Raw genomic sequence first — 55,610 nt, forward strand, 5'->3', positions numbered from 1 at the left:
TTCCCGCGTGGGCGCAGCAAAGCAGCGTCGCGCCGGACGCCGGTGGCTACTACGCGACCCCTCCTCCGGTGGACAAGTCCAAGAAGCCGACCGACGAGGGCAAGCCGGACAAGACCTACGAGAAGAAGACCGAGTGCGTTCAGCGCAGCAAGCTCGGCGGCGACCAGGTCGACATCAAGAACCGGCCGTGGGGCCAGGAGTACCTGCAGATCGAGAAGGTGCACCAGCTGATGCGCGGCGCCACCGGTTCGGTCGGTGCGAACGTCAAGGTCGCGGTGATCGACACCGGCGTCTCAGCGCACCCGTACTTCAAGAACCCCGTCGAATCGGGTGGTGACTACGTCGCGACCCCCGGCGGTGGCAAGGCACCGGGGCTCGAAGACTGCGACGGCCACGGCACCGAGGTGGCGGGGATCATCGCCGCGAACCCGCCCGACGCGAGCATCGGGTTCCGCGGGGTCGCACCGGACGCCACGATCATGTCGATCCGGCAGTCCAGCCAGAACTACGAAGAAGCGGAGAAGAAGTCCGAGGCACCGCCGGCGTCCCCTGGCAATTCGGCTCCGCCCTCTTCTTCGAACAATCCGGGTTCGCAGCTTCCGCCGTCCTCCGGGAACGGCACCGGAGGCGGCGCGGCGGACGGAACGGCGCCGGGACAGGACAAGGGCGGACGGCAGCAGGAACAGGGCAAGACCGCGGGCACGCTGAAGACGCTCGCGCAGGCCGTGGTCCGGGCCGTCGACAAGGGTGCGAATGTGATCAACATGTCGGTCGACAACTGTCGCCCGGCCACCGGAAGCATCACCGAGGGCGAGCAGCAACTGCAGGCTGCGGTGAACTACGCCGTCGATCACGACGTGGTCGTCGTCGCGGCGGCGGGCAACGTCGGCGACAAATGCCCGCAGAACGATCAGCCGGACCCCAAGTCCCCCAAGATGATCGTCACGCCGCCGTGGTTCGCCGACGACGTCCTGTCGGTCGCGGCGATCGACGACACCGGCGGCGTGGCGGAGTTCAGCGTCCACGGGCCGTGGGTGAGCGTCGCCGCTCCGGGCACCAAGATCATCTCGCTGGACCCGGCTGAAGGGTCCAGCAGCCTGGCCAACCTGACCATCGAGGGCGGCAAGGATCCTGGCCCGATTCAAGGGACCAGCTTCGCCGCCCCGTACGTCGCCGGCGTGGCCGCTCTTGTGCGCGCGAAGTTCCCGGGGCTGAAGGCTCGTGACGTGATGACCCGGATCAAGGAGACGGCGCAGCACCCCGCGGCGCCGGGCGGGCGGGACAACTTCGTCGGCTTCGGCGTCATCGACCCGATCGCGGCGCTGACGGCGATCGTGCCGGCGGAGGCGGACAAGGCGAAGCCGGTTCAGCTGCCCGCGAATCTGCCGCCCGCTGACGACCGTGACCCCGCCCCGATGATCGTCGCGCTCGCCGGAACCGGCGGGGGCCTGGTGGCGCTGCTCGTCACCCTGTTCGTTGTGCACTCGGTCCGCCGCAACCGGCCGGCCGCCTCACCAGGCCGCAAAACCCCGTAGCACGTGCGTTTCGCGGGCTAACCGCGATCCGGGCTCGCCTCAGACCAGCCCAGATCGCGGTTAGCCCGCGAAAGTCGCTCTGGCCCGGGCGCTCCTACTTGGCGGGCTTGGGCTTCGGGGCGGGCTTCGGTGGGGTCTCGTCCTCGCCGATCACGGGCGGGACGACCTGGCCGGGCTCACCGACCACATCGGACGGTTTCGAAGCGGGCCGCGTCTTGGACTGATGGGCCGTCTGGCCTCCACCGCCCATGCCGCCCATCCCCATCATGGGCGCCATCCCCATCGGCATCATCGACGAACCGGCACCGGCCACGCCCGATCCCTGCGCCAGCGCGGCCTGAACGGGCGCGACCTCCGGGATCAACGCCTGCCCTTGCTCGATCAACGGTTCCTGCGATCCGGTCTGCCTGCCTTCGGCCGCGGACGGCGACGTCGACTGGTCGTCGGACGCGGCACCGGAATCGGTCTCGGCATTGGCGGAGGCGGAGGCCTTCTCCTGGACCGGCGCACCCGGCGCCTCGGAATCGTCGTGGAGCTTGAACTCGTCCTGCGGGTACCGGTGAGTGATCTCGATACTCCGCGAGCCGGCGTCAGGATCGTCGACGCCGTCACAGAACCGCACAAAGCCCTCGAGGACGTTACGAGCGGCCTCGAAGAGTGCCTTGGCCGACTCCTGCGCCTCCTCCAGCTGCGTTCGCGCCCGCCGAACGCCACCGACCGGCAACATCGCGGTCTCGGAGGTCAGTTCCGCCGTGTCGACGAGGATCTCGACGAGGTCGGTCAGGATGCGACGGATCGACAGCACCAGTTCGTCGAGCGAACTCGCCAGCGTCGTGAGGGCGTCTTCGACGTCAGAGCCCGCGGCGTGGATGTCCACGATGTACGCGACGAACGCGTCGGCGTCCTTGCCGGACCACCCCGCGTCGAGACGCCCGAGGTCCTCGGAGAGCTCCTTCGAAACGTTGCCCGCGGTCTTCGCCGCTTTCCGGAGGAGGTCCGCCTCGTTCTTCAAGTCCTCCCAGCGCCCCACCAACGGGGTCAGGTAGGTCTCGACCGGATCGATCAGCCCCAGATGGCCGGACAGCTCCGAAACGAAGGCGAGATGCGGTGCCGCGGCCTCGACCAGCTCCTCCCCGCCCGAACCCGTCGCGTTTAGCGGGCTAAACGCGCTCGGGGCCGGCTCGGGGGCAGCCGGGCGTGCGGCCGCCATCGGGTGCGGGATGGAATCCGTCGGGTTCTCCGATTCGGCGATCATGCGGTTCAGAGCTCCACGGCGCGCTTGATCATCTGCGCTGCCTCGTCGTCGTGCCCGGCATGCCGCGCGGTCACGGTGTGCAGGGCCTCGGACGCCGACCTCAGCGCGGCCGCGCCCTCCACCAGCTGACGCCGGATGGCCTCGGCCGCACGTCCGTAGGACGCGCCGAGACCCAATTCCTCCCCCAGCGTGCCGTGGGATTCGACGGTGACGCCCTCACCGGTCACCTCCGCGGCCGCCAGGTCGAGCTCTCCGGCGGCCGCGTCCACCCGCTTCGCATAGTCACCGACGACGTTGCCGTCGATCTTCAGGCCGGCCACTGCACCCTCCACTCACCCGATACCGCTCGGGCGTTGAGACGCTCGGGCCGTCCGGCGGGTTCCCGTGATCAGTTACCCGCCGGAGCCTGCTGCGACTGCGTGGCGACCGAACCGGCCCTGTCGTCGATCGGCACCGTGTCGAACGTCCGGAGCACGTCCTGCGTGTTCAGCGAAGCGCCGGTGGGCAGGATCCTGACGATGGCCTCGGGCGCCGGAACCCGCTTGTTGAGCCCGATCGAATCCGCCGTCACGGCGTCAGGGACGCCATAACGGATCCCTCGATCGGAGATCAGCTGGATCGGCCCCTTGTCGAAGGTCTCCTTGCCGGTCGCCGACTGGACGACGGCCGCGAGGCCGGGCTCCATGTAGAAGCTGTTGATCGGCGCGCCGACCGGGCCGGGGGTACCGATCTTGACGCCGGGCGCGGATCCGTCGGCGTTCCTGCCCTTCGGCAGCTTGTCGTCGACGAACACCGCCGTGTGCCCGTCCCGGGTGGCTCCGTCGCCCGCGATGGACCAGCTCAGGCAGGAGACCCGGGAACCCTGGGTCGCGTTGAGCACAGTCGGCACGGTCTGCGGGTAGGCGTCGAGCTCGACGACCTGGGAGACCCGCGTGAGGTTGCGGATCTTGCCCAGTGGCACGGACATGACCGACGTGCTGCCGTCGTTCTTCCCGGTCTGCACGATGTCGGCGACCGCCGGGGAGATGGCCTGGATTCCTTCCTTCGTGATGAGGTAGAAGTCCTTCCGCCCTTCGGCCTGCTCCGTCGAGAAGACGTCGCCGACCTTCATGCCTTCGATCTCGTAGTTGGGGCTTTCACCCTTGCCCGGAACGTCCGGGAGCTTCAGCTCCGGCACTTCGGGGATCGCGTCCAGCAGGCCCTGCGAGATACCGCGGGGCTGGTCGGACAGCTTCAGCGCGGAACGGACGGCGTTCGCGTCGGGCTTGATCTCGGCCTTGACGGCGTTCGCGTTCCGGGCGTTGGGATCCGGCGTCTGCCGGTAGATCAGGTACTCACGGCCGTTGGCGCCCTTGGCCAGCAACGCCTCGTTCTGACCGAGTTCGCGGTTCCCGAGCTGCTTCACCCCCGCGTAGACGGTCGTCTCCGTCTTCGAGAGATCCGGCTGGGGTACCGACGGGTCGTACATGACCTCGTCGCAGACGCCCCATTCCGGGGAGACGCGCTGGGTGTCCGTCGGCATCAGCTGCGGGCCGTTGGGAATGCCCATGAGCTGGCCGCGGGGAATGCTCTTCAGCTGTTCGTCCGAAACGACTGTGGGGTTCTTCACTTCGGAGGCCTGCGCGGGCCCGGAAGGCTTGCTCCCCGACTGCTGCGCCCCTTGTTTCGACTGCGCGATGATCAGCAGCCGCGCGGAGGCGAGGTTGAAGGTCGGAATCAGTTTCTTCGGGTTCCCGGCGACGACGTACACCGTTCCGGACTGTTCGCCGATGACGATGTTGCCCGCGTCCGGCACGGAGGGCTTCGGGCTCAGCAGGCCCCAGATGACGAAGACCAGGACGCCCAGCGCGGCCAGCACAACACCCACGATGGTGGCCCGCGTGTGCGTGCGCATCGGGTCGTGGAGCATGACGGCGTCGCGACGGACCAGCGCCGATTGCATCCGTCGCAGAACGAACTGATAAGCCTGAACTTGAGACTTAGTAGTCGGTGTTGATGGCATTCTCGACCTACAGTCCTCCCCGTCGCGGTACGGTTCCGCAGGATAGCCGTACGGGGACCGTCTGGTGTGGGGTTTCTACCAACTCCAGCTAGTGTCAAGTTCCTCGGGACCGGCTTTCCGGGTACGCAGCAAGCACGAGGGGAAGAGAAAGCGCGGATGTCCGTCACCACTCCTCCACGTCCGCCCGGCCCTCCGGGGTCTCAACCTCCTGGTCGTCCGCCGGGGCCGCCGCCAAGGCCCGGCAGACCGGGTGGTCCGGGTGGTCCGGGCGGCCCGGCCGGAGGCCCGGGAGGTCCCGGTGTTCCTCGCGGTCCCGGGGGTCCTGGAGGTCCTGGAGGTCCTGGCGGCCCGCAGGGTCCCGGCGGCCCCGGTGGTCCGGGAGGCCCCAAGGGACCCGGTGGCCCCGGCGGACCTGGTGGTCCGGGAGGCCCCGGTGGGCCAGGCGGTCCTCCGTCCAGCGGCCCCGGCCCGCAGTCCGGTCCCCCGCCCGCTCCGGCGGTGCGGATCGCCGCGCCCGCGCGGCGCCGGACCGGTGGGATCAACCTCGGCCCGCTGCCCGTGGCGAACCTGGTCGTGCTCGAACTCGGGCTCGCGATCGGTCTCGTCCTCCTCGCGATCGACATGAAGCTGAAGTACGTCGCGATCGGCGTGCTCGGATTCGCGATCATCGTCGCGTTCCTGCGCTGGGGCGGCCGTTGGTTCACCCAATGGGCTGGACTCACGATGCGGTACATGTTCCGTTCGCACGATCGGGTGGCGAATCCGCTTCCGCCGAGCAGCATCGAATCGCTCGCCGCCGAAGAGGACGCCGTCACCGGCCCGGACGACGCCCGCGTGAACCTGCTCCGCCTCGCCGTTCCCGATCTCGTCGTCGCGCACGGCGTGGACCACGAACGCCAGCAGGTCGGCATCGCGTGGAACGACGGCACGTGGACCGCGGTCCTGCTCGTCGAACCCGCGCCCGCGCTGATCACCCAGGCGGGTGGCGCGCCGAGCCTGCCGCTGTCCGCGCTCGCGCCGTGCCTCGAAGACCGCGGTGTGGTCCTCGACTCGATCCAGATGATCTGGCACTGCTACCCGGGCAGCGCCGCGCTTCCGTCGGACTCGCCCGCCCTCAGCTCCTACATGGAGGTGCTCGGCCCGCTCCCCGCGGCCGCGCGGCGGACGACGTGGGTCGCCATCCGGCTCGACCCGCGCCGTTGCCCGGCCGCCATCCGCGAACGCGGCGGCGGCGTCGTCGGTGCGCACCGCGCGCTGATCGGCGCGCTGTCGCGGGTGCGCAACGCCTTGGAATCGCAGGGCGTGCCGACCCGGCCGCTCGACCCGGACGAGTTGCTGCGGTCCAGCATTTCGGCCGCGGAACTGACCGCGGTCGCCGGTTCGCAGGGGAAGGTCGGTCTGCAGGAACGCTGGACCGGCGTCACCGCGGCCGGCATCGGGCACGCGAGCTACGCGATCACCAGCTGGCCGAAGGGCAAGATCAGCGGCAGCCTGAACGCGTTGACCAGTGTCCGCGCGCTGTCGGCGACGGTGGCGATGTCGATCTCGCCGTCGGCGGACGAGGGCAAGATCGGCCTGCGCGGAATCGTTCGCCTGAGCGCGCGGAACCCGCGTGAACTGGACGCGGCCGACCAGCGGCTGCAGGGCATCTCGGACCGGCTGGGTGTGACGCTGACGCCGCTGCGCGGCCTGCAGATCTCCGGGTTCTCCGCGACTTTGCCGATCGGAGGCACGGCATGAGCACCCGCATGCGCGACGCAGGCCAGAGCGCCGGTGTCGCCCCGGAATTCACCGTCGACCCGGCGATGCTCGACGCGATCAGCCCATCCGGTGACCGGGGCGGGATCGTCCTCGGTTCCGGGCTCAAGGGTGAGCCGCTGACGATCTCCGCGCTGCGCTCGACACCGACCCGGATCGTGCTGGTCGGTGGTCTCTACCTGGCTCGCCAGGTGGCGTTGCGCGCGATGGCGGTCGGGGCGTGGGTCGTCGTGGCGACCGGACGCCCGGCCGCGTGGCAGGTGCTCCCCCAGGCCGCGGGGAACCAGCCCAACGGCAGGCCTTCGCCGCTGGTGCAGATCCGGCGGCTGTCGCCGGTGGATCTCCCGCGTCCGTCCGAGGACGCGCCGCTGCTGGTGGTGACCGACGGCGGTCCGACGCCGCAGGATCTGTTCCCGCCGCGGTCGCCGTGGCAGACGACGGTGTATGTCCTGCCGTACCTGCACCCGCAGGCCGGGGCGACCGCGAACGCGGCCGACCTGGTGCTGATGCAGCGGCTCCCGCCGGGCCAGGCCGAACTGGCGGCCCGCATCTGGCGGCTTCCGCCCCAGATGATGAAGCAGCTCACGACGTTGAAGGACGACCAGGTCGTCGCGCTGGGCCGCAACCTGTGGCGTCCTCTTCGCCTGGTCACCACCGCGAAAGAGCAGCAGATCCTGGGCCCGGTCCGCCGAGGCGACTAACCCGCGCCCCGCGTCGACTTTTGCGGGCTAATCGCGCTCCACGGGGGCACTGTCCATTTCGGATGGTGCCCCCTTTGCGTGCCGCCGCGTCGCGTTTTGCCCCCTAAACGCGATCCGGGGCGCGGGGTTTGCCAGTCAAGGGGCAATCACGCCGGCTGTGGATAAGCCGGGGGTTGTGGATAAGTCGCCCTGAAATGGCATCGACGGCCACGGGTTGTCGGTCTTGTCGGTCACCGTGTCGACATGACCAGACCCTTCGATTCATCTCATCTCCCCGATGTCTTCCGCGGCTCTGAAGCGCGCAAGGCAGGTCTCATCACGGCCAGCCAGTTACGCGGCTCGAGCGTCCGACGGCTGTTTCAAGACGTCTACACGCGCGCCGGCGTCGAGGTCACCCACGAGCTGCGATGCCGAGGCGCCGCACTGCTGGCCCCTCCGGAAGCAGTCCTGACCGGGCGATCTGCCGCAACCGTTCACGGCGTCGAGCTGGCCAACCCCAGCGACCCCGTCGAGATGATCGTGCCGGAGAAGAATCGCTTCGGCCCGATCGTCGGAATCAAGGTTCGGCGAACCGAGGTCAAACCCGAAGAATCGAGACCCTGGAACGGCATTCGCATCGCACGGAAACGCCGAATAGCTCTGGATCTCCTGCTTCGGCTTTCTCCGCGCAAATCCAGCTGGACGCGCCGGCTCCGTATCGGTGTCCCGGATCTGGACCAGTTCATGAGAGCAAACAACCTGACCGATCTGCACCTCAACGGCGAGTTCTACGGTCGCCGCAATAGAGGAATTCGCTTGGCCAGACATGCTTTACGCCTGTCCGATCCTCGTGCGGAATCGCATCCGGAATCGGAGCTTCGCATCGTGCTCGCGGCCGGTGGCATCACGGCGACGCCTCAGGTCGAGGTCAAGTCACGAACCGGCCGTTTCCTCGCTCGTCTCGACCTCGCGGACGAGACGTTCCGGGTCGCCATCGAGTACGACGGCCGATGGCACAACACCCCGAAGGAACAAGCCTATGACCGCAAACGCCGAAGACGCGTGGAGGCCGAGGGATGGCGATTCGTCATCGCCACCGCGGAAGACCTGGCGAACGACTTCAAAGGCATCGTGGACGCCGTCTGGCAGGCCCGCCGCGGCGCGTTTAGCCCGCGAAAGGCGCCGCGTCCGGATCAGGAGGGGGTGCGCATGGCGCGCGTTTGATCGGCACGCGCCGCGAGTTCGGCGTCTGGCGGGTAGTCGACGGCCATCAACGTCAGGCCATGTGCGGGAGCGACTGCGCTGTCGCGCGTCCGGCTCTCCAAAACGTCACCCGGCCAATCGAGCGGACGTCGGCCGTCACCGACCAAGAGCAGCGCCCCCACCAGACTGCGCACCATCGAATGGCAGAACGCATCGGCGGAGACCTCGACCTCGACCGCGTGCGGCCCGGTCCGCCGCCACACGAGCCGCTGCAGCTCGCGAATGGTCGTCCCGCCTTCACGCTGCTTACAGAAGGCCGCGAAGTCCTGGAGCCCCAGGAGAGCCGCCGACGCCTCATTCATCGCGTCGACAGAAAGCGGTCGCCCCCAGGCCAAAGTGTCGTGACGCCTCAACGGATCCACGCCCCACGGCGCGTCCGAAACGCGGTACAGATAGTGGCGCCGCACGGCCGAGAACCGCGCGTCGAATCCGGGCGCCGCGACCCGGGCATCCAGCACCCGCACGTCACCCGGCAGGTACCGATTCCAGCGGTGCCGCATCCGCCCCAGGTCAGGGATGCCCTGCTCGTCCAGTTCCAGACGACCGGATCGCGTTTTGCCCGCTAAAGGCGACGCGTCGACGTGGACCACCTGGCCCGCAGCGTGCACCCCGGCATCGGTGCGGCCGGCGACGACGACGGACTTCGGGACCGAGGCCCCTGGGGGCTGTTTCGCGAGCGCCTCTTCGAGGACTCCCTGCACCGTGCGCCGTCCGGGCTGCCGCGCCCAGCCGGAGAAATCGGTGCCGTCGTAGGAGACGTCCAGACGCAGACGAACGAGCCCGCCCTCCGCAGTGGGAGTGGCGGGCTCGTCCGGGGTGTTCGGTGCCGTCAGGACGTCAGTCCTTCTTGCTGTCCGCGTCCGCGGCGGGGGCCTCAGCGGCCTCGTCGGCGGCGGGAGCCTCGGTGGCCTCCGGAGCCTCGGTGGCGGCCGTGTCGGCAGCCTCAGTGGCCTCGGTGGTCTCCTCGGCGGCCGGAGCGGCAGCCTTCGGCTCGTCCTTGGCGAACTTCGTCTTGCGCGCGGCCTCGGCCTCGGCGGTGACGGTCTTCTCGGCCACCAGCTCGATGACGGCCATGGGGGCGTTGTCGCCCTTGCGCGCCATCGTCTTGGTGATCCGGGTGTAGCCACCCGGACGCTCCGCGAAGAACGGACCGATCTCGGCGATCAGCTTGTGCACGACGTCCTTGTCGCGCACGATGCGCTGGATCTGACGACGGTTGTGCAGGTCGCCCCGCTTCGCCTTCGTGATCAGCTTCTCGGCCAGCGGGCGCACCCGCCGGGCCTTCGCCTCGGTCGTCGTGATCTTGCCGTGCTCGAACAGCTGGGTGGCCAGGTTGGCCAGGATCAGCCGTTCGTGCGCGGGCGACCCGCCGAGACGGGGTCCCTTTGTGGGGGTGGGCATCGGTTCTCCTCGTTCAGCTCACAGCTGAAGGCCGGCGCTCCCCCACCGACCGGTGAGGGAGCCGTAGCTGGCCTTACAGCTGCTCCGTCTCTGCGTAGTCCTGGCCATCGTCGTGGCCGTTGTCCGAAATTCCGTCCGTGATGCTGTCGACGCCCTCGGACCAGCCTTCACCGTCGTAGCTGGCCGCGGCCGCGGTCGGGTCGAACCCGGGCGGGCTGTCCTTCAGCGCGAGGCCGAGACCGACGAGCTTGAGCTTGACCTCGTCGATCGACTTCGCACCGAAGTTGCGGATGTCCAGCAGGTCGGCCTCGCTGCGCGAGACCAGTTCGCCGACGGTGTGGATGCCCTCGCGCTTGAGGCAGTTGTACGACCGGACGGTGAGGTCCAGGTCCTCGATCGGCATCGCGTAGGCGGCGATGGTGTCCGCCTCCTGCGGCGACGGGCCGATCTCGATGCCTTCGGCGTCGACGTTCAGCTCGCGCGCGAGACCGAACAGCTCCACCAGCGTCTTACCGGCCGAAGCGACAGCGTCCCGCGGCGTGATCGACGGCTTCGTCTCCACGTCCAGGATCAGCTTGTCGAAGTCGGTGCGCTGCTCGACACGGGTCGCCTCGACCTTGTAGGTCACCTTCAGCACCGGGGAGTAGATGGAGTCGACCGGGATCCGGCCGATCTCCGCGCCCGCCTGCTTGTTCTGCAGGGCCGGAACGTAACCGCGGCCGCGCTCGACGACGAGCTCGATCTCGAGCTTGCCCTTGCCGTTCAGCGACGCGATGTGCAGATCCGGGTTGTGCACGGTGACACCGGCCGGGGGCACGATGTCGGCGGCGGTGACCTCACCGGGGCCCTGCTTGCGCAGGTACATGGTGACCGGCTCGTCCTCTTCCGAGGAGACCACGAGCTCCTTGAGGTTCAGGATGATGTCGGTGACGTCTTCCTTCACACCGGGAACGGTGGTGAACTCGTGCAGCACGCCGTCGATGCGGATGCTCGTCACGGCCGCGCCCGGAATGGACGACAGCAGCGTGCGCCGCAGCGAGTTGCCGAGCGTGTAGCCGAAGCCGGGCTCCAGCGGTTCGATGGTGAACCGGGAGCGGGTCTCGTTGACCGTCTCTTCGCCGAGAGCCGGTCGCTGGGAAATCAGCATCTTTCCTAGTTCCTTTCCAAACGGCGCCCGCCATATGACACCGAAAGGGATGGCGAAGCGGCGGCGCACTCCGGGCGCCGCCGCCCGTGCCCACATCGGGCCGGGGAAACCCCGGCCCGACGATGGATCACTTCGAGTAGAGCTCGACGATCAGCTGTTCCTGGACCGGAACATCGATCTGAGCGCGCTCCGGGAGCTGGTGGACCAGCACACGGAGGTTGGACGGAACGACCTGGAGCCACGCGGGAACGGGACGCTCGCCGAACGACTCCTTGGCCGCGACGAAGGGCAGCATCGCGAACGACTTCGGCCGCACGTCGATGATGTCCCACTTCGTGACCTGGTAGGACGGGACGTTGACCTTGACGCCGTTGACCAGGAAGTGGCCGTGGCTCACCAGCTGACGCGCCTGACGGCGGGTGCGGGCGATGCCGGCGCGGTAGATCACGTTGTCCAGACGGGACTCGAGGATCTGCAGCAGGTTCTCACCGGTCTTACCGGGACGCCGGACGGCTTCCTTGTAGTACCGGACGAACTGACGCTCGAGAACGCCGTAGGTGTAGCGAGCCTTCTGCTTCTCCTGCGACTGCAGGAGGTACTCGGACTCCTTGATGCGCCCGCGGCCGTGCTGGCCCGGCGGGTAGGGGCGACGCTCGAAAGCCTGGTCGCCGCCGATGAGGTCAACCTTGAGGCGACGCGAAATACGCGTCGCGGGGCCGGTGTAACGAGCCATTTCTTCTTACTCCTCCCCGTTCCTCAGACCCGGCGCCGCTTGGGCGGGCGGCAGCCGTTGTGAGGCTGCGGGGTCACGTCCTGGATGGTGCCGACCTCGAGGCCGGCCGCCTGCAGCGAGCGGATCGCCGTCTCGCGACCCGAACCCGGGCCCTTCACGAAGACGTCGACCTTCTTCATGCCGTGCTCGGCAGCCTTGCGGGCGGCGTTCTCGGCGGCCATCTGCGCGGCGAACGGGGTGGACTTACGCGAGCCCTTGAAGCCCACGTGACCACTCGACGCCCACGCGATCACGGCACCGGTCGGGTCCGTGATCGAGACGATGGTGTTGTTGAAGGTGCTCTTGATGTGCGCGTGACCGTGCGCGACATTCTTCTTTTCCTTACGGCGGACCTTCTTGGCCCCCGCCGCAGTACGAGACTTCGGTGGCATGTTCTGAGGGTTCTCCTGTTAGCGCGCGTTCTCTTGGTGAGCGGCGACCGCTTCGGCCTGTCCGCGCCGGATGATCGAACCGGCGTCGGTGTACAGGTTGCGGAGCGCCATCGGGCGGGCGTAAAGCGCCTTGGGCGAGACACAAGCCGAGCCGCGGCGGTGGACGCCGCCCATACGCACGACCTTCTTGCCCTGGACGCTCACTTCTTGCCAGCCTTCTTCTTGCCGGCGACCGTCTTCTTCGGACCCTTACGGGTGCGGGCGTTCGTCTTGGTGCGCTGACCACGGACGGGAAGTCCGCGACGCCAGCGAAGGCCCTCGTAGCACCCGATCTCGATCTTCCGACGGATGTCGGCGTTCACCTCACGGCGAAGGTCACCCTCGACCTTGAAGTTCTCCTCGATGTAGACCCGCAGCTTGGCGAGGTCGTCATCGCTCAGATCCTTGACGCGAGTGTCCGCGTTGAGCTCGGCAGCCGCGATGAGCTGCTTCGAGCGGGTACGGCCGATGCCGTAGATGTAGGTCAGCGCGATCTCCAACCGCTTTTCGCGGGGGAGGTCTACGCCAGCGAGTCGTGCCATTGGCGTTGATGCTCCTTCATAGAATTCATCTCCAGGTCTGCTCCCCGTCCGGTCCCGGGACCGACTCGCCTGTCGTGCCCTTGGCTTGCGCTTCGGGTGTCCCGGCCCCGGCCTGAAGTCCGGGGGTGAACCGGGCCGTTCGCACGGCCCGGCAGGTGCGGGGAGATTGTGTAGCCGTCAATCCACTCTGTACGAGTGCGAGTGATCAGCCCTGCCGCTGCTTGTGCCGCAGGTTCTCGCAGATCACCATGATCCGGCCGTGACGGCGGATCACCTTGCACTTGTCGCAGATCTTCTTGACGCTCGGCTGGACCTTCACGTCTCCTGCTCTCCTGCTTGTGCTAACTCGTCGTGATCACTTGTAGCGGTAGACGATGCGACCACGAGACAAGTCGTAGGGCGAGAGCTCCACGACAACCCTGTCCTCGGGCAGGATGCGGATGTAGTGCTGCCGCATCTTGCCGCTGATGTGTGCAAGGACCTTGTGGCCGTTCTCCAACTCGACGCGGAACATCGCGTTGGGGAGCGGCTCGACTACGCGGCCTTCGACCTCGATGGCCCCGTCTTTCTTGCCCATGTCCTCCGCATTTCCTGTCGCTACGCTGTGTTATCAGTCAGAGCTTGAGTGCTTGGCTGGGTGGTGCATCGGCACACTCCTACCCGGCTCCAATGTCCGTTCGCGAGAATTCACGAGCGCGCAGGATCCGGGCGCGATGAGTACACCGACTTGACAGTGTACGCAACCCGTGTCGTGAGCCCCAAACGGGGGGTGACTGTGTTACGTGACCCCTGCGCTCGCCGGATGCGACCTCTCCATCGTACGCCCGCGCCGACCTGCGTTTAGCGGGCTAATCGCGCTCCGATGGAGGCTGGACCTGGCGCGCTCGGCTGCCGAGGTGCACCCGATGGGGGTAGCGGGCATGGGCCCCGACGGCGGGCGCTGGCGTTGCGCCGACCGGCGGGCCGACCTGCGTTTCGCGGGCTAAACGCGCTCCGGCGGGAGCAGGGGCAGGTCAGGCGTCTTCGGGGGCTGTCAGCACCCACGGGCCGTCATCGGTGATGGCGACCGTGTGCTCCCAGTGCGAGGCCCGCGAGCCGTCCGCGGTCACGACGGTCCACCCGTCCTCGAGCTCGACGGTCTCCCCGCCGCCGCCCGTCAGCATGGGCTCGATCGCGAGCGCCATACCGGTCTTGAGCCGCGGTCCCTTGCCCGGTTTGCCCAGGTTCGGCAGGAACGGGTCCATGTGCATCTGGCGCCCGATACCGTGACCGCCGTACTCGACGATCATCCCGTACTCGATGCCGTCTTCCCGGCCGGCCTTCTCGGCCGCGGTCTGCACCGCGTGTGAGATGTCCGTGAGCCTGCCGCCGGACGACACCGCGGCGATCCCGGCCCACATCGCCGCCTCGGTGGCGGCCGAGAGCGCGAGATCCGCCTTCGACACCTCACCGATCGCGAGAGTGACCGCGGAGTCGCCGTGCCAGCCGTCGAGGATTGCGCCACAGTCCACCGAGATGATGTCGCCGTCGTTCAGGACCTGCGTCTTCGACGGGATGCCGTGGACGATCTGCTCGTTCACCGAAGCGCAGATCGACGCCGGGAAGCCGTGGTAGCCCTTGAACGAGGGCACCGCGCCGGCGTCGCGGATCGTCTGCTCGGCGAGCTCGTCGAGGTCGGCCGTGGTCACCCCCGGCTTGGCGATCTCGCGCACCGCGGTGAGGGTGCGCCAGACCACCAGACCGGCGGCCCGCATCGCCTGGAGCTCGCCAGGGGTCTTGATTTCGATCATGCGCCCACGACGAAGCCGTTGCAGTACACGCAGTCCTCCGAAATTCACGTGCGGTCGCGCAGCGCTTCCAGCACGCGGGCGGAGATCTCGTCGACCGAGCCGACGCCGTCGACCGTGACCAGGATGTCCGCGTAGTACTCGAGCAGCGGAGCCGTCTCGGACACGTAGATCTGCTGGCGGCGACGGATGACCTCTTCGGTGTCGTCCGAACGGCCGCGGGACAGCAGCCGATCGACGACGACGTCTTCCGAGACCTGGAGCTGGATGACCGCGTTGAGCTTGGCGTCGACCTCGCCGAGGATCTCGCCGAGGACGTCGGCCTGCTTCGTGTTCCGGGGGAACCCGTCGAGCAGGAAACCGACCTTGGCGTCGGGTTCGGCGAGACGCTCACGCACCATCTCGTTCGTGACCGAGTCGGGCACGAGTTCACCGGAGTCCAGGTAGCGCTTGGCTTCCTGGCCCAGCGGCGTCTGCTCGCCCACGTGGGCGCGGAACAGGTCGCCGGTCGAGATGTGCGGGATCCGGAGCTTCTCCGACAGTGCTACCGCCTGAGTACCTTTGCCCGCGCCAGGAGGGCCAACGAGAACCAGGCGCGTCACTTCAAGAACCCTTCGTAGTTACGTTGCATCAGCTGGCTTTCGATCTGTTTCACGGTGTCGAGACCGACACCGACCATGATCAGCACAGCCGTGCCACCGAACGGGAAGTTCTGGTTGTTCCCGCTGCCGGTGACGGACAGGAAGAAGTTCGGAAGGATCGCGATGATGCCCAGGTACAGCGAGCCCGGCAGGGTGATCCGGCCGAGGACGTAGCTGAGGTACTCCGCGGTGGGACGGCCCGGGCGGATGCCCGGGATGAAGCCACCGAACTTCTTCATTTCTTCCGCACGCTCGTCCACGTTGAACGTGATCGTGATGTAGAAGTACGTGAAGAAGATGATCAACGCGAAGTACAGCAGGACGTGCGCCCAGCTGGACTGGTTGACGATGTAGTTCTGGATGAAGACCTGCCAGCCCGCGTTGCTGTTGGCGTCGCCGACGAGGCGGCTGATCAGGTCCGGCAGGTAGAGCAGCGACGAGGCGAAGATGACCGGGATGACACCGGCCTGGTTCACCTTGATCGGCAGGTACGTCGAGGTCCCGCCGTACATACGGCGGCCGATCATGCGCTTGGCGTACTGCACCGGGATCCGGCGCTGGCCCTGCTCGACGAAGATGACGCTGGCGATGATCACCAGGCCGAACACGCAGATCAGGGCGAAGACGACGCCACCCGCGCTGCTGAGGATGTTGCCACCCTCGATCGGGATCCGGGCCGCGATGTTCAGGAAGATGAGGACGGACATGCCGTTGCCGACGCCGCGCTCGGTGATCAGCTCACCCAGCCACATCATGACGGCGGTACCGGCGGTCATCGTGATGACGATGATGGCCAGCGTGTAGACGCTGTTGTCCGGGATGATCGCGGTGTCGCACTGCGGGAAGAGCTGCTTGCGGTCGGCGAGCGCCACCACACCGGTCGCCTGCAGGACCGCGAGGGCGATCGTCAGGTACCGGGTGTACTGGGTCAGCTTGCCCTGGCCGGCTTGGCCTTCCTTCTTCAGTTCCTCGAACCGCGGGATGACCACGGTGAGGAGCTGGACGATGATGCTCGCCGTGATGTACGGCATGATGCCGGTCGAGAACAGCGACAGCTGCAGCAGTGCACCGCCACTGAACAGGTTCAGCAGCTGATAGACGCCCTCCTGCGACCCGGTCTCCGTACATTGCTGCACGGCGGAATACGAGATACCCGGGGCCGGAATGGTGGCACCGATTCGGTAGACCGCGACGATGGCTAGCGTGAACAGGATCTTCTTACGTAGATCCGGCGTCGCTAGAGCCGAGCGGAAGGCGCTGAGCACGCGGGGAACCTCCTCGGCGTCGTCGGCTGTCTTACCGACGATCGGCTTGGCCGGCCTGGGGCCGGCGGGAACACACAGCTTTCTGGCACAAGCCAGGAACGCTTCGGGGCACACTCGTCCCGAAGCGTGCCGCCGACTCTAACAGCTTCACAGGGCGTGTCCGCAGTGCGTGTGGGTTTTCCGAACGAAGGTTGGTCCGCGGGGTTGATCGACTTGTGCTTCTCGCTCCGGAACCTTGACAGATCGCCTTACCGTTCCCCACTTTCCCGGCCCCACCGAATCGCGATTAGCCCGCTAAACGCACTGTGATCAGGGAGGGCGTTCAGGAGCTCGAAGTTGCCAGGGCTCCCGCCATACCGAGGAGCACGACCCCGGTGCCGCGGTCGACGTTGCGGGTCGCCCGGAGGGACAGCCGAAGCGTCTTCACGAGCGCGCCCGCGCCGATGTAGGTCGCGCCCGCGAGGAACTCGGCGAGCAGGTAGACGGCGCCGAGAATCGCGATCTGGGCGGAAAAGGACCCGTGAGCAGCGTCGATGAACTGGGGCACGAACGCGGTGAAGATGAGGATCGCCTTCGGGTTCGTGATCGCGACGACGAATTCCTTCCTCGCGATCTTCAGCGCCGGCACGGATTCAGTGCGTCGTGGCGTCTGGATGAGCGTGGTGCGCCCGGCACGGAAGGTCGACCACAGCAGCCGCGCGCCGATCCAGGCCAGGTAGGCGACGCCGGCCCATTTGATCACCGTGAGTGCAAGTTCGGATGCCGCGAGGAGCTGCCCGAGACCTGCGGCGACGGCCGCGATGAGCACCGTGAATGCGGCCAATCGGCCTAACAGGCCGGCGAGCCCTTTCCAAGCCCCCTGCGTCATTCCGTGATGCAGGCCGAGCAGATTGTTCGCCCCTGGCGTAAAGCCACGAGCACCGCCGCTCCGAAAAAGACCACCGCCCAAGTCATCGGCCACCTCCTCCCCCACCGTATCGGCGACCGCGAGCGCGTTTAGCGGGCTAATCGCGCTCTTTCGCGCCGGGATCCGGTGCCGGCGCGAAGGCCGAATAGTCCGGGACCTCCGGCTGTGGCTCCGGTGGGAGCACCGTGATGGAGATGCCGTCCTTCGGTGTGGGCATTTCCGCGAGAGCGGAGTCGCCGCTCATCGGGACCTCTTCGTCTTGGACACGGTGACTCATGACCGCCGCCCCCGCCGCGGCGACGACTGCGGCGAAGAGCGCCCACAGACCTGCTCCAAAGGTCTGTGTCGCCTTGATGTCGTCTCCCATCTCACGTCCGTATCCCATCGTGGCGACACTGATGACGACTCCGGCGAGGAACACCGCCGCGATGGTGGCGAGCCATTTGTCCAAAGCGCCCAGACGTCGGAGCCTGGCTGCGCGCGCACTGGCGACAGTGGCCGCAAGGAGGATCGTCGCGGCGATCAGGAGAGGGATGCCGAGGGGCGCCGACGAAGTGGTGGTGGCGGGTCGGTCGACCTGATCCACCGTCATGTCCCACGCGCCTTGGACGAACACGAGCACGACCGGCTCGGCGGAATCGAAGGTGAGCCGATGCTCGGTGCTGAACAACGGGAAGAAGCAGCCCACGAGGGTCAGCACCAGGGCCAGTGCGGCCAATCCCGCCGCGACCAACCTGCGGGGCTCGAGCCGGCCAGACCGCGGCACCTCGCCTACGGGATCCATCGGGCCTGAAACCGATACGACCATCGGCGGGGCGTCCGGCTGCTGCTGAGAGGGCTGCGGATCCTGCCCTGGAGGTATGGCCACCTCACGATCCTTCCAGCTCAGACACCCCTTCGCCACGCTCGCGGCCGCCGGGGCCGACTTGCGTTTCGCGGGCTAAACGCGATCCGGGCGGCGGGCACCTGCGCGACCGTCGGAGCGCGATTAGCCCGCGAAACGCAGGTCGGAGGCGAGACGGCGGCCCACGGCCCGGATCGCGATTAGGGGGCGAAACGCAGGTCCGCGGGCGCGCCGGGCGAAACGGGCCAGATCGCGGTTAGCCCGCGAAACGCAGGTCGGGGCAGCCGGAGGGAGCGCAAGCGAAAGGCCCGCCTGGCGGAGCCTGGCGGGCCTTTCGGTGAAGCGAGCGAAGAAAGCTCAGAGCGTGGTGGCGGAGCCACCGGCGGCGGAGAGCTTCTCCTTGGCGGAGCCGGAGAAAGCGTCGGCGGTGACGTCCAGCTTGACGCCGTTCACGTCGCCGTTGCCCAGCACCTTCACGAGCTTGCCCTTGCGGACCAGACCGTTCGCGACGAGCTCCTCGGCGCCGACCTTGCCACCGTCCGGGAAGACGCGGGCGATGTCGCCCACGTTCACCGGCTGGTACTCGGTGCGGAACCGGTTCTTGAAGCCGCGCAGCTTCGGCAGCCGCATGTGGATGGGCATCTGCCCACCCTCGAAACCGGCGGGCACGTTCTTCCGGGCCTTGGTGCCCTTGGTACCGCGACCGGCGGTCTTGCCCTTCGAGCCCTCACCACGGCCGACGCGGATCTTGTCGCGCTTCGCGCCCGGAGCCGGACGAAGGTGGTGGATCTTGATGGCAGTCATGCCTTGACCTCCTCGACCTCCACCAGGTGGCGGACCGTGTGGATGAGGCCGCGAACCTGGGGGGTGTCTTCACGCACGACGCTCTGGCGGATCTTGCGCAGCCCGAGGGTGCGCAGCGATTCGCGGTGAGCGTGCTTCGTGCCGATCTTGCTCTTGACCTGGGTCACCTTGAGCTGAGTCATGGTCAGACCCCCTGCCCCGCGCGCTGACGCAGCATGCGAGCCGGAGCGACGTCCTCGAGCGGGAGACCGCGGCGGGCCGCGACCTCTTCGGGACGCTGCAGACCCTTCAGGGCCGCCACGGTCGCGTGCACGATGTTGATCGCGTTGTCGGAGCCGAGCGACTTCGACAGCACGTCGTGGACGCCCGCGCACTCCAGCACCGCGCGCACCGGGCCACCGGCGATGACACCGGTACCGGCCGAGGCCGGACGGAGCAGCACGACACCGGCGGCTTCCTCACCCTGGATGGGGTGGGGAATGGTGCCACCGACGCGGGGAACGCGGAAGAAGTTCTTCTTCGCTTCCTCGACGCCCTTGGCGATGGCCGCGGGAACTTCCTTGGCCTTGCCGTAGCCGACGCCGACCTGACCGTCGCCGTCACCGACGACCACCAGGGCGGTGAAGCTGAAGCGACGACCACCCTTGACGACCTTGGCGACGCGGTTGATCGTCACGACCTTCTCGAGGTGCGGGGTCTTCTCCTGGCCGGCCCCGCCACGGCCGCTGTCGCGCCGGTCACGGCGGTCGCGACGGTCATTGCGGTCGTTGCCGCCCTGCCCGCCGGGTCCGCCCTGGCCGCCGCCGAATTGCCGTGTACGTCCCGGCATCAGGCTTTCCTTCCATTCACGAGCATCTGCATCAGAACTCCAACCCCGCCTCACGGGCAGCGTCGGCGAGCGCCGCGATGCGGCCGTGGTAGGCGTTGCCACCACGGTCGAACACCACGGTCGAGACGCCGGCGTTCTTGGCGCGGGCGGCGACGAGTTCCCCGACCTTGGCGGCCTTGGCCTTCTTGTCGCCTTCCAGCGCGCGGACGTCCGCCTCGAGGGTGGACGCCGACGCCAGGGTCTTGCCGGCGAGGTCGTCGATCAGCTGCACGGCGATGTGCCGCGACGAACGCTTGACGACCAGGCGCGGACGCTGGTCCGTGCCGTTGATCTTCTTGCGAAGGCGGAAGTGCCGACGGGCCTTCGCGACGCGGCGGCGGGTCGAGATGTCCTTGCCGACCGGCTTGCGCTTCGTAGTCGTGTCGCTCATGATCACTTACCCGTCTTTCCGACCTTGCGGCGGATCTTCTCACCCTCGTAGCGCAGGCCCTTGCCCTTGTACGGGTCCGGGCGGCGCAGCTTGCGGATGACCGCGGCGATCTGGCCGACCTTCTGCTTGTCGATGCCCGAGACCGAGAACCGGGTGGGGGTCTCGACCTTGAAGGTGATGCCTTCCGGAGCCTCGATCTTCACCGGGTGGCTGTAGCCGAGGGCGAACTCGAGGTCCGAGCCCTTGGCCTGCACGCGGTAACCGACACCGTGGATCTCGAGCTTCTTCTCGTAGCCCTCGGTCACACCGACGACGAGGTTGTTGACCAGCGTCCGGGTGAGACCGTGCAGGGCACGGCTGGTGCGCTCCTCGTCGGGCCGTTTGACCTCGAGCGTGCCGTTTTCGGCCTGCTCGACGGTGATGGGCTCGGCGATGGTGTGCTCGAGGGTGCCCTTGGGCCCCTCGACCTTGATCTGCTGACCGTCGATGGTCACCTTGACCCCGGAGGGGACGGCGACCGGCAGCTTTCCAATGCGTGACATGTCTGTGCCCCCTTCCTTACCAGACGTAGGCGAGGACTTCGCCGCCCACGCTGTTGCGCTTGGCCTGACGGTCGGTCTGGAGGCCGGACGACGTCGAGATGATCGCGACGCCGAGGCCACCGAGAACCGACGGCAGTTCGGTCGATTTTGCGTAGACCCGCAGGCCGGGCTTGGACACGCGGCGGAGGCCGGCGATGCTGCGCTCACGGTTGGGGCCGTACTTCAGCTCCACGATGAGGTTCTTGTGCTTCTCGCCCGGCTCGTCGCGGTAGCCCGAGATGTAACCCTCGCGCTTGAGGATCTCGGCGATGTTCGCCTTGATCTTCGAGTGGGGAAGCACGACCTCGTCGTGGTAAGCCGAGTTCGCGTTACGCAGACGGGTCAAGAAGTCTGCGATGGGGTCGGTCATCGTCATGGTGACCTGTCAACCTTTCTCGCCCTGGTTCCCTGCAATTTCTGCAAGGCCTGTGGCGAAGTGGGAGTTAAAAAAGACTCTTACCAGCTGGACTTGCGGACGCCGGGCAGCTCGCCCGCGTGTGCCATCTCGCGAAGGCAGATCCGGCAGAGCCCGAACTTGCGGAACACCGAGTGCGGGCGACCGCACCGCTGGCAGCGCGTGTAACCGCGAACCTTGAACTTCGGCGTCTTCGCGGCCTTGTGGACCAGTGCTTTCTTGGCCATCGACTCAGTTCTCCTTGAACGGGAAGCCGAGCTTGCGAAGCAGCGCGCGGCCCTCGTCGTCGGTGTTGGCGGTGGTGACGACAGTGACGTCCATACCGCGCGGGCGGTCGATGGCGTCCGGGTCGATCTCGTGGAACATGGACTGCTCGTTGAGACCGAACGTGTAGTTGCCGTTGCCGTCGAACTGCTTCGGCGAAAGCCCGCGGAAGTCACGGATACGCGGCAGCGCGATGGTCAGCAGCCGGTCGAGGAACTCCCACATGCGGTCGTTGCGCAGCGTGACGCGCGCACCGATCGGCTGGCCCTCACGCAGCTTGAACTGCGCGATGGACTTGCGAGCCTTGCGAACCTCGGGCTTCTGCCCGGTGATCGCGGCCAGGTCGCGGATGGCGCCTTCGATCAGCTTGCTGTCACGGGCGGCGTCTCCGACACCCATGTTCACGACGACCTTGACGACGCCCGGGATCTGGTGGACGTTCTCGAAGGAGAACTCCTCCTGGAGCTGTCCCTTGATCTCCTCGCGGTACCGCACCTTGAGGCGCGGGGCGATCTTCTCTGCGGTGGTCATGATCAGATGTCCTTACCGTTCCGGCGCGAGACCCGGACCTTCTTGCCGTCCTCGCCGATGCGGTAGCCCACCCGGGTCGGCTTGCCGTCGGAGTCGACGACCATCACGTTCGAGACGTGGATGGGCGCCTCCTGCGTGACGATGCCGCCGGACTGCGCGCCGCGCTGGGTCTGGGAGATCCGCGTGTGCTTCTTGATCCGGTTGACGCCCTCGACCAGCACGCGCTCGCGCTCGGGGTAGGCCTGGATGACCTTGCCCTTGGCACCCTTGTCCTTGCCGGCGATGACGACGACCGTGTCGCCCTTCTTCACCTTCATGCTCTACAACACCTCCGGCGCGAGCGAAATGATCTTCATGAACTTTCGGTCGCGCAGCTCGCGGCCGACCGGCCCGAAGATGCGGGTGCCGCGGGGCTCATTGTCGTTCTTGATGAGCACAGCAGCGTTCTCGTCGAAGCGGATGTAAGAACCGTCCGGACGACGGCGCTCCTTGCGCGTGCGAACGATGACCGCCTTGACGACGTCACCCTTCTTCACGCCGGCAGCCGGCATGGCGTCCTTCACGGTGGCGACGATGATGTCGCCGATGCCCGCGTAGCGCCGCCCCGAGCCACCGAGAACGCGGATGCAAAGGATCTCCTTCGCGCCCGTGTTGTCGGCAACCCGAAGCCGCGACTCCTGCTGGATCACGTCTACTCCTGTATGTCGCGCTGGTTCTCGCGATGAACCGCGAGCCTTGCGGAACTAAGGGACTCAAAAAGAGCCCTACTTACTTGGCCTTCTCCACGATCTGCACCAGACGCCAGCGCTTGGTCGCCGACAGCGGGCGGGTCTCCATCAGGGTGACCCGGTCGCCCACGCCCGCCTCGTTGTTCTCGTCGTGCACCTTGACCTTGCTGGTGCTGCGGAGAACCTTGGCGTAACGACGGTGCTTCTTGCGGTCTTCGAGCTCGACCACGATCGTCTTGTTCATCTTGTCCGAGACGACATAGCCCTCACGGACCTTACGGTCGTTGCGGCCGGCCGCCTCGGTGGGCTGCTCGCTCATGCGGCACCTTCACTCTCGGCGTCAGGGGAAACGGACAGGCCGAGTTCACGCTCGCGCATGACCGTGTAGATCCGCGCGATGTCCGTGCGGACGGTGCGCAGACGGCGGTTGTTGTCGAGCTGTCCGGTCGCCATCTGGAAGCGGAGGTTGAAGAGCTCCTCCTTGTATTCCTTCAGACGCAGAACGAGCTCTTCCGCGGTGAGCTCACGCAGCTCCGATGCCTGGGCGGCACCTGCCTTCGCCATCAGAACTCACCACCTTCACGGGTCACGATGCGGCACTTCATGGGCAGCTTGTGGATCGCGCGACGGAGCGCCTCACGGGCGGTCTCCTCGTTCGGGAAAGAGATCTCGAACATCACGCGGCCCGGCTTCACGTTGGCGATCCACCACTCGGGCGAACCCTTACCGGAACCCATGCGGGTTTCCGCCGGCTTCTTGGTCAGCGGGCGGTCCGGGTAGATGGTCGTCCACACCTTGCCGCCACGCTTGATGTGACGCGTCATGGCGATACGAGCGGACTCGATCTGCCGGTTGGTCACGTAGCTGTGCTCAAGCGCCTGGATGCCGTACTCGCCGAAGTTCACCTTCGTACCGCCCTTGGCGGCACCGTGGCGCTTCGGGGAGTGCTGCTTCCGGTGCTTGACCCTGCGCGGGATGAGCACGTGTCAGCCCTCCGTCTTTTCTGCAGTCTCAGCAGCCGGGGCCTCGGTGGCCGTGTCGCCCTTGGGAGCGGCGTCGCCGCTCTTCGCGGCGGCGGCGGCCCGGCCGGCTTCGGTCGAGGTCGGCGTCGTGCCCGACGAGCCGGAACGGCGCGGTCGGGAGGGACGGTCACCACGGTCACGGCGCGGGGCGCGCTCGGCGGCCGCGGCGGCGTCACGCGCCTCCTTGGCCTTGAGGCCACCCACGAGCTCGCCCTTGTAGATCCACACCTTCACGCCGATGCGACCGAACGTCGTCTTGGCCTCGAAGAAGCCGTAGTCGATGTCGGCGCGCAGCGTGTGCAGCGGGACGCGGCCATCGCGGTAGTGCTCGGAGCGGGACATCTCGGCACCGCCGAGACGACCGCCGCACTGCACGCGGATGCCCTTGACCTGCGGCGAACGCATGGAGGTCTGGATCGCCTTGCGCATCGCGCGGCGGAACGCCACACGGTTGCTCAGCTGCTCCGCGACACCCTGGGCGACGAGCTGGGCGTCGGCCTCGGGGTTCTTGACCTCGAGGATGTTCAGCTGGACCTGCTTGGCGGTCAGCTTCTCCAGCGCGCCGCGGATGCGGTCGGCCTCCGCGCCGCGACGGCCGATGACGATGCCCGGCCGGGCGGTGTGGATGTCGACGCGGACCCGGTCACGGGTGCGCTCGATCTCGACCTTGGAGATCCCGGCGCGCTCCATGCCCGTGGACAGCAGCTTCCGGATCTTGACGTCCTCGGCCACGTACTCCGCGTACTGCTTGTCGGCGTACCAACGCGACTTCCAGTCCGTGGTGATACCCAGGCGGAAGCCGTGCGGGTTGATCTTCTGGCCCACTACCGGCCACCTGCCTTCTTCTTGCCCTGTGCCTTCTTGGCCTCGGCCTTGGGACGCGACTCCACCTCGACGGTGATGTGGCTGGTCCGCTTGCGGATCCGGTACGCGCGGCCCTGGGCCCGCGGACGGATGCGCTTGAGGGTCGGGCCCTCGTCGGCGTAGGCGTTCTTGACCCAGAGGGTGTCCGGGTCGAGATCGAGGTTGTTCTCGGCGTTGGCCATGGCGCTGGCGAGCACCTTCGCGACCGGCTCGCTTGCCGCCTGCGGGGCGAACTGGAGCACGGCCAAGGCGTCGGCGGCGCTACGTCCCTTGATCAGCTCGATCACCCGGCGCACCTTGGTAGGCGAGTCCCGGACGAAGCGAGCCCGCGCGTAAGCCGTCGGCAAAGCCTCGGCCACGTCGTTCTGGGCGTTCATCGCTAGCTTCCTTGTTCTCTCGTGCCCGCTCAGCGGCGGCGCGACTTGCGGTCGTCCTTGATGTGGCCCTTGAAGGTCCGAGTCGGCGCGAATTCGCCCAACTTGTGACCCACCATCGCCTCGGTGACGAACACCGGGACGTGCTTGCGGCCGTCGTGCACCGCGATCGTGTGACCCAGGAAATCCGGGATGATCGTGGAGCGACGCGACCACGTCTTGATCACGGTCTTCTTGCCCGACTCGTTGAGAGCGTCCACCTTCTTGAGCAGGTGGTCGTCCACGAAGGGGCCCTTTTTGAGGCTACGTGGCATGTTCTTCTACCTCCCTGCTCAGCGCTTCTTGCCGGTACGCCGGCGGCGGACGATCATGGCGTCGGAAGCCTTGCGGCGGCGGGTGCGGCCTTCGGGCTTACCGTTCGGGTTCACCGGGTGGCGACCACCGGAGGTCTTACCCTCACCACCACCGTGCGGGTGGTCGACCGGGTTCATGACGACACCACGGACGGTGGGGCGCTTGCCGCGCCAGCGGTTACGGCCCGCCTTGCCCCAGTTGATGTTCGAGTGCTCGGAGTTGCCGACCTCGCCGATGGTGGCGCGGTTGCGCACGTCGACGTTGCGGATCTCGCCCGAGGGGAGACGAAGCTGGGCGTAAGGCCCGTCCTTCGCCACCAGCTGCACCTTGGCGCCGGCGGACCGCGCCATCTTCGCGCCGCCACCGGGGCGGAGCTCGATCGCGTGGATCACGGTGCCGACCGGGATGTTGCGCAGCGGCAGGTTGTTACCCGGCTTGATGTCGGCGCGGGGGCCGTTCTCGACCGTGTCACCCTGCTTGAGCTTCTCCGGGGCGATGATGTAGCGCTTCTCGCCGTCGGCGTAGTGCAGCAGCGCGATACGAGCGGACCGGTTGGGGTCGTACTCGATGTGCGCGACCTTGGCGGGAACGCCGTCCTTGTCGTTCCGGCGGAAGTCGATCAGCCGGTACGCACGCTTGTGGCCACCGCCCTTGTGCCGGGTGGTGATCTTGCCGCTGGAGTTACGGCCGCCGGACTTGCTCAGCGGACGCAGCAGCGACTTCTCCGGGGTGGACCGAGTGATCTCGGCGAAGTCGGAGACGCTGGAACCGCGACGACCCGGGGTCGTCGGCTTGTACTTGCGGATGCCCATGTGTCAGCTCAGTCCTTTACGCGGTGGGTCCGCCGAAGATCTCGATCGGCTTGCTCTCAGCCGAAAGAGTCACGATGGCGCGCTTGGTGTCCTTGCGCTTGCCGAAGCCGGCGCGAGTCCGCTTACGCTTGCCCTGGCGGTTGGCCGTGTTGACGCTGACCACCTTGACGCCGAACACCTTCTCGACCGCGATCTTGATCTGGGTCTTGTTGGCGTCCGGGCGGACGATGAACGTGTACTTGTGGTCCTCGAGCAGCCCGTAGGACTTCTCGGAGATCACCGGCGCGAGCAAGATGTCGCGGGGATCGGGGATGGCGATCGCACTCACTGCTCGTCACTCCCTTCAACCTCGCTCGACCGAGCCGAAGCCTTCGCGCCCTTGCCCCGGACGGGGCCGGCGACGAACACGTCGTAAGCGGCCTTGGTGAACACCACGTCGTCGTTGACCAACACGTCGTAGGTGTTGAGCTGGTCGGGCGTGATGATGTGGACCTCGGCCAGGTTCCGCAGCGAGTTCCAGCTCAGCTCGTCGTCGCGGTGCAGGACCACGAGAACGCGCTTGGCCTGGGTCAGCGCGGCGATGGCGGCCTTGGCGGACTTGGTGGACGGCTTCTCGCCGGTCACCAGTTCGGTGACGACGTGCAGCTGTCCGGCACGGGCCCGGTCGGAGAGGGCGCCACGCAGGGCGGCGGCCTTCATCTTCTTCGGGGTCCGCTGGGTGTAGTCACGCGGCGTGGGGCCGTGGACGACGCCACCACCGGTGAACTGCGGCGCACGGGTCGAACCCTGGCGGGCGCGGCCGGTGCCCTTCTGGCGGTACGGCTTCTTGCCACCACCGCGGACTTCACCGCGGGTCTTGGTGTCATGCGTGCCCTGGCGCGCGGCGGCCAGCTGGCCCACCACGACCTGGTGCATGAGGGGCACGTTGGCCTGCACGTCGAAGATCTCCGAGGGGAGCTCGACCGTGCCGTCGGCTTTACCGGCCGGGGTCTTCAGCTCGACGCTGGTCATGTTCAGTTACCACCCTTCGCGGCGCTGCGAACGAACAGCAGGCCGCCCTTGGGACCGGGCACGGCGCCCTTGATCAGCAGCAGGCCGTCCTCGGCACGCACCGCGTGCACGGTCAGGTTCTGCGTGGTGACCCGGTCGTTGCCCATCCGGCCCGCCATGCGCAGGCCCTTGAAGACGCGGCCCGGGGTGGCGCAGCCACCGATCGAGCCGGGCTTGCGGTGCACGGCCTGGGCACCGTGGCTCGCGCCCTGGCCCTTGAAGCCGTGACGCTTCATGACACCGGCGTAGCCCTTGCCCTTGCTGGTACCGGTCACGTCGACCTCGATACCGGCCTCGAACACCTCGGCGGTGATCTCCTGGCCGACCTCGTAGGTCTCGGCGTCGGTGGTACGCAGCTCCGCAAGGAAACGGCGCGGGGTCACGCTCGCCTTGTCGAAGTGGCCGGTGCGCGGCTTGTTCACCCGGCGCGGGTCGACCGCGCCGAAAGCCAGCTGCACGGCCTTGTAGCCGTCGTTCTCCTGGGTCCGAACCTGGGTGACCACGTTCGGCCCGGCCTGCACGACGGTCACCGGGACGACCCGGTTGTTCTCGTCGAAGACCTGGGTCATGCCGAGCTTGGTGCCCAGGATGCCCTTCACTTGCCTGTCAGACATGAGTCTCTTACTCTCCGCCGCTCGCCAGCCGCTGCTACTGGATGTTGACGTCGACGCTCGCCGGCAGGTCGATGCGCATGAGCGCGTCGACCGTCTTCGGCGTCGGGTCGAGGATGTCGATCAGACGCTTGTGCGTGCGCATCTCGAAGTGCTCGCGCGAGTCCTTGTACTTGTGCGGCGAGCGGATGACGCAGTAAACGTTCTTCTCGGTGGGCAGCGGCACCGGCCCGACAACACGGGCGCCGGTACGCGTGACCGTCTCGACGATCTTGCGTGCCGAGGTGTCGATCGCCTCGTGGTCGTAGGCCTTGAGCCGGATGCGGATCTTCTGTCCCGCCATGGTGGCTGCTCGTTCCTTGTCGTCTCGTGCCGCTTTTGTCTTTTCAAACCTCAGCCTGGCTGAGGTTTTCCCAGTTCAACGGCCCTGTCCCCGGTCCACGCGGTCGGGCGTGTCGTGCCCGACGCACAGACGGATCCCGCGGGATCTTCGTCTTGCCTGGTCTTCCTCAACGTGAGGAGGCATCGAGCCGGCGGAAAAGCTTGAATCGCCGTCTCAAACGCCCTTGCCCGCTAGCCTCACCCGAAGGAAGTGCTCCGCGGACCGTGGCCGCTCATACCAGGGCGGCCGGAACCTGTCTTCGGAAAGAAGTACGAGTTCGGCCGCCCCAGGACGAGCAACCTGAATAGTGTCGCACACGTGATTTGACGCCCCTAACCCGGGGGTGTATTACCCCCGGGCGGGGCGCCTAAATCACTTGATGATCTTGGTGACCTGGCCGGCGCCGACGGTCCGACCACCCTCGCGGATGGCGAAACGCAGGCCCTCGTCCATGGCGACCGGCTGGATCAGCACGACGCTGATGTCCGTGTTGTCGCCCGGCATGACCATCTCGACACCCTCCTTGAGGGTGACGACGCCGGTCACGTCCGTGGTACGGAAGTAGAACTGCGGGCGGTAGTTGTTGAAGAACGGGGTGTGACGGCCACCCTCGTCCTTCGACAGGATGTAGACCGAGCCCTCGAACTCCGTGTGCGGGGTGGTGGTGCCCGGCTTCACGACGACCTGGCCGCGCTCGACGTCCTCGCGCTTGATACCGCGGACCAGCAGACCGACGTTGTCGCCGGCCTCACCCTGGTCGAGCAGCTTGCGGAACATCTCGACACCGGTGACGGTGGTCTTGGTCGACTTCTCCTTGATGCCGACGATCTCGACCTCTTCGTTCACGTTGACGCGGCCACGCTCGATACGGCCGGTCACGACCGTGCCACGGCCGGTGATCGTGAAGACGTCTTCGATCGGCATCAGGAACGGCTTGTCGAGCTCGCGCACCGGGTCCGGCACGTTCTCGTCGACGGCTTCCATCAGCTCGAGAACGCTCTCGCCCCACTTGGCGTCGCCCTCGAGGGCCTTCAGGCCGGAGACCTTGATGACCGGAGCGTCGTCACCCGGGAAGTCCTGGGAGGACAGCAGCTCGCGGACCTCGAGCTCGACGAGCTCCAGGATCTCCTCGTCGTCGACCATGTCGGCCTTGTTCAGCGCGACCACGATGTAGGGCACGCCGACCTGCTTCGCGAGCAGCACGTGCTCACGGGTCTGCGGCATCGGGCCGTCGGTCGCCGCGACCACGAGGATCGCGCCGTCCATCTGCGCCGCACCGGTGATCATGTTCTTGATGTAGTCCGCGTGACCGGGGGCGTCCACGTGGGCGTAGTGACGCTTCTCGGTCTGGTACTCGACGTGCGAGATGTTGATCGTGATACCGCGCTGCTTCTCTTCCGGCGCGTTGTCGATCTGGTCGAACGCCGAAGCGGTGTTCAGCTCGGGGTACTTGTCGTGCAGAACCTTGGTGATCGCCGCGGTCAGAGTGGTCTTACCGTGGTCGACGTGACCGATGGTCCCGATGTTGACGTGCGGCTTGGTCCGCTCGAATTTCGCCTTCGCCACTGGAATGTCCTCCTGGACTGTTTTGCTTACTCACCGGCCAACGTGGCTGTCGGACGGGGATTCGTTTCTTGACGGATGCTGCGGACGTTCAGGAGTGTTCCTTATGCCCGCGAGCGGACGGGAACTACTCCCCCGTCGCCTTCGCGATGATTTCCTTCGCGACGTTCGCGGGAACCTCGGCGTAGGAGTCGAACACCATGGAGTAGTTGGCACGTCCCTGCGTACGCGAACGCAGGTCGCCGACGTAACCGAACATCTCCGACAGCGGGACCAGTGCCTTGACGACACGGGTACCGGCGCGCTCCTCCATGGCCTGGATCTGGCCACGGCGGGAGTTGAGGTCGCCGATCACATCGCCCATGTAGTCCTCGGGCGTGGTGACCTCGACGGCCATCAGCGGCTCGAGGATGACCGGACCGGCCTTCTTCGCGGCTTCCTTCATCGCCATGGAGCCGGCGATCTTGAAGGCCATTTCCGAAGAGTCGACCTCGTGGTACGCGCCGTCCAACAAGGTGAACTTCAACCCGACGAGCGGGTAGCCGGCCAGCACGCCGTACTGCATGGCGTCCTGTGCGCCCGCGTCGACCGACGGGATGTACTCCCGCGGCACGCGGCCACCGGTGACCTTGTTGTCGAACTCGTAGAGGGCACCGTCGGTGGACTCGAGCGGCTCGAGCTTGACGATGACCTTCGCGAACTGACCGGAACCACCGGTCTGCTTCTTGTGCACGTAGTCGAGCTTCTCGACCGTCTTGCGCACCGTCTCGCGGTAGGCGACCTGCGGCTTACCGATGTTCGCCTCGACCTTGTAGTCGGACTTCATGCGGTTGACCAGCACCTCGAGGTGCAGCTCGCCCATACCGGCGATGATCGTCTGGCCGGTGTCCTCGTCCAGGTTGACCTGGAACGTCGGGTCCTCTTCGGCCAGCTTCTGGATCGCCAGGGACAGCTTCTCCTGGTCGGCCTTGGTCTTCGGCTCGATCGCGACGCGGATGACCGGCGCCGGGAACGTCATCGACTCGAGGACGACCGGGTTCTGCGGGTCGGCGAGGGTGTCACCGGTGGTGGTGTCCTTCAGGCCGATGACCGCGTAGATGTGGCCGGCCTGGGCCTCGTCGACCGGGTTCTCCTTGTTGGAGTGCATCTGGAAGAGCTTCCCGATGCGCTCCTTGCGCTCCTTGGTGGCGTTGATCAGCTGCGCGCCGGAGGAGACCTTGCCCGAGTACACCCGGATGTAGGTCAGCTTGCCGAAGAACGGGTGCGCCGCGATCTTGAACGCCAGAGCGGAGAACGGCTCGTCGACGGACGGCTTCCGGGTGACCGGGGTCTCGCCGTCGGGCAGCGTGCCCTCGACGGCCGGGACGTCCAGCGGCGACGGAAGGTAGTCGATGACCGCGTCGAGCATGGGCTGGACGCCCTTGTTCTTGAACGCGGAACCGGTGAGCACCGGGTACGCCTCGCGGGCGACGGTGAGCTTCCGGATGCCGGCCTTGATCTCGGCCTCGGTGAGCTCTTCGCCCTCGAGGAACTTCTCCATCAGCGAGTCGTCGGTCTCGGCGACGGCCTCGACCAGCTTCTCCCGGTACTCGGCCGCCTTGTCGGCGAGCTCGGCCGGGATCTCCTCGACGGCGTAGTCCTCGCCCTTCTGGACCTCGCCGCGCCAGGTCAGCGCCTTCATGCGGACCAGGTCGACGACGCCTTCGAACTCGCTCTCGGCGCCGATCGGCAGCTGGATGACCAGCGGACGGGCACCGAGGCGCTCCTCGATGGTGCGGACGGTGAAGTAGAAGTCCGCGCCGAGCTTGTCCATCTTGTTGACGAAGCAGATACGAGGAACCTCGTACTTGTCCGCCTGACGCCAGACCTGCTCGGACTGCGGCTCGACACCTTCCTTGCCGTCGAAGACGGCGACGGCACCATCGAGCACGCGGAGCGAACGCTCCACCTCGACGGTGAAGTCGACGTGGCCCGGAGTGTCGATGATGTTGATCTGGTGGTCGGCCCAGAACGTGGTGGTGGCAGCCGAGGTGATGGTGATACCCCGCTTCTGCTCCTCCTCCATCCAGTCCATGGTGGCGGCGCCATCGTGGACTTCACCGATCTTGTAGTTGACCCCGGTGTAGAACAGGATCCGCTCGGTGGTGGTGGTCTTACCGGCGTCGATGTGGGCCATGATGCCGATGTTGCGGACCTTGTTCAGGTCGGTCAGCACTTCACGTGCCACGAGAGTGTTCCCCTGTCTCAAAATTGGGGCCCGGCAAGGCTTTGATCGGCAGCCGGGCGGTCATCACCAGCGGTAGTGCGCGAAGGCCTTGTTGGACTCGGCCATCTTGTGGGTGTCCTCACGCCGCTTCACGCTGGCGCCGAGGCCGTTGCTCGCGTCGAGCAGTTCGTTCTGCAGACGCTCGATCATGGTCTTCTCGCGGCGGGCCGCGGAGAAGGAGACGAGCCAGCGCAGCGCGAGGGTGGTGGAGCGGCCCGGCTTGACCTCGATCGGCACCTGGTAGGTGGCGCCACCGACGCGGCGGCTCTTCACCTCGATGGTGGGCTTCACGTTGTCGAGGGCGCGCTTCAGCGTGACGACCGGGTCGGTGCCGGTCTTCTCGCGAGCACCTTCGAGGGCGCCGTAGACGATGCGCTCGGCCAGGGACCGCTTGCCGTCCTTCAGCACCTTGTTCACCAGCTGGGTGACCAGCGGGGATGCGTAGACGGGGTCAGAGATCAGCGGCCGCTTCGGGGCCGGACCCTTGCGGGGCATTAGCTCTTCTCCTTCTTCGCGCCGTACCGGCTGCGCGCCTGCTTACGGTTCTTGACACCCTGGGTGTCGAGCGAACCGCGGATGATCTTGTAACGGACACCCGGCAGGTCCTTCACACGACCACCGCGCACGAGCACCATCGAGTGCTCCTGCAGGTTGTGGCCTTCACCGGGAATGTAGGCGGTGACCTCGATGCCGCTGGTCAGCTTCACACGAGCGACCTTGCGAAGCGCCGAGTTCGGCTTCTTGGGGGTTGTGGTGTACACGCGAGTGCACACGCCACGCCGCTGCGGGCTCCCCTTGAGGGCCGCGGTCTTCTGCTTGGCAGCCTTGTCCTGGCGGCCCTTACGGACCAGCTGCTGGATCGTGGGCAATGGACCAGCTTTCTGTTCGCGATCTTGCTACTACGTGTTGTCTCCGGCCCCCGCGGTCGGGCGTGTCGGCCCGCGTCACGGTCTTGCGACCGGTAACTTCCCGTAGGGATTTTCCGTCGGATCCCGCGTGGGCGAAGCCTTCGGACCGGATGCCTGAGCACCCCGTCCGTGCCGCACGGCACACGGGACGGCCCGACGCCTGCCGGGCACGGTCTCCAAAGATACCCGGCCACTTCCGGACCGGCCAAATCGGGGGGTCGATAACTATATCGTGCCGGGCGTCACGCCGCGGCCACCCTGATGGAACGGCGTTTCGGGCCGTTCTTATTCCTCTTCGGGCTTCGCGTGGTCCGCCCGGCCCGGGTGCGGGTCACGGGAAAGATCGATCAACGGATGCACGGGAGCCCCCTCCGGCGCCGCGTGACTTCCCCGCTTGGGTTCCTCGGTGCTTTCCTGCTGCTCGGCGTCCATGACGCCTCCCCTCGTTAGTACTGATACCGCCCTGCTCGGCGGACCACGCTACCTATTCCCCTATCGGGTGAGCCGGATGGATCCGATAACCACCCCGTCGCGTCGAACCGGTGAATGAGTCACGATGAGACTGGTCACAGCGTCGGTTCACCCCGGCGTACCGCAAGTATGGGGAGGCTCCATGTCCGCCGAGTTCGAGCAGCTGGTCGCGCAATTCGACAAGTTCCAGTCCCAGCTCCAGAACGTCGACGACCGGCTCGCGAACGTCGGCGGGATGCAGGACGAGCTCAGCAGGATCGAGGCGACGGCGTCCTCTTCGGACCGTTCGGTGACGGTGGTCGCCGGGCCCGGCGGCGCGATCATGAACGTCAAATTCACCGAGGACGCCCTTCGCCAGCGTCCGGACGCGCTTTCCGCGGCGCTGATGTCGACCATCCAGCAGGCCGTGGCCGAAGCGGCCCGCAAACAGGCCACGATCGTCGAAGAGCACATGGGCGACGACCTCAATCTGGTGGACCAGGTGCTGGAGACCCAGGCGGACCTGTTCGGCACCACCGTCGAGGAGATGCGGGCGCGGATGGAAGAGGAGTCCCCGTCGCGGCCGGCCGCCGAGCAGCAGGCCGACGACTACTCCGAGCGTTCCGTCCTCAAATCCGCCGACGAACCGCAGCGGCCCCAGACCCCGCCACCCCCGGCGTCGAGCGCCTCGGACGGCGACCGTTTCCTGAAGAACCTGTTCGACGACGACCACTGACCCGGGACCGGATCGCCTTTAGCGGGCTAAACGCGATCCGCGGCGCTGGGAACCGCAGGCGGGGCAGCCGGGTCCAAGGCGCCGATCACGACGAGCCGCATCGGAAGGTGCGCGAAGGGAGGGACCGCCGATGGCCGGAGGGCATGAGGTGGTGATCAGCGCTCTGCGCACCTACTCGGGCAAGCTCGGGCAGGACGTCCAGATCCCGAACGAGGTCGGACGGCTGACGCAGCAGTCCGACGTCGGCGACGAGTCATGGGGAGTCGTCGGCCTGTTCGTGAAGCACGAGTACACGTCGATGCTCACCGATCTGCAGGATCTGCTGATCGAGATGTCCGCGGGGCTGACCGCGGCATCGGAGAAGCTCGGCAACGCCGCCACCGCCTACGAGCGGAACGAAGACGACAACGTCAAGGCGCTCAACGAAATCCTCAAGCTGCTGGAGCAGCCGGCGCAATCGAGGACACCGAAGATGGGGCCGGCCAAGTAGCGAGGGGGACTGATCGTGGCCGATCAGAAGATCACCGGCGAACACACCAAGATCCAGATCAACGACTACAACCCGGACACCATCCGCACGGACAAGATGCTGACCTCGCTGCCCGGGCCGATCGGCAGTGGCTTCAGCACCTTCGACACCGTCAAGAAGGCGACCGCGGACGGGTTCCAGGCGAGCGACATCGGGACCATCGCGGCCAGCGGCGCCGGCTTCGTCAGCTCGTGCATGGGCGTCGCGGACATCGCCAGCGACCCGATCGGCTGGCTGGTCGGCCAGGGGCTCAGCTTCCTGATGAACGTGTGCCAGCCGATCCAGGACGCCATCCACATGGTGAGCGGCGACGGTCCGGCGTTGTCGAACGCGGCGGGCAACTTCAACAACATCGGCGTCTACCTGCAGAACTACAGCAAGAAGTTCGACGAGGACGCGAAGACGTCGCTGTCCCAGTGGACCGGTGACGCGGCGAACGCGGCGGGCGACAAACTGGCGAAGTTCGCGCAGGGCATCGACGGGATCGCCGCACAGGCCGGGGACATCGCCCAGCTGCTGCAGATCTCCAGCATGGTGATGACGGTGATCGAGGAGTTCATCAAGGCGATCCTCACCGAGTTCATCACCTGGCTGATCATGATCTGGATCCCGGCGCTGGCCGCGGCCGTCCCGACCTGCGGCGGTTCGACGGCGACGGCGGGCGGGCTGACGGCCACCCGCGCGGTCTCGACGACGTCGAAGGTGCAGAAGTTCCTGAACAAGCTCCGCCAGCTGCTCGACAAGATCAAGCAGTTCCTCGGCAAGCTCAAGGAGTTCTTCGGCAAGTGGAAGGGCAACTACAAGGAGCTGATGGCCCACAACAAGTCCACCGCGCAGCTGGCGGCGGGGCCGGGCGCGTCCGCGTGGGGCAAGTTCGCCTCGAAGGACGGCGCCATGGGCGGCAGGCTCGCGGACGGCTTCGGTGAGCGGATGACGTCGGCCACGAAGAAGGCCGCGCTGAACACCGTCGGGCTCGGCAAGGCCACGAATCCGGACGGCAGCTGGAAGACGCCGGAGACGGGCCGTGAGAAGGGTGAGGTCGCGGCGGGTGTCGCCGGGAAGGCCGGCACGTACACGTCGGGCGGGATCAAGGCAGGCCAGTACGGTTCGGTGGGTGACGACGAACAGACACCCGAGGAAGCCTCCGACAATCTGGACTTCTGAGCCGTGACCGCGTGGATCATCGCCATCGTCGCGGTGGCGTTGCCGATCGTGCTCGCCGTCTGGTGGATTCTCGCCGGGGCGGCGAAGAAACGCGGGCTGGCCACGTTGGCGCGGGAACGGGGCTGGGACTTCTACAGCGGTGCCCGGCTCGGTGCCGCGGGCGGGCGGCACGAGCAGCCCGCGACCGGCCGGGCGCCCGCGCCGTTGCGGCGGGCGGGCGAGTCGATCGACCAGGCGGTGGTGGGCACGCACCGGGGGAAGCCGTTCGGCGTCTACCGGTATCACCGGCCGGGCGCCGGGTTCCGCCAGGACGGCACCCGCGAGTCCGGTTCGCTGCGGACGGTCGTGCACGTCGAGGCGGGCGCGGCCATGCCGAACTGCACGCTCTCGATCAGCGGATCCGAAGTGGACTGCTCGAATCCCGCGTTCGTCCTGCGTCCCGACGTCCGTGAGTGGCTGACGGCGAACGCGGGCCGGTGCCGCGAGTTCCACACGTCCGGGCGGACGGTGGCGGTGGTCCCGAAGGTGCTGCCGAGCGGGAAGCAACTCCTGCGCACTTTGGACTACCTGGCCGATGTCGCCGACCGGGCCCCGCTCACCTCCACCCCACCGGATCGCGTTTAGCGGGCTAAACGCGATCCGGGACTTCCAGGGACTTCGCGAAGAAGTGGTGGGCGAAGGGTTCGTTGTTGAAGGGCTCGACCTCGTCGTAGCCGAGGCGCGCGTACAGGGCCCTCGCCTCGACCAGGTCGCGCCTGGTGTCGAGACGGATCAACGAGGCGCCGAGGCCGCGGGCGACGTCTTCGGCGGCGGCCACGAGCAGCGCGGCGCCGCCATTGCCGCGCTCGGACTTCCGCAGGAAGACGCGGGTGAGCTCGGTGATGTCGGGCGAGGCGACCCGCAGCCCGGCGCACCCGGCGAGTACCCCGTCGCGCCAGGCGAGGAGGAAGGTGCCGGTCGGCGGGACCAGATCACGGCTGTGGTGCTCCAGGAGCAAGCCGTCGAGCTCCTCTTCGGTGACCTGGCGCTCGTAGAAGCGGGACGCGATTTCGTCCAGGTACTCGCGCAGCAACTGGGCGGCGTCCGGGTGATCGACGGGGGTGACTTCGAAGCTCCAGGTCATGACTACATTCTGCCGACCCTGGCCACCGGTTTTCCCCCTGCCGCCGGATCGCGATTAGGGGGCTAAACGCAGGTCAGGAGGGGGCAAGGCGGCCGGCGCAGGTGGCGACCTCACCGGGGGCGGACTTCTCCGAAGTGACCACGGCGCCGCCCACGGCCACCCGGCATTCGACGGCACCCTCGCCCTGCCCCATCAGCTGGACGGTCGGCGGGGTGCCGGTGCTCTTCCACGTGAGCTCCTTGCGCCACGGCAGCGTCACCTGCAGCTCCTGGTGCACGAGCCCCAGCCCGTTGGAGTCGTAGACCACGGTCGCGGTCCCCGTCCCGATGAGCTCGTACGCGATCTGCCAGTCGTTCGACACCGGCTGCGGCTGCGCCTGGCTGAGCGTCCGCGTGATCGTGCGGTCCGGTCCCCGCGACGGCGCGGCCTCGGCCGGTTCGCCGACCACGGCCACGGTCTCGGCCCGCGGCTCCTCACCGCCGTTGAGCAGCACCACACAGGTCGCGAGCGCGGCCACCACGATCCCCGCGATGGCGATGCGCCCGATCAGTTGTCTGTCGGCCATCGGTCTCCTCACCGAAAGCGGCGGCGCGGCCCGTGAGCCGCGCCGCCACGGAAGTCAGGACGGCAGCAGCCGGCCGGGGACGCCGTTGAGCGACTGGATCAGCCCCAGCACCGGGACGCCGAGCGGCGCGAACGTCCAGATGTTGTTGAGATCGCTCGTGTCGGGTTCGTCGACGACCACGACATCGTTCGGGGCGTCCTGCGCGGCGAGTGCCGGAGCCGCCGAGCCGAGCACGACGAGGCCGGCGAGCGCGGCGCCGGTGACCGCGCGGACGAAGGTCTTCTTCATGGGATTCTCCTTTGCTGGTAACGGTTTTACGAAATGGGCGTGATGATCCCGTAGATCGGGGCGAGGACGTCGGTGGGCACGGGGACGGCCGGGCCGAGCAGTCCGCCGAGGTCGAGGCCGGGGATCAGCCAGACCGCAGGACCTCCGGCGGGCAGACCCGGCAGCGGCTCGGCCGAGGCGACACCGCCGGCGAGTCCGGACAGCGCGCCCGCGAGGGCGAGTGGCAGCAGCACACGGGCCGCGATTCGCTTCATTTCTTCTCCCATTCTTTCGTTGAAATCACCGCAGTACCGAACTGACCGGCACGATCGTTCCGTCGGGGATCCATTGCCCGGCGTAGTTCCGGTCGGCGATCATCCCGACGGCGTGCGGTTCGCCCGGGTACATCGGCATGGCGTTGACCTGCGCCGCCGCGAAGATCTGGACATCGCCGTTAATCGACCGCCACTGGTCGCCCAGCCAGCCACGGAAGCCGCCGAGCGTCGGACTTTCGCCGCCGAAGGCGTTGCCCGCGGCGACGGCGAAGCTGACGGCGACCTGCTCGCGCGGGTCGAACCTCAGCGGTATCGAGGAACTCGCGACGGAGTTGACGATCGGCCCGTTCAGCAGCCAGGGCGCCAGGTACAGGCCGTACTGGTGGGTCGGCTTGAGTCGTTGGGACTCGGCCGCGCGGGTCATCGCCGTGTAGCCGCCCGTCCAGCCGGACACGACGAGCAACGCGGTGTTCGGCCCCGCCTCGGCCTGCACCGGCAGGCCGGCCCGCGCGGCGGTGTCACGAACCAGCTTCGCGGCGGCCACGCTGCGCGGCGAGGCGTCCTCGACGAGGGTGAGCGCGGAAGGTTTGCGCCCGGCGAGGAATTCGACGAGTTTGACGAGAGAACCGCTGTCCTCACGGGAAAGCGCGTCCGCGGGGCAGGACGTGAGCACTTCGCGGCGGTCGGCGATCAAGCCGCCCAAGGCGGCCGAAGCGCATTCGGGCGCGTCCGCGTCTTCGATGGCGAGGCCCGGCTCCTCCCCCGCGTCGACCTCGATCGTCGTCTTCTCCCCGCCTCGGCTGATGATGAGGTCGCTGCGGCCCTTCGGCAGGTCGACCTCGGCCCAGGTGCCTTCGGCGCCGGGGCGCACGATGGCCTTGCCGACCAGGCCGCCTTCGATCCCGGCGGACAGGTCTTCTCCCGCGCTCGCGGGGAAATGGACGAGGTTCTTGCCGGGCCGCTGCGGGCTCACCAGTACGGGGAACCGCTGCTCGCCGATGGCGGCGTCGGCGAGCAGCGCGACACCGGGAGTCGGCAGCTTGGGCGGTTCGGGAATGGCCGCGAGGGCGCTCCAGGCGACGAAGCCGACGGCCACGGCGGCCGCGCCGAACCGATAGGCACGCGTGGATTCCTTGTCCGAGAAGAAGAAACCCGCGACGACGGTGGCGATGATCGGCAGCAGAGCGATCACCAGCAACGTCAGGCCGAAGAGCGTGCCGTAGATCCGGCGGTCGAACCCCAGACCGGAGGAGAACAGCTGGACCGCCCCCGCCACGACGAGAAGTCCGCCCAGCGTCAGGGAAAGCGGGCCGAGCCGGAAGTTCGTCTGGCGCCATTGCCCGGCAGGCACCCAGATGGAGAGAACGGTGACGCCGAACCACAAGGCCGCGGCCGCGACGTAGACGGTGTCGATGGCGAATTCGACACCTGTCCGTCCGAGCGAGGTTTCGAGCACGACCAACGCGGCGAGCGCGAGCGAGGCCCAGCGGCCTGCCGACGGCCAGCGGACCAGGACGGGAATCGCCAGCGCCAGCACGAGATGCACGATCAGCGCGATGACGTTGACGTCGGTCGCGAAGGCGGAAACCGCGGCGAACACGGCGGAAACCCCGCCGAGAGCGGCGATGGTGAGGCGAAGGCGGCTGGGCAGTTCGTCTACCAACGGGCGCAGAATGCCTGTGCCCGCAAGGAAAGCGGTCGCCAGCAGCAGTCCGAGCCGGAGCAGGACGAGGGCGATGTCGGCTCCGGCCGAACCCGAGCTCGCCGGGATGACGTGGTGATCCATGGGGACCTTCTCCGAGCAGATCGGCGGAGCCGTGGGTGGCGGAGTGTGCCCGCCACCCACGACCTTCCGCGCCGAACAGGGTTACTTGAGATCCGCGTCCGCCACGACGAACAGTTCGGAGTGCGGCTTGGCGTTGCCGAAGGACCCGTGCGGCCAGGTCTTCCGGTTGAAGTTGATCCCGACCTGCCCGGTGAACTCGTCCCGGAAGTTCTGGTCGACCGCGACCTTCCCGTCCTCGCCGAGGTTCAGCAGGTTCACCTTGTGGTCACCGTCCAAACCGGACCGTGCGACGAAGTAGTTCGACACCGCGAGGTGCTGCGGCTTGTCGGTTTCGTGGTAGTACCCGTCGTCGCCGAGCACGAAGTTGTCGTACGCGCCCCAGTGCGGGCCGCCGCCGGAGGTACCCGGGTTGATCGGCGCCGCGCCGACGACGGTCGGCAGGTCGCCGCCACCGCCCTGCTGGGACTTCTCCTTCGTGTCGATCCGGCCCTTGATGTTCTCGACCTTGTCGCCGGCGGCGAGCAGCTTCTGGATGTCGAGGACGTACACGCCACCGGTGGTGCCGGGGTCGTCCGGGCCGAGCGCGCCCTTGGAGCGGCCGGTGATCGCGCGGTAGAGGTACTTGTCGTCGGGGCTGGTCTGGATCCAGCCACCGTTCGACCCGCCACCGTTGGAGTCGTTGTTCGGGTGGATCGCCTTGTTCGCGGCGCCATCGTCGAACACCTGGATCCAGTGCGGTTCCTTGGCGGTGATGTCCGGCGTGTAGAACACCGCACCGCCCTGCATGGTCTGGGCGAACGCGCCCTTGTGCCCCGGCAGGTTGGTCACCGTGGTCTCCATGACCGCGCGGCTTTCCGCGTGCAGCGGGTCCGCGGGATCGGCCCTCGGACCGTCCGGCAGATACGAGACCGTCTTGAGCTTCGGCTTGTTGCGGTCGGAGATGTCCCACGTGCGGACGGTCGGCCGCCGCAGATACGGCGACGGCTGCTTCACCGGGTCGAGGATGATGTTGCGCGGCTCGGCGTAGTCACTGGTGACCAGGGTGTTGAGGTCCTCGCGCGCCTGGATGCCGTGCGGGTTGGCGCAGGTCGGCTTGTCCAGTTGCGGGAGGTTGTCGCACAGCTTCTTGTTGTCGCCCTGCGGTGTTGCGGCCGGGGACTCGGAAAGCACCTGCGCGTTCTGGTCGAAGCGGACGACCTCACCGGGACTGCCGGCGAAACCGTTGCCCACCACGGTGGAACCGTTGGCGTAGGTGTGCGGGCCCGGCACGACCGGCCCGCCCATGTACGTGCCGTAGGCGGTGCCGTCCTTGAGCACCCAGTACGCGTCCGGCACGGAACCGCCGAGGGTCTGGGTCGGGAGGCTGACGCCCTTGAGTTTCAGCTGCGGCAACGCGGAGACGTCGAAGGCGTACGTCGCGGCGGCGAACAGCGCGCCGGCGTAGATCGTGTCGCCCTTGTGCCACACGTACTGCATGTGGTGCGGCTCGTTCTCGACGAGCGGGCCGACGGTGGCGGTGTTGACGACCTTGCCGTAGGTCGGCGAACCCTGCGTCGCGTCGATCACGGCGAGGAAGTCCGGACCGGGCAACGCGTTCTTGATCTTGTTCAGGCCACCGCCGAGCGAGCCCGGCAGATTCTTGATGTCCTTGACCAGGGTGTCGGCGATGTTCTCGTCACCGGCCCAGACCAGCAGCCACTTCTTGCGCTTGCCGTCCGCGCTCCGGGACGCCGCGACGTCCTTGGACACCAGATGGTTCTGGACCCAGTACTCCTTGCCGTCGGCCGCCTTCTTCGCGTCCTTGACGACCTGGACGTCGGCGTAGGCACTCGTCGAGGAACCGGTATAGGTCACCGTGCCCGCGGCGAGTGCCGCCGCCAAGGCGCCTATCACCACTTTTCGCCACTTGGGCGAGTTGGATAGCATTCTTTCTCCCTGTTTTCGCTACCGAAGCGCCAGACAATCGGCACACCTCTCCCCTATTCCGCGCAGGCGTGACCGCACGGACCGAAGGGGAAAGCAATCAACCGCCGGTTCACCCAGGGAACCGTTGCGGCACAGTGGAAAACGTCAGCGCACGGGAACCGGCGCATCCGTTTCGGATACGCGAATCAACCTGCGTCGCGACAAACCCGGAATAGGTCAGGAATCCATACACAGCGCGCTTGCTTGCTGCCGCAAGTCAACGTGCCGGCGCCACACCAAGGCGACTGGGGATTGCATGGGCGAAATACTCGTGTGAACCCGCCGGAGTGTCAATCTCGTGATCAAAGAATGAGACATGACACGGCCGGGTGATTTTCCCACGATGCGGATGGGCCATTGGGCCGAACGGGTGGCGGTTTTCCGAGCAGTGGGAATTGGACCACTTGGCGGCACTACCGCAGGTCACAACGGACCAGTAACCCGCCTGCAGCCCTCGCAGCGGCGTTATGAGTTCGTTACTCAATCCCGGGAACTCTGGTGCCGCGACGCCCTCAGGGACGAAGTTGCCATCGGAGCTTTCACGCCCCTCCTCGCGCTACGCCCCGGCCCCGACCTGCGCCCGCCCGCCCCGGATCGCGTTTAGGGGGCGAAACGCAGGTCGGCGCCGGATCGCGATTAGGGGGCTAAACGCAGGTCGGAGGCGGGGCCGCTGAGGGCCTGGTGCTTGAGGGTCGCCAGGGCGTCGTCGATGGGGTGCGGGGTTCCTTCGGGGTCCGGCTTGCGCCACCGCACGAGGTTCATCGCGGCGGAGAACTGCCGTCCGCCGTCGGGGCCGGCCCAGGCCATCGTCAACGCTCCCCAGACCGTGCCGTCGTGACCCCAGAAGACGCCGTGCCCCGGGATCTCGGTCTTGTACAGGCCGAGCCCGTAGTCGATCAGCCGCCCGTCCTGCGCGATGACCGGCACCAGACGCTGCATCTCCGCCAGCGAAGACGGGCTGACGATCTCCCCGTCCAGCAGTTTGCGGTAGAAGCGGTTGAGATCGTCGACGGTCGAGACCAGACCGGCGCCAGCCATCACCCAGGACATGTTGTAGACGCTGTAGTCGCGCGGCGGATCGATCGCGCCGAACAGCGCTTCGTACATCCGCGAGTGCGGCTCCTCGATACGCGGACCGGCGGGAAAGCCGGTGTTCGCGAGACCCGCGGGTTCGATGATGGCGCGGGAGATGTGCTCCTCCATGGGGACACCGGTCAGGTGCTCCAGCAGTTCGCCCAGCAGCAGGTAGTTCGTGTTGGAGTAGATCCCGGGAGTGCTGCCCGGCTCACCGGTGGCGGGCGCACCGACACCGATCGCGATCAGCTCCGCCGGGCGGAACTCCTGAAACCGGTTGTCGTCGAGACTCTCGGGGGCGAGTTTCTGAAGCGACGGGAACGCGTAGGGCAGGTATTCGGCGAGGCCGCTGGTGTGGTTGAGCAGCATGCGGATCGTGATCGTCCGGCCCCGTTCGCCGGGGACCAGCTGCGGCAGGAAGTCGCCGATCGGCGCGTCGAGGTCGAGCCGCCCCGCCTCGACCTGACGCAGAACCGCGGCCGAGACGAACGTCTTGGTGATACTGCCGACGCGCTGCCGCATCCCGGTCCCGACGGGGCGCCCGGTTTCCAGATCGGCGACCCCGGCGGCGCCGCGCCAGATCCGCCCATCCGCCCGCACCTCGGCGAACACCCCCGGTACCCCCGCCCGATGGACGTCGTCCAAGGCGGACCGCAGGTTCTTCGTGGCCGAGTTCTCTTCTGTCACAAGGGATTCCATATCGACCATCCTTTCGACCGGCGGTCCCGGGATCGCCCGCCATCCGTCGCGCATCCAGGCGGATACCGCGCCGATCGTCGGCCGGATCGCGATTAGGGGGCTAAACGCAGGTCGGGGCGGGCAAAGGGAAAGCCCCCGGTCTGGGATCGACCGGGGGCTTTCTCGGGGTGTTGGTCGCTATTCGGCAGGCTGACGACGGCGGCGGGAGCCGAATACCAGAACCGCTCCGAGGCCCAGTGCGGCGAGCGCGAGCGCGCCGAGCCAGATCACGTCGGCACCGGTGCTGGCCAGCCCCGAACCACCCTGTCCGCCGCCGCCGCTGCCCTGCCCGGCGGGCGTGGTCGTCGGCGCCGGGGTTTCGGATTTGCCGCAGTCCGCGGGCTGCGTGGGCACGGTGGGCGCGGGCGCCTCACCAGGTTCCGCCTCCACTCGTACCTGCGACGGCTTGTCCTCCGGCCCGGCGACATGGATCGGCCTCGGGTTCTCGTACTGGATCCGCCATCCCTGCGGCGTCAGGAGGTACAGCTTGTACGTGGGCCCCGGCACCACCTTGCGGAATTCGAAGCGGCCTTCGGCGTCGGTCATCCGCTCACCGATGACAGGGCACTTCCCGTCGGAGACGAGCACGACCTTGACCCCGCTCACGCCCTTCGGATCACCCTGGCCCGCGAGGTGGACCACGTCACCGACGACGGTGGCCAAGGCCCCGGGGACGGCTGCCTGGTCGTAGGCGTGTGCGTGACCTTCGTTGTCGACGTCGCGGTAACCGAAGTCGCAGCTCACCGTGACCAAGCCCCGGTCGAGAGTGGCGTCCGGGACCTTTTCGGACACGTCGATCGCGCGAGTCTCGCCGGGCGCGATCGTCACGCCGTTCCCGACGTAGTCGAGGTCTCCCCAACCCGCGCCGCCCTTCAACGCGTAGTCGGATCCGAAGCGGTCACAACCGGAGACGATGCCCGTGAGCGGGACCGAACCGGAGTTGGTCAAGGTCACGGTGACATGCGCGAGATCGCCGGGTTTGTAGCTGTCCTCGGTGAAGGCCATCGACGCTTTCAACGCACCGTTCAGCGGCGGCGCTCCGCGAACGAGCAGATCCTTCGAGTCCGGCCCGATCCGGACGATCTCGAACGGGAACTGCCAACCCTTGAGCTCGACGCCGCCGAGGTAGTACTTGGCGGCCGGAACATCGCCGAAGTCGATCTTCCCGGCCGCGTCGCTCGTGGCCTCGTACTTGGCGGAGCCGTTGAAGTACTTCAAGGTGAGGGTGATTCCGGACAGCTGTTCGCCGTCGTCGGCTCGGCCGTTGCCGTTCTTGTCACCGAACACGGTGCCCGCCGCGTGCCCGGAGACCTTGACGATGCCGACAGACTCCTGGAATTCCCCGCCGCCTGCCCCGGTGCTGTCTTGAACGAAGCCGCGGACGACGGTCTTGGCGGACGTGAGATCTTGGATCTGTCCGGCGACCTTGACCTCGTAAGTCTCTCCTGGCTGGAGCGTCTTACCGGACCTAACGCGTTCCAGTTCTCCCCAGCCGGGATCGAACGGGACCGACAGGTCGGACGGATCGCTGATGAACTGGAACACCTTGAGACCCACGGCGGGGACGGTGCCGGTGTTCTTGATTTTGAAAGTGAAGGTGACGTTCTCGTCGGTCCGGAATTCGCCCTTGTCGAAGGCGACCGACGATACGAGCTGCAGCCGCTCGGCCTGCGGCTTCGGCGCCACCGGAGGTGCGCTTTCCGCAGCCGACGAACTAGGCGGCGCGCTGGAACTCGCCGGTGCTTCGGATGTCGCCGGCGCACTCGACGCCGGTGACGAAGGTGCCGGATCCGCTCCGGCGGGCGCGGCGAATACGCCGGTCAATGCCGCTACCGCGGCGAAAGTCGCGAGATAGATCGCCCCAGTACGTGAGCGGGATCTACCACTTGGCGATTTGTTCACGCAGAGTCACCCCTGATTACCAGATGGAAATGCGCATAGCCCCCGAATCGCGTAGAACCGGATCACCTTAACCGGATTCGTCAGGGGCCTGTACTCATTTCGGGTGTCTCGAAAACGGGAAGGGCCCCCGCCGGATCGGCGAGGGCCCTTCCCGTGGATTTCGCTTCGGTCAGCGGAAGTCGCGGCCGAAGTCGTAGTCGTCCAGCGGCACCGCGGCGCCCGGCGTGGAGCCGAACACGTCCGGGGTGTAGTAGCCGTCGTCGTAGGACGGGATCGCGTAAGCGGCGACCCGCGCCTCCTCGGTCGGCTGCACCTGGATGTTGCGGTACTTGTTGATCCCGGTCCCGGCCGGGATCAGCTTACCGATGATCACGTTCTCCTTGAGGCCCACGAGCTTGTCCGAACGGCCGTTGATGGCCGCGTCGGTCAGGACACGCGTGGTCTCCTGGAACGAGGCCGCCGACAGCCACGAGTCCGTGGTCAGCGAAGCCTTCGTGATCCCCATCAGCACCGGGCGACCCGAGGCCGGCTCGCCGCCTTCGGCGACCGACGCGCGGTTCTTCGCCTCGAACTTGGTCCGCTCGGGCAGCTCGCCCGGCAGGAAGTCCGTGGCACCGGAATCGATGATCGTCACGCGGCGCAGCATCTGCCGCACGATGACCTCGATGTGCTTGTCGTGGATCGACACACCCTGCGCCCGGTACACCTTCTGGACCTCGTCCACCAGGTGCATCTGCGCCTCGCGCGGCCCCATGACCCGCAGGACCTCGTGCGGGTCCGGCGTGCCTTCGAGCAGCTGCTGGCCGACCGCGACGCGGTCACCATCGCCCAGCGGGCCGTTCGGGGTGTTCGCGAGCCGCTGACGCTTGGACAGCTTGTCGAAGACGATCTCTTCGCTGCCGTCGTCCGGGATCAGCGTGATCTTCCAGAACCGCTCGCTCTCCTCGATGCGCACGCGGCCATCGACGTCGGCGATCGGCGCCTTGCCCTTCGGGACCCGGGCTTCGAACAGCTCCTGGACACGGGGCAGACCGGTCGTGATGTCGTCACCGGCGACACCACCCTGGTGGAACGTACGCATCGTCAGCTGCGTACCCGGCTCACCGATCGACTGGGCCGCGACGATACCCACGGCCTCGCCGACGTCGACGAGCTGACCGGTCGCCATGGACCGGCCGTAGCAGGTGGCGCAGATACCGACGGCCGACTCGCAGGTCAGCACCGAACGCACCTTGACCTTGGAGATCCCGCTCGAGATGAGCTTGTCGATCGCCGGGTCACCGATGTCGTCACCGGCGTTCAGCACGACGTTGCCCTTGGCGTCGACCGCGTCGGTCGCCAGGTTCCGTGCGTACACGCTGGTCTCGACGTGCTGGTCGCGCAGGACCTTGCCGTCGCCGATGTCCTCGCCGATCGGCATGTTGATACCGCGGGTGGTGCCACAGTCGACCTCGCGGACGATGACGTCCTGTGACACGTCCACCAGACGACGGGTCAGGTAACCCGAGTCGGCGGTACGGAGCGCCGTGTCCGCCAGACCCTTACGGGCACCGTGCGTCGCGATGAAGTACTCCGCCACCGACAGGCCTTCACGGAAGTTGGCCTTGATCGGACGCGGGATGTACTCACCCTTCGGGTTCGACACCAGACCACGCATACCGGCCAGCGACCGGACCTGCGTCATGTTGCCCGCCGCGCCCGACTTCACGATCATCGCGATCGGGTTGTCGTCCGGCAGCGCCGTCTCCATGATCTTGTGGACCTCTTCGGTGGCCTGCGTCCACACCTTGACGAGCTCGTTGTTGCGCTCGGCGTGCGACAGCTGACCACGCTGGTACCGCTTCTCGACCTGGTCGGCCTTGCCTTCGTACTCGTCCAGAATGGCCTTCTTGCCTGCCGGGACGAGCACGTCGGAGATCGCGACCGTGACACCCGAACGGGTCGCCCAGTAGAAACCGGCGTCCTTCAGGCGGTCCAGGGTCTGCGCGACCTGGGTCATCGAGTAGCGCTCGGCGAGGTCGTTCACGATCGCGGCCTGACGCTTCTTCGGCATCGGCTCGTTGATGAACGGGTAGTCCGCCGGCAGCAGCTCGTTGAACAGCACGCGGCCCAGGGTGGTCTCGGCCAGCCACGCCTTGCCCGGCTCCCAGCCGTTCTCCGCGAGCCTCGCCTCGTCGGCCTTGGCGGGCTGACGGTCGGTGACGCGGATCTTGATCGGGGCGTGCAGGCTCAGCGCCTTGCGGTCGTACGCCATGATCGCCTCGGCGGGCGAGGAGTAGGCGTTGCCCGCACCGTCGGCGTTCTCGTTCAACCGGGTCAGGTGGAACAGACCGGTCACCATGTCCAGACGCGGCATGGCGAGCGGACGGCCCGACGCCGGCGAAAGGATGTTGTTCGCCGACAGCATCAGGATGCGGGCCTCGGCCTGCGCCTCCGCGGACAGCGGGAGGTGCACGGCCATCTGGTCACCGTCGAAGTCCGCGTTGAACGCTTCACAGACCAGCGGGTGCAGCTGGATGGCCTTGCCTTCGACCAGCTGCGGCTCGAAGGCCTGGATACCGAGGCGGTGCAGGGTCGGCGCACGGTTCAGCATCACCGGGTGGCCGGTGATGACCTCTTCGAGCACGTCCCACACCTGCGGACGCGACCGCTCCACCATCCGCTTGGCGGACTTGATGTTCTGCGCGTGGTTCAGGTCGACCAGCCGCTTCATGACGAACGGCTTGAACAGCTCGAGCGCCATGTCCTTCGGCAGACCGCACTGGTGCAGCTTCAGCTGCGGGCCGACGATGATGACCGAACGGCCCGAGTAGTCGACACGCTTGCCGAGCAGGTTCTGACGGAACCGGCCCTGCTTGCCCTTGAGCAGATCGGACAGCGACTTCAGCGGGCGGTTACCGGGACCGGTGACCGGGCGGCCGCGGCGGCCGTTGTCGAACAGCGCGTCGACGGCCTCCTGCAGCATCCGCTTCTCGTTGTTCACGATGATCTCGGGCGCGCCGAGGTCGATCAGCCGCTTCAACCGGTTGTTCCGGTTGATGACCCGGCGGTAGAGGTCGTTCAGGTCGGAGGTGGCGAAACGGCCACCGTCGAGCTGGACCATCGGGCGCAGGTCCGGCGGGATCACCGGGACGGCGTCGAGCACCATGCCGCGCGGGTCGTTGCCGGTGGCCTGGAAGGCCGCGACGACCTTGAGCCGCTTCAGCGCGCGGAGCTTCTTCTGCCCCTTGCCGTTGCGGATGGTGTCGCGCAGGCTCTCGGCCTCGGCCGCGACGTCGAACTCGGTGGCCAGCTTCTGGATGGCCTCCGCGCCCATGCCGCCGGTGAAGTACTCGCCGTACCGGTCGACGAGCTCGCGGTAGAGCAGCTCGTCGGCGATCAGCTGACGCACGTCGAGCTTGGTGAAGGTCGTCCAGACCTCCTCGAGACGGTCCAGCTCGCGACCGGCGCGGTCACGCAGCTGACGCATCTCGCGCTCGCCGCCTTCCTTGACCTTGCGGCGGACGTCGGACTTCGCGCCCTCCGCCTCCAGCTCGGCCAGGTCGGCTTCCAGCTTCTGCGCCCGTGCCTCGATGTCCGCGTCGCGCTTGGTCTCGAGGTTCTTGCGCTCGACGCCGATCTCGTTCTCGAGCGTCGGCAGGTCGTTGTGCCGCAGCTCGGTGTTCACACCGGTGATCACGTAGGCCGCGAAGTAGATGATCTTCTCGAGGTCCTTCGGCGCCAGGTCGAGCAGGTAGCCCAGGCGGGAGGGAACACCCTTGAAGTACCAGATGTGGGTGACGGGAGCGGCCAGCTCGATGTGGCCCATCCGCTCACGGCGCACCTTGGCGCGGGTGACCTCGACGCCACAGCGCTCGCAGATGATGCCCTTGAAGCGGACCCGCTTGTACTTACCGCAGTAGCACTCCCAGTCCCGGGTCGGGCCGAAGATCTTCTCGCAGAAGAGGCCGTCCTTCTCGGGCTTGAGCGTCCGGTAGTTGATGGTCTCCGGCTTCTTCACCTCGCCGAAGGACCACTGACGAATGTCGTCGGCGGTGGCGAGGCCGATGCGGAGCTCATCGAAGAAGTTGACGTCCAGCACGTCTTTACATCCCCTTGGGGTTGATGCGACTAGAGGAGTTGGCGAGCGGAAGCGGGAGCCCACGGGAGGCAGGCTCCCGCCTCATCGCGGGTCAGTGCACGACGTCGTCCACCGAGGGCGACTCGTTGCGGGACAGGTTGATGCCGAGGTTGGCCGCGGCACGCTCGAGGTCCTCGTCGTCGGAGTCGCGCATCTCGATCGCGGCGCCGTCGCTGGACAGCACCTCGACGTTGAGGCAGAGCGACTGGAGCTCCTTCAGGAGCACCTTGAACGACTCGGGGATACCCGGCTCGGGGATGTTCTCCCCCTTGACGATGGCCTCGTACACCTTGACGCGGCCGACCACGTCGTCCGACTTGATCGTCAGGAGCTCCTGCAGGGTGTATGCGGCGCCGTACGCCTGCATCGCCCAGCACTCCATCTCGCCGAACCGCTGGCCACCGAACTGCGCCTTACCACCCAGCGGCTGCTGCGTGATCATCGAGTACGGACCGGTGGACCGGGCGTGGATCTTGTCGTCGACCAGGTGGTGCAGCTTCAGGATGTACATGTAGCCGACGGAGACCGGGTACGGGTACGGCTCGCCGGAGCGGCCGTCCAGCAGCGTGGCCTTGCCGTTCTGCTTGACCATGCGCTCGCCGTCGCGGTTCGGCTTGGTCGCGCCGAGCAGCCCGGTGAGCTCCTCTTCCTTGGCGCCGTCGAACACCGGGGTCGCGGTGTTCGTGCCGGGGTCGACGTCGTAGAGCTCCTCGTTGAGGTTCTTCGCCCAGTCGGGCTGCCCTTCGATCTTCCACCCCTGCGACGCCAGCCAGCCCAGGTGAAGCTCCAGGACCTGGCCGATGTTCATACGACGCGGGACACCGTGGGTGTTCAGGATGATGTCGACGGGCGTGCCGTCCTCCATGAACGGCATGTCCTCGGCGGGGAGGATCTTGCCGATGACACCCTTGTTCCCGTGGCGGCCGGCGAGCTTGTCGCCCGGCTGGATCTTCCGCTTCTGGGCCACGTACACGCGGACCAGTTCGTTGACGCCCGGGGGCAGCTCGTCGTCGTCCTCGCGCGAGAACACGCGGATGCCGATGACCTTGCCGGTCTCGCCGTGCGGCACCTTCAGCGAGGTGTCGCGGACCTCACGGGCCTTCTCACCGAAGATCGCGCGGAGCAGGCGCTCTTCCGGGGTCAGCTCGGTCTCGCCCTTGGGCGTGACCTTGCCGACCAGGATGTCGCCGTCGCGGACCTCGGCGCCGATGCGGATGATGCCGCGCTCGTCGAGGTCGGCGAGGACCTCCTCGGAGACGTTCGGGATGTCCCGGGTGATCTCCTCGGCGCCCAGCTTGGTGTCGCGGGCGTCGATCTCGTGCTCCTCGATGTGGATCGACGTGAGCACGTCGTCCTGCACCAGGCGCTCGGAGAGGATGATCGCGTCCTCGTAGTTGTGGCCCTCCCACGGCATGACCGCGACGAGCAGGTTCTTGCCGAGCGCCATCTCACCGTTCTCGGTGGACGGGCCGTCGGCGATGACCTGACCCTGCTCGACCCGGTCGCCCTCGTTGACGATCGGGCGGTGGTTGAAGCAGGTGCCGTGGTTCGAGCGACGGAACTTGTACAGTCCGTAGCTCTTCCGCGTGCCGTCGTCGTGCATGATCGTGATCAGGTCGGCCGAGAGCTCCTCGACCACACCGGCCTGCTCGGCGACGAGCACGTCACCGGCGTCCACCGCGGCACGCAGCTCCACGCCGGTGCCGACCAGCGGGGCCGAGTTGCGCAGCAGCGGAACGGCCTGACGCTGCATGTTCGCGCCCATGAGCGCGCGGTTCGCGTCGTCGTGCTCGAGGAACGGGATCATCGCCGTCGCGACCGAGACCATCTGTCGCGGCGAGACGTCCATGTAGTCCACGTCCAGCGGGTCGATCAGCTCGACCTCGCCGCCCTTCTTACGGACCAGGACGCGGTCTTCGACGAAGGTGCCGTCTTCCGAGATCGGCGCGTTCGCCTGCGCCTTCACGAAACGGTCTTCCTCGTCCGCGGTGAGGTAGTCGACCTGGTCGGTGACGCGGCCCTCGACGACCTTGCGGTACGGGGTCTCGATGAAACCGAACGGGTTGACCCGCGCGTACGAGCAGAGCGAACCGATCAGGCCGATGTTCGGGCCTTCCGGCGTCTCGATCGGGCACATGCGGCCGTAGTGCGACGGGTGGACGTCTCGGACCTCCATGCCGGCGCGCTCACGCGACAGACCACCCGGGCCGAGGGCGGACAGACGACGCTTGTGCGTCAGCCCCGACAGCGGGTTGTTCTGGTCCATGAACTGCGACAGCTGCGAAGTACCGAAGAACTCCTTGATCGCCGCCACGACGGGACGGATGTTGATCAGGGTCTGCGGCGTGATCGCCTCGACGTCCTGGGTGGTCATCCGCTCGCGGACGACGCGCTCCATCCGGGACAGACCCACGCGGATCTGGTTCTGGATGAGCTCGCCGACGGTGCGGAGACGACGGTTGCCGAAGTGGTCGATGTCGTCGGTCTCGACCGGGATGACCTGGTCGCCGACGGTCGCCTTGTCCTCGCCCGCGTGCAGGCGGACCAGGTACTCGATCGTCGAGACGATGTCCTCTTCGGTCAGCGTCCCGGTGTCGTACGGCGTGGTCAGGCCGAGCTTCTTGTTCAGCTTGTACCGGCCGACCTTGGCCAGGTCGTAGCGCTTCGGCTTGAAGAACAGGTTCTCCAGCAGCGTCTGCGCGCTCTCCTTGGTGGGCGGTTCGCCCGGGCGCAGCTTGCGGTAGATGTCGAGCAGCGCCTCGTCGGTGCCGGCGGTGTGGTCCTTCTCGAGGGTGGCGAGCAGCGTCTCGGAGAAGGAGAAGCGCTCGCGGATCGCCTCGGTGGTCCAGCCGAGCGCCTTCAGCAGCACGGTGACCGGCTGGCGGCGCTTGCGGTCGATGCGGACGCCGACGGTGTCGCGCTTGTCGACGTCGAACTCGAGCCAGGCACCCCGGCTCGGGATGACGCGGACGTTGAAGACGTCCTTGTCGGTGGTCTTGTCGACGCTGGTGTCGAAGTACACACCCGGCGAACGGACCAGCTGGGACACGACGACACGCTCGGTGCCGTTGATGACGAAGGTGCCCTTGTCGGTCATCACCGGGAAGTCGCCCATGAAGACCGTCTGGCTCTTGATCTCGCCGGTGTTGTTGTTCACGAACTCGGCGGTCACGAACAGCGGGGCCGCGTACGTCATGTCCTTGTCCTTGCACTCCTCGACGGAGGCCTTGACCTCGTCGAAGCGCGGGTCGGAGAAGGACAGCGACATGGATCCGGAGAAGTCTTCGATCGGCGAGATCTCGTTGAGGACCTCTTCCAGGCCGCCGACCGGGTTTTCTTCACCTTCTTCGACGCGGCGTTCGAACCACGCCTCGTCGCCGGTGAACCATTCAAAGGACCTGATCTGCACGTCGAGCAGGTTCGGGGTGCTGAGCGGCTCGCGAATCTTTGCGAAGGAGACCCGCTTGGGGGCTCCCGGGATTCCCGTGGACTCCGAGCGAGATACAGCCGAGGTGGTCGCAGCAGTGGCCTGGTTCGCGGGAGAGACTGCCAAGATGCGTCCTTCCGGGGACAATGAGCGGTGAGCAGCCGCGTCAGCAACAGCTGATGCGGTCTGTCAAGGGTGCCGTGTGCCCACTATCCTAACTACCGGCTCCGGGCAGCCTGAAAGAGGGCAGCGCAAAGAAGCAGTCTAGCCCGAACGTCGCGGTCTGTCCAGGGGGCGCTCCCGATGGGGCCCAGCCTGCATCGCAACGTCTTCAGGTATGCCTCTCCTCGGCCTCCCCGGGCCGTCCCTCCCGCAAGGGCACCGCCGGTTCTCACCGTTGCCAGTAAGCGTGACCCCACAGGGGCTCTGAGTCAAGATGCCGCGCGGTGGTCCCGCCGGTTGGCGCAGCGTGGAAGTAGCTCCGCAGCGGGCGCTTCACAGGACGATCATCCTGGTTACCGCCCGGTACCCGCAGGTGACGGCGCCGGCGCGCCGACCTGCGTTTAGCGGGCTAAACGCGATCCGGCCGCCGGGGCTTCCCGGACGGTCACCGGGTCGGTCCAGGCGATCGGCGGGGTGCCCCGAGCGGCCTCGGCCCGTGTGACCGTTGTGACCGGTGGGCCGTCTGGTGCGGCGCACAGGCGACGCGACGCACCTGCGTTTCGCGGGCTGATCGCGACGCGCACCCGGCGGGCGCTGCCAGACTGGGCGGCGTGAGCGAAACGTGGGAGCAGGACGCCAGTGCCGAGATGCCCCCGGTCTTCCTGCGGCCGGAAGCCGAACTGCGGCAAGCCGCGGAGCGGAGCCCCCTCCTCGGCGAGATCCGCGGCTACGTCGCCGGGTCGGAGGCCGTCGACCCGCTGATCCCTCGGTGGGCGGAGGTGGCCGGGCTGGTCCGCGAGGTCGACGGCAAGCACGTGCCCGTCGAGGAGAACGCGACGCTCGTCGACGACCCTCTCCGGCTCTGGGAGCGGCTGTATTCGACGATCGGCGAGGCCGAGCGTCTGCCGTTCGGCCTGGTCGCGTCGATCTCACTCACGCTCTACCGGTCAGGTCCGGTGGCTGTGCCGGTCGAGCTCCTCTTCGAGGCCGTCGCACTCGGGCAGGCACCGGACGAGTCGACGCCGTACGCGACAAGCGTCGCGCTGGACCTGTTGGAACGGCTCGGCGCGCTCGAGAAGCACACCGCGGACCCGGCCTGGCTCGCGCTGATCGCCGAGATCGCCGGGAAACCCGATCCCTCCCCGTTCCTCCTCAGCCTCACCCCGATCGCCGTCTGGGCGATCAACAGGGAGCTCCGCGAGGCCGGAATCGACGCACCGGTCATCGGTGACGCCGCGGGCGAGAGTCTCGGCGAGCTGAGCCCCCGGCTCGTCGACTCCGCACCGGAGATCATCGACGCGGAGCTGAAGGCCTGGGTCCGGTACCGGTCACCCGCCGACGCGGCGACCGAGGCGAGCGAGTTCCTCCGTGCGGCACGGCTTCCCGAAGAACGGCTGTTCGCCTTGATCGCGCTCGGAGAGACCGGTGAGATCGGTCTGGAGACCGCTACGGGAGTCCGAGCCGAAGGCGGTCTGGTCGGCGCGGCCGCCGCGATGTGGCTGTCCGAACGTGGCGCGGTCGACCGGGAAACGATCACCCGCGACGAGGTCGTCCTCGGGATGGCCGACCATTACGCGGCGATGCACGCGCTCGGCGCGTTCGTCCATCAACTCGCCGACATGGACGACCGCTTCGACATCGTGGACCTGCTGACGTCTTCCGGCCATCCGGACCGGCTCCAGCTCCTGAACGTCGTCGGCACGGACCACCCGGACCCGAAGATGGCCAAGAAGGCACGCACGGCGAGCTACAAGCTCCGGTCGAGCGGTGGTGCCTGAGCCCCCTGGTCAGCGCGCCGACGCGTGACGTTTAGCCCGCGAAACGCAGGTCAGCGGGGTCGGGCGGAGCCGGATCGCGTTTAGCGGGCTAAACGCGATCCGGGGCGGGTCACTTCGAGGGGGCCGGGGAGGCCGGGGGCGAAGCGGGGGCCGACGAAGCGGTGGGGTTGGGCGGAGCGGCGTAGGTGTTCATCGCCGTGATCTTCCACTTGTCGCCCTGCAGCTCCGCGTTCAAGTGCAGCTGCGCGCTCCCGGCGGTGGTCTTGTTCGTGTCGGCCCGCGTCGAGCTCTGGTCGACGAACACCATCACGTCGGCCCGGTCGCCTTCCAGCCGGATGACGGCGCTGCGGGTGACCTTGCACGTCACGACCATCTTCTGCTGCGGAGCCAGCCGCTTGACCTCGCCCATCAGCAGGTTGTACTTCGCCCGGACGTCGTCGTTGACCAGCAGATCGGCCGCCGCGGTCTCGGTCTTCGCGATGTTGTTGTAGTCGTACGAGAACAGCGCCTCGGTCGCCTTCGCGACCTGGT

Annotated in this window: 64 protein-coding genes (2 of these 64 running past the window's edge); 10 read left to right on the top strand and 54 right to left on the bottom strand. The window is 67.3% G+C overall.

Annotated features, from left to right (window positions below; all coding sequences use genetic code 11):
- Window positions 1–1,535, top strand: the 3' portion of a protein-coding gene (locus ACSMFO_RS19630) for a S8 family serine peptidase (protein WP_436460011.1). Its footprint begins 118 nt before the window's first position; the window shows 1,535 of its 1,653 coding nt (coding positions 119–1,653); its start codon lies beyond the left edge, outside the window; it ends in the stop codon at window positions 1,533–1,535.
- A 94-nt stretch (window positions 1,536–1,629) separates the two neighbouring features.
- On the opposite strand, the gene ACSMFO_RS19635 is transcribed toward ACSMFO_RS19630, so the two are convergent.
- From ACSMFO_RS19635 to eccB, 3 genes are all read right to left on the bottom strand, one after another.
- Window positions 1,630–2,790, bottom strand: a complete 1,161-nt coding sequence (locus ACSMFO_RS19635; RefSeq protein ID WP_436460012.1) for a WXG100 family type VII secretion target — start codon at window positions 2,788–2,790, stop codon at window positions 1,630–1,632.
- A gap of 5 nt (window positions 2,791–2,795) precedes the next feature.
- On the bottom strand, window positions 2,796–3,110 hold the full coding sequence (locus tag ACSMFO_RS19640) for a hypothetical protein (protein ID WP_063273157.1): 315 nt from the start codon (window positions 3,108–3,110) through the stop codon (window positions 2,796–2,798).
- 68 nt (window positions 3,111–3,178) lie between these two features.
- A complete protein-coding gene (gene eccB, locus ACSMFO_RS19645) occupies window positions 3,179–4,792 on the bottom strand; it encodes a type VII secretion protein EccB (protein WP_436460013.1) in 1,614 nt (537 codons plus the stop codon).
- A gap of 558 nt (window positions 4,793–5,350) precedes the next feature.
- Here eccB and eccE point away from each other — a divergent pair.
- The 3 genes from eccE to ACSMFO_RS19660 all read left to right on the top strand — a co-directional run bounded on the left by eccE (window position 5,351) and on the right by ACSMFO_RS19660 (window position 8,454).
- Window positions 5,351–6,532 (top strand): type VII secretion protein EccE, encoded by a 1,182-nt coding sequence (gene eccE / locus ACSMFO_RS19650; protein WP_038524491.1) that lies wholly within the window; start codon window positions 5,351–5,353, stop codon window positions 6,530–6,532.
- Window positions 6,529–7,251: a hypothetical protein gene (locus ACSMFO_RS19655; RefSeq protein ID WP_007031058.1), complete on the top strand. Its 723-nt coding sequence runs from the start codon at window positions 6,529–6,531 to the stop codon at window positions 7,249–7,251. Before eccE ends, ACSMFO_RS19655 begins: the two co-directional genes overlap by 4 nt.
- Before the next feature lie 243 nt (window positions 7,252–7,494).
- Window positions 7,495–8,454: an endonuclease domain-containing protein gene (locus ACSMFO_RS19660; RefSeq protein WP_436460014.1), complete on the top strand. Its 960-nt coding sequence runs from the start codon at window positions 7,495–7,497 to the stop codon at window positions 8,452–8,454.
- On the opposite strand, the gene truA is transcribed toward ACSMFO_RS19660, so the two are convergent.
- The 40 genes from truA to ACSMFO_RS19860 form a co-directional block, all read right to left on the bottom strand.
- Window positions 8,424–9,257, bottom strand: coding sequence for a tRNA pseudouridine(38-40) synthase TruA (truA, locus tag ACSMFO_RS19665; RefSeq protein ID WP_084098436.1), 834 nt, complete (start codon window positions 9,255–9,257; stop codon window positions 8,424–8,426). The genes ACSMFO_RS19660 and truA overlap by 31 nt on opposite strands.
- 73 nt (window positions 9,258–9,330) lie before the next feature.
- The gene (rplQ, locus tag ACSMFO_RS19670; protein ID WP_038519813.1) at window positions 9,331–9,894 is read right to left on the bottom strand and encodes a 50S ribosomal protein L17; all 564 of its coding nucleotides are present in this window, start codon (window positions 9,892–9,894) and stop codon (window positions 9,331–9,333) included.
- A gap of 73 nt (window positions 9,895–9,967) precedes the next feature.
- Entirely contained in the window at window positions 9,968–11,041 is a 1,074-nt protein-coding gene (locus ACSMFO_RS19675) for a DNA-directed RNA polymerase subunit alpha (RefSeq protein WP_005166811.1), read from the bottom strand.
- 127 nt (window positions 11,042–11,168) lie between these two features.
- On the bottom strand, window positions 11,169–11,774 hold the full coding sequence (rpsD, locus tag ACSMFO_RS19680; protein ID WP_007031054.1) for a 30S ribosomal protein S4: 606 nt from the start codon (window positions 11,772–11,774) through the stop codon (window positions 11,169–11,171).
- A gap of 23 nt (window positions 11,775–11,797) precedes the next feature.
- Window positions 11,798–12,205, bottom strand: coding sequence for a 30S ribosomal protein S11 (gene rpsK / locus ACSMFO_RS19685; RefSeq protein ID WP_004558885.1), 408 nt, complete (start codon window positions 12,203–12,205; stop codon window positions 11,798–11,800).
- A gap of 18 nt (window positions 12,206–12,223) precedes the next feature.
- Window positions 12,224–12,409, bottom strand: coding sequence for a hypothetical protein (locus tag ACSMFO_RS19690; protein ID WP_005166807.1), 186 nt, complete (start codon window positions 12,407–12,409; stop codon window positions 12,224–12,226).
- Window positions 12,406–12,786: a 30S ribosomal protein S13 gene (gene rpsM / locus ACSMFO_RS19695; RefSeq protein ID WP_005166805.1), complete on the bottom strand. Its 381-nt coding sequence runs from the start codon at window positions 12,784–12,786 to the stop codon at window positions 12,406–12,408. Before rpsM ends, ACSMFO_RS19690 begins: the two co-directional genes overlap by 4 nt.
- 205 nt (window positions 12,787–12,991) lie before the next feature.
- On the bottom strand, window positions 12,992–13,105 hold the full coding sequence (gene rpmJ / locus ACSMFO_RS19700) for a 50S ribosomal protein L36 (protein ID WP_004558882.1): 114 nt from the start codon (window positions 13,103–13,105) through the stop codon (window positions 12,992–12,994).
- 36 nt (window positions 13,106–13,141) lie between these two features.
- Window positions 13,142–13,363 (bottom strand): translation initiation factor IF-1, encoded by a 222-nt coding sequence (gene infA / locus ACSMFO_RS19705; RefSeq protein ID WP_005166804.1) that lies wholly within the window; start codon window positions 13,361–13,363, stop codon window positions 13,142–13,144.
- Window positions 13,364–13,799: 436 nt separating this feature from the next.
- Window positions 13,800–14,576, bottom strand: coding sequence for a type I methionyl aminopeptidase (gene map, locus ACSMFO_RS19710; RefSeq protein WP_038519818.1), 777 nt, complete (start codon window positions 14,574–14,576; stop codon window positions 13,800–13,802).
- A gap of 44 nt (window positions 14,577–14,620) precedes the next feature.
- A complete protein-coding gene (locus ACSMFO_RS19715) occupies window positions 14,621–15,175 on the bottom strand; it encodes an adenylate kinase (RefSeq protein WP_436460015.1) in 555 nt (184 codons plus the stop codon).
- A complete protein-coding gene (gene secY / locus ACSMFO_RS19720; RefSeq protein ID WP_007031051.1) occupies window positions 15,172–16,479 on the bottom strand; it encodes a preprotein translocase subunit SecY in 1,308 nt (435 codons plus the stop codon). The genes ACSMFO_RS19715 and secY overlap by 4 nt, the downstream gene beginning before the upstream one ends.
- A 322-nt stretch (window positions 16,480–16,801) precedes the next feature.
- Window positions 16,802–17,440: a LysE family translocator gene (locus ACSMFO_RS19725; RefSeq protein WP_436460016.1), complete on the bottom strand. Its 639-nt coding sequence runs from the start codon at window positions 17,438–17,440 to the stop codon at window positions 16,802–16,804.
- A gap of 43 nt (window positions 17,441–17,483) precedes the next feature.
- Window positions 17,484–18,152 carry a hypothetical protein gene (locus ACSMFO_RS19730; RefSeq protein WP_436460017.1) on the bottom strand — a complete coding sequence of 223 codons (669 nt, stop codon included), beginning with the start codon at window positions 18,150–18,152 and terminating at the stop codon, window positions 17,484–17,486.
- Window positions 18,153–18,587: 435 nt separating this feature from the next.
- Entirely contained in the window at window positions 18,588–19,034 is a 447-nt protein-coding gene (gene rplO, locus ACSMFO_RS19735) for a 50S ribosomal protein L15 (protein ID WP_038519824.1), read from the bottom strand.
- Entirely contained in the window at window positions 19,031–19,216 is a 186-nt protein-coding gene (gene rpmD / locus ACSMFO_RS19740; protein ID WP_005166796.1) for a 50S ribosomal protein L30, read from the bottom strand. The genes rplO and rpmD overlap by 4 nt, the downstream gene beginning before the upstream one ends.
- Window positions 19,217–19,218: 2 nt before the next feature.
- Window positions 19,219–19,863, bottom strand: coding sequence for a 30S ribosomal protein S5 (rpsE, locus tag ACSMFO_RS19745; RefSeq protein WP_005166795.1), 645 nt, complete (start codon window positions 19,861–19,863; stop codon window positions 19,219–19,221).
- A gap of 31 nt (window positions 19,864–19,894) precedes the next feature.
- A complete protein-coding gene (rplR, locus tag ACSMFO_RS19750; protein WP_007031045.1) occupies window positions 19,895–20,293 on the bottom strand; it encodes a 50S ribosomal protein L18 in 399 nt (132 codons plus the stop codon).
- A gap of 2 nt (window positions 20,294–20,295) precedes the next feature.
- A complete protein-coding gene (gene rplF / locus ACSMFO_RS19755; protein ID WP_005166793.1) occupies window positions 20,296–20,835 on the bottom strand; it encodes a 50S ribosomal protein L6 in 540 nt (179 codons plus the stop codon).
- A gap of 16 nt (window positions 20,836–20,851) precedes the next feature.
- Entirely contained in the window at window positions 20,852–21,250 is a 399-nt protein-coding gene (gene rpsH / locus ACSMFO_RS19760; protein ID WP_005166791.1) for a 30S ribosomal protein S8, read from the bottom strand.
- A gap of 80 nt (window positions 21,251–21,330) precedes the next feature.
- Window positions 21,331–21,516 (bottom strand): type Z 30S ribosomal protein S14, encoded by a 186-nt coding sequence (locus tag ACSMFO_RS19765; protein WP_005166789.1) that lies wholly within the window; start codon window positions 21,514–21,516, stop codon window positions 21,331–21,333.
- Between the two features lie 4 nt (window positions 21,517–21,520).
- A complete protein-coding gene (gene rplE, locus ACSMFO_RS19770; RefSeq protein ID WP_016331092.1) occupies window positions 21,521–22,084 on the bottom strand; it encodes a 50S ribosomal protein L5 in 564 nt (187 codons plus the stop codon).
- A 2-nt stretch (window positions 22,085–22,086) separates the two neighbouring features.
- Entirely contained in the window at window positions 22,087–22,401 is a 315-nt protein-coding gene (gene rplX, locus ACSMFO_RS19775; protein WP_005166786.1) for a 50S ribosomal protein L24, read from the bottom strand.
- A gap of 3 nt (window positions 22,402–22,404) precedes the next feature.
- Window positions 22,405–22,773: a 50S ribosomal protein L14 gene (gene rplN, locus ACSMFO_RS19780; protein ID WP_005166785.1), complete on the bottom strand. Its 369-nt coding sequence runs from the start codon at window positions 22,771–22,773 to the stop codon at window positions 22,405–22,407.
- 79 nt (window positions 22,774–22,852) lie between these two features.
- Window positions 22,853–23,131: a 30S ribosomal protein S17 gene (gene rpsQ / locus ACSMFO_RS19785; protein WP_005166784.1), complete on the bottom strand. Its 279-nt coding sequence runs from the start codon at window positions 23,129–23,131 to the stop codon at window positions 22,853–22,855.
- Window positions 23,128–23,376, bottom strand: a complete 249-nt coding sequence (gene rpmC / locus ACSMFO_RS19790) for a 50S ribosomal protein L29 (protein ID WP_007031040.1) — start codon at window positions 23,374–23,376, stop codon at window positions 23,128–23,130. The genes rpsQ and rpmC overlap by 4 nt, the downstream gene beginning before the upstream one ends.
- Window positions 23,376–23,795, bottom strand: coding sequence for a 50S ribosomal protein L16 (rplP, locus tag ACSMFO_RS19795; protein ID WP_005166782.1), 420 nt, complete (start codon window positions 23,793–23,795; stop codon window positions 23,376–23,378). Before rplP ends, rpmC begins: the two co-directional genes overlap by 1 nt.
- A 3-nt stretch (window positions 23,796–23,798) precedes the next feature.
- Window positions 23,799–24,659, bottom strand: a complete 861-nt coding sequence (gene rpsC / locus ACSMFO_RS19800; RefSeq protein ID WP_038519827.1) for a 30S ribosomal protein S3 — start codon at window positions 24,657–24,659, stop codon at window positions 23,799–23,801.
- Window positions 24,659–25,075, bottom strand: coding sequence for a 50S ribosomal protein L22 (gene rplV / locus ACSMFO_RS19805; RefSeq protein ID WP_007031038.1), 417 nt, complete (start codon window positions 25,073–25,075; stop codon window positions 24,659–24,661). The genes rpsC and rplV overlap by 1 nt, the downstream gene beginning before the upstream one ends.
- A 29-nt stretch (window positions 25,076–25,104) precedes the next feature.
- On the bottom strand, window positions 25,105–25,386 hold the full coding sequence (rpsS, locus tag ACSMFO_RS19810; RefSeq protein ID WP_003102083.1) for a 30S ribosomal protein S19: 282 nt from the start codon (window positions 25,384–25,386) through the stop codon (window positions 25,105–25,107).
- A gap of 18 nt (window positions 25,387–25,404) precedes the next feature.
- Window positions 25,405–26,238, bottom strand: coding sequence for a 50S ribosomal protein L2 (gene rplB / locus ACSMFO_RS19815; RefSeq protein WP_005166779.1), 834 nt, complete (start codon window positions 26,236–26,238; stop codon window positions 25,405–25,407).
- Window positions 26,239–26,254: 16 nt separating this feature from the next.
- Window positions 26,255–26,566: a 50S ribosomal protein L23 gene (gene rplW / locus ACSMFO_RS19820; protein ID WP_005166778.1), complete on the bottom strand. Its 312-nt coding sequence runs from the start codon at window positions 26,564–26,566 to the stop codon at window positions 26,255–26,257.
- Window positions 26,563–27,249 carry a 50S ribosomal protein L4 gene (gene rplD, locus ACSMFO_RS19825; RefSeq protein ID WP_005166776.1) on the bottom strand — a complete coding sequence of 229 codons (687 nt, stop codon included), beginning with the start codon at window positions 27,247–27,249 and terminating at the stop codon, window positions 26,563–26,565. The genes rplW and rplD overlap by 4 nt, the downstream gene beginning before the upstream one ends.
- Window positions 27,250–27,251: 2 nt before the next feature.
- Window positions 27,252–27,902: a 50S ribosomal protein L3 gene (gene rplC / locus ACSMFO_RS19830; RefSeq protein ID WP_020633317.1), complete on the bottom strand. Its 651-nt coding sequence runs from the start codon at window positions 27,900–27,902 to the stop codon at window positions 27,252–27,254.
- Between the two features lie 34 nt (window positions 27,903–27,936).
- Window positions 27,937–28,242 (bottom strand): 30S ribosomal protein S10, encoded by a 306-nt coding sequence (rpsJ, locus tag ACSMFO_RS19835; RefSeq protein WP_003102098.1) that lies wholly within the window; start codon window positions 28,240–28,242, stop codon window positions 27,937–27,939.
- A gap of 411 nt (window positions 28,243–28,653) precedes the next feature.
- Complete coding sequence (tuf, locus tag ACSMFO_RS19840) at window positions 28,654–29,847, bottom strand: elongation factor Tu (RefSeq protein WP_007031035.1); 1,194 nt, start codon at window positions 29,845–29,847, stop codon at window positions 28,654–28,656.
- Between the two features lie 124 nt (window positions 29,848–29,971).
- Window positions 29,972–32,071, bottom strand: coding sequence for an elongation factor G (gene fusA / locus ACSMFO_RS19845; protein ID WP_038519841.1), 2,100 nt, complete (start codon window positions 32,069–32,071; stop codon window positions 29,972–29,974).
- 63 nt (window positions 32,072–32,134) lie between these two features.
- Entirely contained in the window at window positions 32,135–32,605 is a 471-nt protein-coding gene (gene rpsG, locus ACSMFO_RS19850) for a 30S ribosomal protein S7 (protein ID WP_005166770.1), read from the bottom strand.
- Window positions 32,605–32,979: a 30S ribosomal protein S12 gene (gene rpsL, locus ACSMFO_RS19855; protein WP_003102113.1), complete on the bottom strand. Its 375-nt coding sequence runs from the start codon at window positions 32,977–32,979 to the stop codon at window positions 32,605–32,607. The genes rpsG and rpsL overlap by 1 nt, the downstream gene beginning before the upstream one ends.
- A gap of 324 nt (window positions 32,980–33,303) precedes the next feature.
- Window positions 33,304–33,450: a hypothetical protein gene (locus ACSMFO_RS19860; RefSeq protein ID WP_167551728.1), complete on the bottom strand. Its 147-nt coding sequence runs from the start codon at window positions 33,448–33,450 to the stop codon at window positions 33,304–33,306.
- Between the two features lie 181 nt (window positions 33,451–33,631).
- Between ACSMFO_RS19860 and ACSMFO_RS19865 the strand changes: the two genes are divergently transcribed.
- The 4 genes from ACSMFO_RS19865 (at window position 33,632) to ACSMFO_RS19880 (ending at window position 36,521) form a co-directional block, all read left to right on the top strand.
- Window positions 33,632–34,204 carry a YbaB/EbfC family nucleoid-associated protein gene (locus ACSMFO_RS19865; RefSeq protein ID WP_436460018.1) on the top strand — a complete coding sequence of 191 codons (573 nt, stop codon included), beginning with the start codon at window positions 33,632–33,634 and terminating at the stop codon, window positions 34,202–34,204.
- Window positions 34,205–34,334: 130 nt separating this feature from the next.
- Entirely contained in the window at window positions 34,335–34,694 is a 360-nt protein-coding gene (locus ACSMFO_RS19870) for a type VII secretion target (protein ID WP_037332695.1), read from the top strand.
- Window positions 34,695–34,709: 15 nt separating this feature from the next.
- Window positions 34,710–35,897, top strand: a complete 1,188-nt coding sequence (locus ACSMFO_RS19875) for a hypothetical protein (protein ID WP_350573333.1) — start codon at window positions 34,710–34,712, stop codon at window positions 35,895–35,897.
- A 3-nt stretch (window positions 35,898–35,900) separates the two neighbouring features.
- Complete coding sequence (locus tag ACSMFO_RS19880) at window positions 35,901–36,521, top strand: hypothetical protein (RefSeq protein WP_436460019.1); 621 nt, start codon at window positions 35,901–35,903, stop codon at window positions 36,519–36,521.
- 4 nt (window positions 36,522–36,525) lie between these two features.
- On the opposite strand, the gene ACSMFO_RS19885 is transcribed toward ACSMFO_RS19880, so the two are convergent.
- From ACSMFO_RS19885 to ACSMFO_RS19920, 8 genes are all read right to left on the bottom strand, one after another.
- Window positions 36,526–37,020, bottom strand: a complete 495-nt coding sequence (locus ACSMFO_RS19885) for a GNAT family N-acetyltransferase (RefSeq protein WP_436460020.1) — start codon at window positions 37,018–37,020, stop codon at window positions 36,526–36,528.
- Between the two features lie 73 nt (window positions 37,021–37,093).
- Window positions 37,094–37,585 (bottom strand): MmpS family transport accessory protein, encoded by a 492-nt coding sequence (locus ACSMFO_RS19890; protein ID WP_436460021.1) that lies wholly within the window; start codon window positions 37,583–37,585, stop codon window positions 37,094–37,096.
- A gap of 54 nt (window positions 37,586–37,639) precedes the next feature.
- Window positions 37,640–37,873, bottom strand: coding sequence for a hypothetical protein (locus ACSMFO_RS19895; protein ID WP_016331079.1), 234 nt, complete (start codon window positions 37,871–37,873; stop codon window positions 37,640–37,642).
- A 26-nt stretch (window positions 37,874–37,899) separates the two neighbouring features.
- A complete protein-coding gene (locus ACSMFO_RS19900) occupies window positions 37,900–38,127 on the bottom strand; it encodes a hypothetical protein (protein WP_436460022.1) in 228 nt (75 codons plus the stop codon).
- A gap of 25 nt (window positions 38,128–38,152) precedes the next feature.
- Entirely contained in the window at window positions 38,153–39,913 is a 1,761-nt protein-coding gene (locus tag ACSMFO_RS19905) for a hypothetical protein (protein ID WP_436460023.1), read from the bottom strand.
- A gap of 81 nt (window positions 39,914–39,994) precedes the next feature.
- Window positions 39,995–41,839 (bottom strand): selenium-binding family protein, encoded by a 1,845-nt coding sequence (locus ACSMFO_RS19910; RefSeq protein WP_228694735.1) that lies wholly within the window; start codon window positions 41,837–41,839, stop codon window positions 39,995–39,997.
- A gap of 675 nt (window positions 41,840–42,514) precedes the next feature.
- Window positions 42,515–43,639 carry a serine hydrolase domain-containing protein gene (locus tag ACSMFO_RS19915; RefSeq protein ID WP_436460024.1) on the bottom strand — a complete coding sequence of 375 codons (1,125 nt, stop codon included), beginning with the start codon at window positions 43,637–43,639 and terminating at the stop codon, window positions 42,515–42,517.
- Window positions 43,640–43,828: 189 nt separating this feature from the next.
- A complete protein-coding gene (locus ACSMFO_RS19920) occupies window positions 43,829–45,247 on the bottom strand; it encodes an SdrD B-like domain-containing protein (RefSeq protein WP_436460025.1) in 1,419 nt (472 codons plus the stop codon).
- Between ACSMFO_RS19920 and ACSMFO_RS19925 the strand changes: the two genes are divergently transcribed.
- Complete coding sequence (locus ACSMFO_RS19925; protein WP_436460026.1) at window positions 45,222–45,545, top strand: hypothetical protein; 324 nt, start codon at window positions 45,222–45,224, stop codon at window positions 45,543–45,545. The genes ACSMFO_RS19920 and ACSMFO_RS19925 overlap by 26 nt on opposite strands.
- Before the next feature lie 216 nt (window positions 45,546–45,761).
- Here the strand turns inward: ACSMFO_RS19925 and ACSMFO_RS19930 are convergent, their stop codons facing one another.
- The gene (locus ACSMFO_RS19930) at window positions 45,762–49,673 is read right to left on the bottom strand and encodes a DNA-directed RNA polymerase subunit beta' (RefSeq protein ID WP_436460027.1); all 3,912 of its coding nucleotides are present in this window, start codon (window positions 49,671–49,673) and stop codon (window positions 45,762–45,764) included.
- 91 nt (window positions 49,674–49,764) lie between these two features.
- The gene (gene rpoB / locus ACSMFO_RS19935) at window positions 49,765–53,265 is read right to left on the bottom strand and encodes a DNA-directed RNA polymerase subunit beta (RefSeq protein WP_360093030.1); all 3,501 of its coding nucleotides are present in this window, start codon (window positions 53,263–53,265) and stop codon (window positions 49,765–49,767) included.
- Between the two features lie 647 nt (window positions 53,266–53,912).
- Between rpoB and ACSMFO_RS19940 the strand changes: the two genes are divergently transcribed.
- Entirely contained in the window at window positions 53,913–55,079 is a 1,167-nt protein-coding gene (locus ACSMFO_RS19940) for a hypothetical protein (RefSeq protein WP_436460028.1), read from the top strand.
- A gap of 109 nt (window positions 55,080–55,188) precedes the next feature.
- On the opposite strand, the gene ACSMFO_RS19945 is transcribed toward ACSMFO_RS19940, so the two are convergent.
- Window positions 55,189–55,610: the end of a hypothetical protein gene (locus tag ACSMFO_RS19945; protein WP_436460029.1), read on the bottom strand. The gene runs 469 nt beyond the window's last position; only the last 422 of its 891 coding nucleotides appear in the window; its start codon lies off the right edge, out of view; it ends in the stop codon at window positions 55,189–55,191.

Origin of the sequence: Amycolatopsis sp. w19, from assembly GCF_051373225.1 — a bacterium.
GTDB classification, from domain to species: Bacteria; Actinomycetota; Actinomycetes; order Mycobacteriales; family Pseudonocardiaceae; genus Amycolatopsis; species Amycolatopsis japonica.

Bases quoted from the DNA above. Each gene is read 5' to 3' on its own strand.
- rplB (WP_005166779.1), bottom strand. From the start codon at position 26,238: ATGGGCATCCGCAAGTACAAGCCGACGACCCCGGGTCGTCGCGGTTCC.
- ACSMFO_RS19905 (WP_436460023.1), bottom strand. From the start codon at position 39,913: ATGGATCACCACGTCATCCCGGCGAGCTCGGGTTCGGCCGGAGCCGAC.
- rpsJ (WP_003102098.1), bottom strand. From the start codon at position 28,242: ATGGCGGGACAGAAGATCCGCATCCGGCTCAAGGCCTACGACCACGAG.
- rplV (WP_007031038.1), bottom strand. From the start codon at position 25,075: ATGAACGCCCAGAACGACGTGGCCGAGGCTTTGCCGACGGCTTACGCG.
- rplD (WP_005166776.1), bottom strand. From the start codon at position 27,249: ATGACCAGCGTCGAGCTGAAGACCCCGGCCGGTAAAGCCGACGGCACG.
- ACSMFO_RS19765 (WP_005166789.1), bottom strand. From the start codon at position 21,516: ATGGCCAAGAAAGCACTGGTCCACAAGGCCGCGAAGACGCCGAAGTTC.
- rpsH (WP_005166791.1), bottom strand. From the start codon at position 21,250: ATGACGATGACCGACCCCATCGCAGACTTCTTGACCCGTCTGCGTAAC.
- ACSMFO_RS19900 (WP_436460022.1), bottom strand. From the start codon at position 38,127: ATGAAGCGAATCGCGGCCCGTGTGCTGCTGCCACTCGCCCTCGCGGGC.
- infA (WP_005166804.1), bottom strand. From the start codon at position 13,363: ATGGGCAAGAAAGACGGGGCCATCGAGGTCGAAGGCCGCGTAGTCGAG.
- rplE (WP_016331092.1), bottom strand. From the start codon at position 22,084: ATGACCACCGCAGAGAAGATCGCCCCGCGCCTCAAGGTGCGGTACCGC.
- rpsK (WP_004558885.1), bottom strand. From the start codon at position 12,205: ATGCCACCGAAGTCTCGTACTGCGGCGGGGGCCAAGAAGGTCCGCCGT.
- rplR (WP_007031045.1), bottom strand. From the start codon at position 20,293: ATGAGCGACACGACTACGAAGCGCAAGCCGGTCGGCAAGGACATCTCG.
- ACSMFO_RS19870 (WP_037332695.1), top strand. From the start codon at position 34,335: ATGGCCGGAGGGCATGAGGTGGTGATCAGCGCTCTGCGCACCTACTCG.
- ACSMFO_RS19885 (WP_436460020.1), bottom strand. From the start codon at position 37,020: ATGACCTGGAGCTTCGAAGTCACCCCCGTCGATCACCCGGACGCCGCC.
- ACSMFO_RS19865 (WP_436460018.1), top strand. From the start codon at position 33,632: ATGTCCGCCGAGTTCGAGCAGCTGGTCGCGCAATTCGACAAGTTCCAG.
- rpsS (WP_003102083.1), bottom strand. From the start codon at position 25,386: ATGCCACGTAGCCTCAAAAAGGGCCCCTTCGTGGACGACCACCTGCTC.
- ACSMFO_RS19910 (WP_228694735.1), bottom strand. From the start codon at position 41,839: ATGCTATCCAACTCGCCCAAGTGGCGAAAAGTGGTGATAGGCGCCTTG.
- ACSMFO_RS19660 (WP_436460014.1), top strand. From the start codon at position 7,495: ATGACCAGACCCTTCGATTCATCTCATCTCCCCGATGTCTTCCGCGGC.
- map (WP_038519818.1), bottom strand. From the start codon at position 14,576: ATGATCGAAATCAAGACCCCTGGCGAGCTCCAGGCGATGCGGGCCGCC.
- rpmD (WP_005166796.1), bottom strand. From the start codon at position 19,216: ATGACTCAGCTCAAGGTGACCCAGGTCAAGAGCAAGATCGGCACGAAG.
- ACSMFO_RS19655 (WP_007031058.1), top strand. From the start codon at position 6,529: ATGAGCACCCGCATGCGCGACGCAGGCCAGAGCGCCGGTGTCGCCCCG.
- ACSMFO_RS19890 (WP_436460021.1), bottom strand. From the start codon at position 37,585: ATGGCCGACAGACAACTGATCGGGCGCATCGCCATCGCGGGGATCGTG.
- ACSMFO_RS19925 (WP_436460026.1), top strand. From the start codon at position 45,222: ATGAACTGGAACACCTTGAGACCCACGGCGGGGACGGTGCCGGTGTTC.
- rpsM (WP_005166805.1), bottom strand. From the start codon at position 12,786: ATGGCACGACTCGCTGGCGTAGACCTCCCCCGCGAAAAGCGGTTGGAG.
- ACSMFO_RS19675 (WP_005166811.1), bottom strand. From the start codon at position 11,041: ATGCTGATTTCCCAGCGACCGGCTCTCGGCGAAGAGACGGTCAACGAG.
- rplF (WP_005166793.1), bottom strand. From the start codon at position 20,835: ATGTCACGCATTGGAAAGCTGCCGGTCGCCGTCCCCTCCGGGGTCAAG.
- rplQ (WP_038519813.1), bottom strand. From the start codon at position 9,894: ATGCCCACCCCCACAAAGGGACCCCGTCTCGGCGGGTCGCCCGCGCAC.
- ACSMFO_RS19895 (WP_016331079.1), bottom strand. From the start codon at position 37,873: ATGAAGAAGACCTTCGTCCGCGCGGTCACCGGCGCCGCGCTCGCCGGC.
- ACSMFO_RS19860 (WP_167551728.1), bottom strand. From the start codon at position 33,450: ATGGACGCCGAGCAGCAGGAAAGCACCGAGGAACCCAAGCGGGGAAGT.
- rplX (WP_005166786.1), bottom strand. From the start codon at position 22,401: ATGAAGGTGAAGAAGGGCGACACGGTCGTCGTCATCGCCGGCAAGGAC.
- ACSMFO_RS19635 (WP_436460012.1), bottom strand. From the start codon at position 2,790: ATGATCGCCGAATCGGAGAACCCGACGGATTCCATCCCGCACCCGATG.
- rplC (WP_020633317.1), bottom strand. From the start codon at position 27,902: ATGTCTGACAGGCAAGTGAAGGGCATCCTGGGCACCAAGCTCGGCATG.
- rpmC (WP_007031040.1), bottom strand. From the start codon at position 23,376: ATGGCGAAGGCAGGTGCCGCCCAGGCATCGGAGCTGCGTGAGCTCACC.
- eccB (WP_436460013.1), bottom strand. From the start codon at position 4,792: ATGCCATCAACACCGACTACTAAGTCTCAAGTTCAGGCTTATCAGTTC.
- rpsQ (WP_005166784.1), bottom strand. From the start codon at position 23,131: ATGAGCGAGCAGCCCACCGAGGCGGCCGGCCGCAACGACCGTAAGGTC.
- rpsG (WP_005166770.1), bottom strand. From the start codon at position 32,605: ATGCCCCGCAAGGGTCCGGCCCCGAAGCGGCCGCTGATCTCTGACCCC.
- rpsD (WP_007031054.1), bottom strand. From the start codon at position 11,774: ATGGCTCGTTACACCGGCCCCGCGACGCGTATTTCGCGTCGCCTCAAG.
- rpsE (WP_005166795.1), bottom strand. From the start codon at position 19,863: ATGCCGGGACGTACACGGCAATTCGGCGGCGGCCAGGGCGGACCCGGC.
- rplO (WP_038519824.1), bottom strand. From the start codon at position 19,034: ATGACTGCCATCAAGATCCACCACCTTCGTCCGGCTCCGGGCGCGAAG.